Below are 56,959 nucleotides of genomic sequence, written 5' to 3'. Positions count from 1 at the left end.
ACTCAACATCCCCTCACCCGGCAACGTTAGTGGTGACAGGGGGTGAGCAATGGCAGAACCACGGCGCGGGATCGCCGGCGTCGCGATCGCCGCCGGGATCCTCATGATGCTCTTTCAGGCCGAAGCCGTGGTGGTGGCGACCAAGGTCACCTTCGACCTCGGCACGCCCGGCGTCTACCTGTTCGCCGAGGAGCCCTCGTGCGGCGGCCGCAGCAGGGCCACACCGTGCAGCAGCTGGGACGGGACGTTCACCAGCGACGACGGCAAGGTGACCCGCGCCGGCGTCGGCCTGGCGGGCCAACTGCCGAAGGGCTTCGCCAAAGGCGACAGCGTCCGCGCGTTCGAGGTCGGCGACCCGAACCAGGTGTACTCGCCAGAGGCGAAGCACGGCGACATGATCTGGATGTACTACATGATGGGTGGCATGGGTCTGCTCGCGGTCGTGCTCGGGAGCTGCTACCTCTGGTGGTACCGCAACCACGACTAGGCGCGGTGCGTTCCCCTTCTTCAGGGCTTGACTCTGCACCACGGTGCAGAGTCCATCGTGATCGCCATGGAAACCTCCGTGGCCCGCTGGGGCAGGGCCGGCGCGCTGTACGACCTCGTGGCGAGCATCGCGTTCGTCACGCCCTGGACCGCCGGCCTGGTGCTGGGCCTGTTCGCCGCGGTCCACCAGGCTCTCGGCCTGCCCGGCACCCCACCGGCCCGTCCCGACACGATGACCCTGTTGTTCGCCACGCTGTTCGGCACTGTGGTGGTGATGTGGTCCATCGCGCGGTGGCGGCGGCCCGAGCCGTTGCTCATCACCATCGACACGGCCGGTCGGGCGTTGTTCAGCCTGTGGTTCGCGTGGGCGTTGTGGAACGGGCAGACGCCGGTCCTGGCCGTGTTCCTGGTGCTGGAACTGTTCTGGGGCGTCGTCCAGCTGCGCGCCCTGCTCCGGAGGTAGTTTCCGGTGGTGCGCATCTCCGAACTGGCCCGCGCCGCCGGCGTGGGCATCAGCACCGTGCGGTTCTACGAGCGCCGCGGCCTGGTCAACCCCACCACCCGCACCTACGGCGGCTACCGCCACTACGACCAGGAAGCCCTGAAGCGGCTGAAGTTCATCCGCCGCGCGGCACGTCTCGGCTTCACCCTCACCGAGGTGGAACAGATCCTGGCCGTGTCGAGCTCACCCGATCTCGCCGACCTGGACGGGGTGATCACCGGGAAGGTCGCCGAGATCGAGGACCGGATCCGCGACCTGGACCGCGTGCGCCTGGCGTTGCTCGACGTCGCCGCCAACGGTGTTCAGGAGCAGTGCCCGGTGCTCGCGGCGCTGAGCGACTGAGCGCGCAGGGCGTGGTGCTCGGCGGTGAACCACGCCAGGGCCTGCGCGAAGTCGTCGACGCCGGTGTCGTGGATCTGGGCCAGTTCGACAGCGAAGGCGCGCAGGAGGTCGTGCAGGACGTAGCGGCCGGGTCTGCGTTCGGCGAGCAGGTGCGCGCGGGTCAGTTCGGAGAGCAGCGGCCGGATCTGCTGCGCCCCGAAGAGCGCGGCGGCGTCCTCGACCGAGACATCATGGCCGGGATGCGTGCCGAGCAGGCGGAACAACCGGGCGGCCTGCGGTCCCACCGCGCGGTACGACCAGGAGAACGCCGTGCGGACGTCCGTGGCCGAGTCGCCGCCGTCGAACGAGTCGAGACCGCCACCCAGTTCGGCGGCGATCACCCGCAACGGGAAGCCGGTGCAGGCGACGCGGGCGGCCACGACGGTCAGCGCGAGCGGCAGACCCGCGCACCGCGCGACGATCTCGTCCGCGGCGGCGGAGTCGGCGATCCGGGCAGCGCCCAGACGATCGGCGAGCAGACCTCGTGAGTCCTCCGCGGACAGCGGATCGACCACGACGGGGTGCGCGCCGTCCGCGGCGACCAGACCGGTCAGCCGGTTGCGGCTGGTGACCAGCACCAGGCACCCCCGGGCGCCGGGCAGCAGCGGCCGGACCTGCTCCGCGTCCCTGGCGTTGTCCAGCAGGATCAGCATTCGCTTGCCCGCCACCGCGTCGCGGTACCGACCGGCCTGCGCGGCCACGCTCGCCGGGACGCGCTCGCCGAGTGCGTCGAGCAGCGTGCGCAACGCCTCGCCCGGCGTTGCCGGTGCTTCGTCCGGGCCGAACGCCCTCAGGTTGACGTACAGCTGCCCGTCCGGGAACCGTGCCGCGACCCGATGCGCCCAGTGCACCGCCAGCGCCGTCTTGCCCACCCCTGCCATGCCGGACACGGCGGCCACGACCGGCGGCCTGCCGGTGAGAACCGCGTCGAGCGCCGTGAGTTCGCGAGCCCGCCCGGTGAACGACCGCGGCGGCGCCGGCAACTGCCTCGGCACCACGACCGGCTGATCCACCGGCAGCGCCAGGTCCGCGGTGAGGATCTTCTGGTGCAGCAGGCGAAGACCAGGTCCCGGATCGGCACCGAGCTCATCCGCCAGCCGCAGCCGGACCTGTTCGTACCGCAGCAACGCGTCCGCCTGCCGCCCGCAGCGGTACAGCGCCAGCATCAGCTGCCCGGCCAGCCGTTCGTCCAACGGGAACGCCGCGGCGGTCGCGTCCAGCTCCGCCAGCAACTCGGTGTGCCGTCCCTGCTCCAGCGCCAGGTCGTTGCGGTCCAGCAGCGCGGCGAGCCGGCGTGCCTCCAGCGCGGACCGCACGGCCGCGAGCCACGGAGTGTCCAAAGTGGAGAAAGGCTCTCCCCGCCACAGCCCGAGCGCGTCGTTGAGCAGCTCGACGGCCTCGTCCGGCCGCACGCGCGCCAGTGCCACGAGGTGGTCGAACCGGTGCACGTCAACCGACATCGGGTCGGCGGTCAGCAGGTAGCCGCCCTGCCGCCCGACGATGCGCACCTCGTCCGGCAGGACCTGCCGCAGCCGCGACACGTACCCGGCGACCGCGTTGCGCGCCCGGTGCGGAACCTGCTCGCCCCACACCCGGTCCACCAGCACGTCGACCGGCACCAGCCGGTTCGCCTCCACCAGCAACACCGCGAGCACACACCTCTGCCGGGAGTGACCGACGTCCACGACCCGGTCACCGACGCGGACCTCGACAGCGCCGAGCAGTCCGAACTCCACCAGCCACACTCCCCTTCAGGAGCCCCGAAAACGGCCGCTGAGCAGCCGATCACACAGTTGCCGAATCCCTGCCGAACACCGGACGTCCACTCTCATTCGCGACAGACCGGTCACAGGGAACCGGTCGTCGGCAGACCTTCGGAGGGCACATGTCCAGGACGTTTCTTCGCCGCATCAGCGCCGCGATCGCGCTGACCGCCGCCGCGGTGGCACTGGCGGGTGCGGGTGCGGGAACCGCGTCGGGCGCCGTCACCTACGACCTGCTCCGCAACTCCAACAGCGCCAAGTGTCTCGACGTGGCCGACGGCAGCCGCGACAACAAGGCCGCGATCGTCCAGTACACCTGCGACGCTTCCAAGACCCACCAGCAGTGGACCCTGGAGCAGGTCGGTGACGGCAGCGGCGCCGTGCGCATCAGGGTCGCGCACAGCGCCAAGTGCGTCGACATCTGGGACGCGAGCCAGGACGCGACCGCGGACGCCACGCAGTACACGTGCAGCGCCACCAAGTTCAACCAGCAGTTCCTGGTGGAGACCACCGCGTCCGGCACGATGAAGTTCCGGGCGCGTCACAGCGGCCAGTGCCTCGAGATCGCCGGCCGCAACTTCAACAACAAGTCGAAGCTGCACCAGAACTGGTGCGTCGACCACCGCGCCCAGGAGTTCGTCATCGGCTGATCGCTCCTCTTACGCGGGTTGTGCCCTGCACCAGGGCACGACCCGCGTTTTCGCGTCCCTGCTCGTAGGCTGATCGGCAGCGGTGGCGAACGGGAGGTCGGACGGTGGCGGAAACGACGGTGGCCGAGGTGATGGCCGAACTGGCCGCGCTGGAGGATCCGAAGGCACGCGCGGTCAACGAGAAGCACGGCGACGACCACGGTGTGAACCTCGGCAAGCTCCGCGCCGTCGCCAAACGCCTGAAGACACAGCAGGAACTGGCGCTGGAGCTGTGGGCGACGGGAGACACCGCGGCCCGGCTGCTGGCCCTGCTGATCTGCCGCCCCAAGGCGTTCTCCCGCGACCAGCTCGACACCATGCTCCGCGAGGCCCGCCGCCCCAAGGTCCACGACTGGCTCGTGAACTACGTGGTGAAGAAGAGTCCGCACGCCGAAGACCTGCGCGAGACGTGGTTCGCCGACCCGGACCCGGTGGTCGCGAGCGCGGGCTGGGCCCTGACGACCGAACGCGTCGCCAAGTCGCCCGGCGGCCTGAACCTCGACGGCCTGCTAGACACCATCGAGGCCGAGATGAAGGGCGCAGACGATCGTCTGCAGTGGGCGATGAACCACTGCCTGGCCCAGATCGGGATCGAGCACCCGGCACAGCGCGCCCGTGCGATCGGCATCGGCGAACGCCTGGAAGTGCTCAAGGACTACCCGACGCCACCGAACTGCACGTCGCCGTTCGCGCCCATCTGGATCAACGAGATGGTGCGGCGGCAGCAGAACGCATAGCTGCGGCGAGAGCGCTCTCACAACGTTCGGCAGCTGTTCTGGTTCTGGTCAACATTCCGCCCGGCGAGGCCGGACATGCTGTCGCGCATGACCGAGCGTTCAGAGATCGGGCGTCGCACGCTGCTGCAGGCTGCCTTCGCCGCACCCGCTGCGGCCGCACTCCTGAGCCCTGACGTCGCCGGCGCGGCCCCTGCCGGCGCCGGCGACGCGAGGTTCACGATCGCGGTTCTGCCGGACACCCAGTACCTCCTGGACGAAGGCGGATCGGATCCGGAACCGGTCCGGGAAGCGCTGCGCAGCCTGGTGAAACGGCGGCGCGAGGCGAACATCGTGTTCCTGGCCCACCTCGGCGACGTGACGGAACACGGCACCGAGCGGGAGATGCGGACCGCCGACTCGGTCTTCGACTCGATCAACGGACAGCTGCCGTACAGCGTGCTGGCCGGCAACCACGACGTGCCGGGCAGCACCGACGACCAGCGCGGTCCCACGCCGTACTCGCGGACGTTCGGACCGGACAGGTTCGCGCGGATGAAGACGTTCGGCGGCTTCGGTCCCGGCGGTTACAACAGCTTCCACGTGATCTCCGCGGGCGGCCGGCGGTGGCTGCTGCTGGCGCTCGACTGGCGAGTGTCCGAGCAGGGAATCCAGTGGGCGCAAGGAGTCCTGGACCAGCACCGGTTGCCCGCGATCCTCACCACGCACGACCTCGTGGCGGGCAGTCCGCAGGCCGAACTGTCGCCACACGGCAACCACCTGTGGGAGAGGCTGATCCGGCGCAACGACCAGATCTTCCTCACGTTGAACGGGCACTACTGGCCGTCCGGACGCACGACGCTGACCAACGACCACGGCAATCCCGTGCACCTGCACATCACCAACTACCAGGAGCGCTACTACGGCGGCGCGGGCATGGTCCGGTTCTACTCGTTCGACCTGGCGCGCAACGTGATCGACGTCGAGACGTTCTCGCCGTGGCTGCTGACCAGGCGCGACACCCTACCAGAAGCCGAGACCGCGGAGCTCGGCGGTGAGATCGACAGGTTCACCGTCGAGATCGACTTCCGCCGCCGGTTCGCCGGGTTCGCGCCGCCGGTGCTGCCCCCGCCACGTCCCGCGCGGGCCGTGCTGGTCAGAGACACCGTGGCGTACTGGCGGTTCGACGCGGAAGGGCTGCCTTCTGCCACCGAGGGTGCGGTGGCGCCGGGGACCGTTGTCCGCGACCTCACCGGCAACGGCAACGACCTCACCGTTCAGCACCTTCGCTCTGCCACTCCGGACGTGCTGACCTGGTCACGCGACCACCACGACGACCAGCCCGCGCACGCCAGCCTGTCGTTCGCCGGTGGCAAGAGCCCCGATCGCGGCGCGATCCTGCGCACGTCCGCCACCGCGCCGATCACCAGCGCGAAGTTCGAGTCGGGCTACACCATCGAGACGTTCCTCAAGCTGCCCAGCCCGTTCATCGGTGATCACGCCTTCATGGGCGTGCTGAGCTGGGAGGGCCGCGCCGGTGACGCGGGCAAGCACAGCGGCTGGTCGGACGACGAACCGACGTGCAGCCTGAACGTGTCGGGCGAGCGGTTCCTGCAGTTCGTCGTCTACCCCGTGCCCGTCGACGCCGACCCCACCTCGTGGAGCCACGCGATCCCGGTCGGCCGGTGGGCGCACGTCGCGGTGGTGAACGACGGCCGCCGCACGACCATGTACGTCGACGGCGCCAAGATCGCGCGCAACGCCGCCGAGGAGTCCAGGGGCATCACCACGCAGGGCAAACCGTTCGTGATCGGCGCGACCCAGTTCGCCCTGCGGTACGGCCAGGGCTTCTACGGCGCGATCGGCGACACGCGCGTCGTCAGCCGTGCGTTGCGCCCGAGCCAGTTCCTGACCGGCTGACGTCAGCGCGCACCGAACGCGGACTGCCCAGCCACCGGAGGCAGTTCGAGCAGCTGACCAGCGACGTCGAGGAACTCGCCGCCGCACTGCCACAGCGCGATGTCGGGGTCGACGACGAACGGGTCCGCCGGGTCCACTTCGCCTTCCGGCACCCGGTAGGCCAGCGCCTCCGAGTCGGAGTACGCGAGCACGGTCTCGTTCGTGCCCCGCCAGACTCGGCGGAACATCACGGCGTTGACGCACGTCATGCGGTCGTGCACGACGGTCCGCTGAAATCCACGCCGCAGCAACAGCTTCATGCACTCTTGGACGCTTCTCGCGTGGTGTGCCAAGTCACCCTGCCCCTGCCGGTACGAACTGCCGATTCTCGCCCGGACCAGAAGCCGCGCCCACCGTCCATCACTCGATCAGGTCAGACGTTTGGGTCAAGTGCACAACGCCGGCAACCCCCGTTCGTGCACAGCGCCCACCAAAGTCGACCGCTTCGGGCGATGGCCAGGGGCCGCCGCATGCGCAAGCCTCTGCCGGTGGTCGACATCCCGGCACCGGACCCGAACGCCCCGCTGTACGAGCGCGCCGCGACGCAGATCCCGAGCATCGCCGAGAAGGTGCTGGAGGCGTTCTTCGCCAGATCAGCGGCCTACCGGCAGCTGCCGCACCAGCTCGTCGACCGCGAGATCACCGAGGCGGTGACCCGAAACCTGCAGGTCTTCCTGCGTGCCCTGCGCGAACAACGGCCACCGGCACCCGAGGAGATGGCCGACCAGATCGCCACGGCCGTGCGCCGAGCCCAGCAAGGCGTCCCACTGGACGTCGTGCTGAGCACCTATCACGTCGCCGCGCACGTGGGGTGGATGTCGATGGCCAGCGTCACCGAAGAGCACGAGGTGGGCGACCTGCTGGCGACCGTGCCCGCGCTGCTGCAGTTCCTGAGCGGCGCCGTGCCCGCCGTCGCCGCCTCGTACCTCACCGAACAGCAAGCCCTCCACGCCGAACGCCGCGAGGCGGGCCGAGCCCTGGTCGCCGCCCTGCTGACGGGCCGCGAAGCCGAGCCGCTGGCCGAACGGATCGGCTTGGAACTCTCCAGCCACTACGTAGTCCTGGCCGTACGAGTAGCACCAACGTCACGGCCAGAGGGCGCCGACGGCCACGACACCAGACTCGCGGCCCAAGGTTTGGTGCGACGCCTACGAGCCGAAATGCCCAAACACGCCCTCTCCGCCTTGGACCACGACGGCGGCACCGTGCTGCTCCCCACCTCGGCGGACACGCTCGACCAGGAACTCACCGACGCCACCGACCTGGTCGGCAAACTGCACATGGCCGCGGGCATCGGCCTGATGGGCGGCATCGCCGCGGCGGAGAGTCGCGAGGACATCCCCACCGCGGCTCGCCAAGCCGCGGACATCGCCGAACTGGTCCAGAAACTGGGCCGCCCGTCCGGCGCGTACGTCCTGGACGACGTGCTGCTCGAGTACCAGCTCTGCCGCCCCGGCCCCGGCCGCAAACGCCTGGCCCGCGTGATGGACCGCCTGGCAGAACACCCGGACCTGCTGCACACGCTGAGGGTGTTCATCAACAGCGACCACAACCGCCACCGCACGGCCGAAAGCCTGCATCTGCACCGCAACACGTTGAACTACCGCCTGCGCCGCGTCACCGAACTGACCGGCTACAACCCGGCCGACCCCGCGGACATCAGGCTGCTCGCCGCGTCACTGATCGTCCACGACCTGCGCCCCTGATCACTTCCGGTAGAAGTGCACGTTGCGCCACTGGTGCTCCGCGTTGTCCGTCTGCAACGTGCCGTAGACGCCGTACTTGAAGTAGTGGTCGCCCTTGGGCCCGTTCTTGGTGTGGACGAGCTTGCCGTTGATGTAGATGGAATAGCTGCCACCGCTGGCAGTGGCGTTGTGCGTGACGTTGACGCGCACCCACTTGCCGTTGATGCCGCTGATCAGGTCCTTGCCGCCGCCCCGCAGGGTGCCGCCGCTCTTCGCGTAGGACCTGATCATCAACGTGGTGGCGCCGTCGCCGTCGTTGCCGAAGATCTGCATGGCGCTCTCGTCGTCCGTGCCCGCGGTGACCTTGAGCTCGCCCTCGAACTGCCGTTGCCCGGTCCGGTAGTTGTCCTGGATCCGTGCCTCGACGCGGTTGGAGCCGTTGTTGAAGAGCTTGAAGGTCTGCACCCCGCCGGACCGCAGGTAGGACCCGCCGGGCCCGGACGCGCTGGTGGTGCTGCTCGGGTAGCTCGTGATCTTGCCGCTGCTCTGGATCTGCAGGTTCCAGGCGGGGTTGTACTCGCTCCACCCGCTGCCCACCGGACCGGCGGAGGCCGTTGGCTGGAACACGGCCACCGTCATTGCGGCTGTACCGGCGATCACCGCGACTCGTCGTGCCAAACGCATTCGTGCTCCTCGTTGCAGGGATACAGATGCGGCGGCGTTGGAGAGTCTGGCGCAGATGAAACAAAAGAGGCGAGTGCTCTGGTGAGCACTCGCCTCTTTTTCAGAACCGAAATTTCGCTGCGATCAGTCGCCGTGAGGGTTCTGGATCGAAACGTGGACGTGGTCGTAGTGACCACCGGTCACACCGCTGCCCGCGGTGTAGTTGCGCCAGCCCTCGGAGGCACGCGCCACGCTCCAGATCTTGCCCTGCCAGATCACGTAGCGGACGTCGAGCCGGTCGGCGTGCTTCTGCAGCCAACGGGCCAGCTTCCAGCCCTGTTCCTTCTGCGCCGTGGACGGGTAGGACCCGATCGCGTTGGAGATCGTGCAGTCGAGAGCGTTACCGGTGTTGTGGTTGCTCGTCGACGACTCGTAGCTGCGGTAGTCGCCCACCCAGCAGTCCTTCTCGCCGGTCAGCGAGCGGATCTGGTCGTCGACGTGCTGCGTGCGCTTCGTGGCCTGGGGCGCACGGGCGGTCGCCGACGGGTGCGGGTTGGTGGCCGGCGTGCCGTAGGAGCCACCGGGAGGCGGGGTGCTGCCGCCGTCACCCAGCTTGTGGGCGGCGTTCTCGTTCTTCAGGTCCGAGTTCAGGTTGGCCTTGGCACCGGCCGCGATCGTCTGCCGGGGACCGGCGTAACCGCTGTTGAAGTACACCGTGACCGGGCCGCTGGTGCGGTTCCAGACAGCGGCGGCGTTGTTCTTCACGCACAGGCCCTGACCATTGCCCGCGCTCTTGAAGTCGTAGCAGCTCGGCTGGTCGTCGCCGTAGTCGGGAACGGACGTGTTGAAGTCCGAAACCGAGCCGGCCTGGTTGCTGTTGAAGTACAGGCAGAACTCGCCTGCCTCACAGGACCCGTTGCGGGCCGTCGCCGCGGAGGCGGTGGCCGCACCGAAGGACACGCTGATCAGCGCGCCCATCATGGCCACAAGGGTGAATTTCTTGAGCACTTTGAGCCCTTCTCGTAATTCCGCGGGATCCGGCCCCCATCGAATTCGCCGGAACCTCACTCGTGCAGAGGAAGCTTCGTTTTCCGCCAACTGAAGGATTGCGAAGTCCGCTGACACTTCACTGACACTCGGAGTCACCGATTGGTCAGGCTGCGTCACCACGGCACCGAGCAGCCAAAACAGGTGGCGCGGGTGCGCGATGATGTTGTCGATGTCCATCCAGCTGGCTTTCGGAGTCACCGCCGGACCCGGGTTGAGCTGCTGGCTCCCCACGTCGGGCGGCAGAGCCGTGTCCAAAACCGGTGCGAACCCGCCGGGCGCGCCCGTCGCCGTCGGCCCGTCCGACGCGGAACCCGAGGCCGTGCGGGAAGCGACCAGGCAGCTCGTCCTGCTGGTCGAAGACGGGCCCGTGGCGGCCGCGGCGGGCGTCGACCTCGGCGGCGGCTTCACCTCCGCGCGGCTGGCCGGCGCCCACGGTGACCGGCGTGACGCGGTGCTCGCGGCGCTGAAGGTCCTCGGCGTCAACGGCGCGCACCGGCTGGGTGACCGGACCGCCGGCCTGGTGGCGATGTTCGGTCCTTCGGCGACCAAGCGCGTCGGGGCGGCCGCGCACACGGCGCTCGGTGAGGAGCGCTGGGCCGCGTTGCACCTGGCCTCGGCCGCGTCCGACCTCCTCGGCCCCGAGCAGCTGGAGCGCGTGCTCGACCTGCGGGCCCCGGACGGGATCGACCCGTTCCCGCGCGGCGCGGCGTCCACGCTGGCCGAACACCTCTCCCGTGCGCTGGCGGGATACCAGCGACCGCGCCGGCTGACGTTGATCATCAGCCTCTGGGACCACGTGTGCGCACACCTGGTCGAACTCCAGCTCCAGGAACGCCGAGCCGCGTCGCAGACCCGCGTCGAGCGGATCGACAAGCTCCGCGAACGCCACCGCACCTACTTCGACCAGGCGATCCTGCAGCACCTGGGCTGGGCGGTCGACGGCGAGCCGACGCTCGCCGCCGCGGCCCGCTGGCGGCCACCGAACTGGTGGGCCGCGGCGGAGCTCCGCCGGTTGATGCAGGACGCCATCGCGGCCACCGCACTGCTGAGGTTCGCCAGGACCCTGTCCGACGAAGGCCTCGCGGTCGCCGCGAAGAAGCACCGCGACGAGCTGGTCGCCGCCAACTCCTGCCTGACCAAGGACGAACGGTCCAGGGCCGCGCGCCGGGTCGAGGGCGGTTACAGCCACCCGGCGCGGCCAGGAAGCTACGTCCACCAGCTGGTCGAGGTGCTGAGTCCGGACAGGAAGCCCACGGCGAAGACCGAGGCCCACGTCAAGACCCGTGCCGCCATGGCCCGCAACTACGGCGTGGTCGTCTTCGACACCGTGACCGAGGTGCTCGCCAACCTGGACGACCAGCCCCTGCACAACTGCTGGGACACCTGCAAGCCGTGGCAGGCGCCCGAGCTGCGCGAATGGCGTGCCCTGGCAGGTTTCTCGCGCGCGCCCGGCAGCTGGGAACAGCCACCGCTGACCGACGCGCACGCCGACGGCCCGGCCCAGCCGCTGGCGCAACGACTCACGGCGGACGCGGCCGCGGAGGAGACACCGCACGACCTGCTCTGGCTCGCCGATCTGGCCGACGCACTGGCGCCGTTCCACGGCAGTGAGCAGGCAACCGTGCGGCACGAGCAGCCCGTGCCATCCCTGGACTACGACCCGCCGGCGCCATCCCCTGCTCTCGGCGGGCCACGAGCCGACTCCGTCCCGCTCGCCGCCGCCGGGGTCGCCCAACTGGTGATGTTCGGGGCGACCCCACCACCTCGCTGCGGCAGCTGGGCGGAGCTCGCGACCGGGGTCAGCGCGGACGCCGTGATCGCCGAGGCGAGCGTCGGCATCTTCCCGATCCCGCCCGAAGTGTCCGCTGTGGACAAACAGGTGGTCGCCGGCCTCACCGTGGAACTGGGCCGTGACCCCAGACAGCTGGCCGAGTGGTCCAGCTACATGGGCAACTGCATCGGCTACCCGTGGTACGCCGACGAAGCACGCCGGGGCCTGTGCGTGCTGATGGCGTTGCGCGAGCCCGCCTCCGGCCGCATCGCCGCCAACCTGGACATCCGCCGCCACACCGGCGGCTGGCACATCCACGAGCTGCGCGCACGGTTCAACGACAACGTCACCCCGGCCCTGCAGAAGCAGGTCAAGCACTGGGTCGACGAGATCCCGGCTCCAGTGCTGATCGCCCCCGAACCGCTGTTGCCCGTCCCGCCGGTGCGAACACGAGGTGGCTCCGCCCGTCGTTCCGCCGCCGGACGCCTGCCGGCCGAGCTCATCCGCGCGTTGACCGCGGCGGTGGAGCACGAGCTGGCCTCAGCCACCTCCGCGCAACGCACCTACGCGACGCTGGCACGCGGCCTCGGACGCCCCGGCCAGCCAGCCGACTTCGAGCCGGAAGCGGCAGTCGTCGCTTTGAAACGCGTGGGCCCAGGCGACCACGTCGACCTTCTCCGCACCGCCCTCGGCGACGGGCTCAGCGCATCGACCCTGTGGCAGGCAACGCGTGTCCGGCCGCTCACCGCCGCGGTGACGAAGCTCGATCCGGAACTGCGCGAGTACGACCGCCTCAGCACGCTCACCGACGGCGCCCCGCTCCCCCGGACCCTGCGCGCGCTCGTCCGCCGGCCGGAAATCGCCCCGGCGTTCGCCCTGGACGTGGTGGCGCGGTCCGTCCGCACGGCCATGGGCCACCTGATAGCCGACGACGCGCTGGCCCGCGCGGTGGCTCACCGCCCCTCGACCGAACTGGTGTGCGCCCTGGCGATCGCCACCACCTGTTCGTCCACAACGGACAACACCGTGCAGGTCGCCGCGGCGAGGAAGGTCTCGGTCCCCGGTTTCCCGGCGAGTGAGCTGAACGATCCGCACGGCCCGTGGCAGAAGGCGCTGTCCGCGGCGGCCGAACTCGGCGCGCCCGTGGAACTGTTCTGGGAACACATCGCCTCGCACGGTCTGCTCGTCCCAGCGGCCCTGCTGGGCAAGGGCGGCTGGCCCGCTCTCTGGAGCCGCGCACACCGCTGACCGTCAGGTTCCATAACGGGCGGCGACGGCGGCGGCACGATCGCGCAGGGAATCACGCAACGACTGCGGGGCAAGGGCTTCCGCGGCCATGCCGAGCTGCCACAGCGCCCACTCGGCATGCCATGAATCCTGGTAGGTCACCTCCAGCCGCAACCACCCGTCCGCATCGGGTTCCTCGGCGCGCACAGCCAGTGCGGTACCCAGCAAGTCGTCCCGCCGCTCCGGCTTCACCCGCACCAGCACGGTGATGTGGTCATCAGCCAGAAACCGCGCGCGACGCTCCCGCCACATCCGGTCCAAATCCACCCGGTTCGGACGCTCTGCGGGTTCCGGCAACTCCTCCGCCGCCAGCACCCGCGACAACCGGTACGTGCGGTCCGCGCCAGATCGCGTGGCCAGCAGATAGCCCCGGTCCCGCACGGTGACCAGCCCGATCGGGTCCACCGTCCGCCACTGCGGCGCCTGGCCCGTCGCGGCGTAGTGGATGCGAAGCCTGTGCCCCGCGAGCACCGCCCGCCGAACCTCGGCCATCGCCGAACCCGGCACCTCCTCCGTGATCATCCGCCGCGACAGCAGATCGGTCTCCGGCTCGACGAGAAACCGCTGGGCCACGTCACGCTGCCCTTCCGGCATCGCGTCGACCACCTTGCGCATGGCCGAGGCAAGTGCCGAGCCGAGCCCGAACGCCCGCTCGCCACGCCCGGATCCGGCCGCCAGCAAGGCGACGGCCTCGTCGTGGCTCAGCCCGGTGAGCTCGGTCCTGAACCCCGGCAGCAACGCGAACCCGCCACGCCGCCCCCGTTCGGCGTAGACCGGCACCCCGGCCGCCGACAACGCCTCGATGTCGCGCAACACGGTGCGAGTGGAGACCTCCAGCTCACGGGCCAGCGCCGGCGCGGTCAGCCGCCCTCGCTGGCGCAACAACAACACCAGCGACACCAACCGGTCGGCACGCATGCGAGAACTCTGCCAGAAAACACGACAAAGGATGTCGTGTTTTCCCTGGAGGCTGATCACCACAACATCAAGATCTCGAACGGAGCAGAAGTGGCAGTGGAACGAACAGCGGTCAACCCGTGGCCGTGGTCCGCGGAGCTGGGCTACCACCAGGGCGAGGTCGTCTCCGGACACACCCGGACCCTGTACTGCGCCGGGCAGGCCGCGATGAGCGCCGACGGCAAACCCCAGCACGCCGGCGACATGGCCGCCCAGCTCGCACTGACCCTCGACAACCTGGAAGCGGTTCTCAGCGAGGCCGGCATGTCCCTGGGGAACCTGGTCCGGCTCAACGTCTACACCACCGACGTCGATCTGCTGTTCCAGCACTACGGCGTGCTGGCCGCACGCCTGGGCGCCGCCGGGGTGGCTCCGGCGTCCACGATGCTGGGCGTGAGCCGGCTGGCGATCCCGGACCTGCTGGTCGAACTGGAGGGGACCGCCGTCGGGTGACCCCGAACGGCTGACACGCGGTCACCGCTGGTGGCCGCGTGTCAGCCGGCCTCAGGACGTCCGGCGATCCACCGCGATCCAGTTCGTCTCCCACGTCGTCCCACCGTCGCCCGAGAACGCCTGCTCGAACCGCGCGGTGTCCGCCCCCTGGCGGAATACGAGGAACCGCACCTTGATCGGCCGGCCGCCCAGCTGGTCGTCCCCGTAGAACGCGCCCACGCCGTCGCGGAACCCTCCGTACACCGCCGGCGTGAGCAGCCCGTCACGCATGCTGACGAAGGTCAGGCTCCACCGCGTCGCCTGGGGCTCGTACAGCCGCAGGTTCATGCCCTCGATGCGCCCGCTCGGCCCCGAGACCTTGAGCTCGACGACGTTCGCCCGCCGGTCCATCAGCGGCCGCACGACGCTGGTTCCCGAGAACTGGAGCCACTCGTCCGCGGACCCCGAGAGCGGCTCGGCCAGCACCCGCACCGAGGTCCGCCAACTCCCGATCTCCCAGTCGAAATCGCGCTGACCATCAGCGACAGTCGTCGAGGCGGAAGGCGTCGAGGCGTCACCCGACACAGCCGTCCCGATCAGCAGGAAGGCCGAAAGGCCGGCAACAAGGATTCGTCTGCATGGCACGGTCATGGCCCGACTATCCGAGCGGAGCGCGGCCGTGAACAAGAAGGCACCTGCAGGTAACCCCTCGCGCCCCAACCCGCTGCCGGGCTGCCCGATGGCCGCGGCCTTCGCCGCGATCGGCGGCAAGTGGAAGCTGACCCTGCTCTACTGGCTGGCCCACGGCGAGTCCCACTTCGCCGGCCTCCGCCGCCGCAGCGCCCCGATCACTCCCAAGGTGCTCGCCGAGCAGCTGCGCGAACTGGAAGCCGACGGACTGGTCGAACGAGTGGTGACCGGACCGGTCCCAGCGCCGGTCATCTACCGCCTGACTCCATACGGGACGACCGTGCTCCCAGTCGTCGAGGGAGTACGGGTGTGGGGTGAGACACACCTGGAACTCACACATGGTGAAACCGCACCACACAAGCCGATGGGCTGCGCAAACGCGATCTTCTAGAACCCGCCAACCAGCAACACGACCAGCAACGACACATCAGAGATCGCGCGAGCGCGCGCGCCCGTGTACGGTGGCACCCATCAGTCAGTCATGGTTCCGAAGTACAGGTCGCCCGTGATCAAGTGTCACGGGCGTTTTGCTGTTTCAGCGTCACCGCGGCCATGGCGGATAACAACCGGTCCCGCATCTGCGGGACCACTCAAATGCTTGGAGTGCACCATGGCCACCGGAACCGTCAAGTGGTTCAACGCTGAAAAGGGCTTCGGCTTCATCGAGCAGGACGGTGGCGGCGCCGACGTCTTCGCCCACTACTCGAACATCGCTGCCCAGGGCTACCGTGAGCTGCAGGAAGGCCAGAAGGTCTCCTTCGACATCACGCAGGGCCAGAAGGGCCCGCAGGCGGAGAACATCGTCCCCGCCTAGTCCTTTGTCAGCCGCCGACACACCGGCGGCAGTCACGGACAACACCAGAGCCCGGCCGGATTCGTCCGGCCGGGCTCTGTCCTGTCCGGAGCATCACCGTCCACAGCGGACCGAACCGGAGACCGGCTTCACACCAGGCCGTGCGACTGGGCGTAGAGGGCGGCCTGGGTGCGGTCACGCAGCCCGAGCCTGCCGAGGATGCGCGAGATGTGGTTCTTCACCGTGCCCTCCGACAGGTAGAGGCGCTCGGCGATCTCCCGGTTGGTGGCACCCGCCGCGACCAGCCGCAGCACCTCGACCTCCCGCACGGTCAGCGGTTCGCGACGGCTGTCGGACCGGTCCAGCACCGCCGCCAGCCGGGCCGCGGCGGCCGGGTCGAACTGGGCCACCCCCGCCGCGGCGAGCTTGACCGCCGCCGCCAGCTCCTGCGAAGGCAGGTCCTTGAGCAGGTAGCCGGTCGCACCCGCGCGCAGTGAGCGCACCACGTAGTCCTCGTCGTCGAACGTGGTCAGCATGACCACCCGGCACGCAGGGGCACGCCTGCGCAGCAGCGCCACCGCCTCGACCCCGTCGATGCCAGGCATCCGCACGTCCATCAGCACCACGTCCGGGGCCAGCGTCACCGCCAGTTCCACGGCCTCGAGCCCGTCCGCGGCGGTGCCGACGACCTCGATGCCGGGCTGCAGGCCCAGCAGGGAGGCGATGCCCTCGCGGATGAGCCGCTGGTCGTCGACGACCAGCACGCGGGTCACGCGGTCCTCGCCACGGGGATCGTCACGGTCAGCCTCGTGCCGGCCGACGTGCTGGCGAGGTCGACCCGCCCACCTGCCAGCGCGACCCGCTCCCGCATCCCGAGCAACCCGAACCCCTCGGCCGCCGCACCCATGCCCCGCCCGTCGTCGGCCACGGTCAGCCGGGCCCGCTCGGCGTCGAGGTCGACCGCGACGGCGATGCACCTGGCAGCGGCGTGCCTGCGCGAGTTGGTGATGCCCTCCTGCGCGGCCCGGTACAGCGCGTGCAGGGCACCGGTGTCGTGGCCGTCGGGGGAACCACTGACCGTCAGGGTCACATCGCCCTGGCCCGCAACGAGTTCGTCGAGGGCGGCGAGCAGGTGAAACGTTCGCAGCGACCGCACCGACTCACGCACCTCGCCCAGCGCCCGCCGCGCCGACTGTTCGGCGTCGAGCACAGCGGCCTTCGCCGTGTCCGGTTCACGGTCGTGGAACGCGGCGGCCTTCTCCAGCAGCACCACGATCGCCGTCAGGTGGTGGCCGAGATCGTCGTGCAGGTCCCTGGCCACCCTGGCCCGTTCCGCCGCGGCCGACAGCTCCGCCACCGTGCGATGCGATTCCACCAGCCGAATCCGCCCGTCGCGCTCGCGCACCGCCACCGCGGCCATCGCGATGGTGAGCACCAGCCCGACGGTGAACATCACCAGATCCGACACCTGCTCCACGTGGTCGTACCAGTCCGGAGTGCTCGCCACGGCCACCGCCACGCACACCGCAGCCAGCCCGATGGCCACACCCCGCCCGAACGCGAAGTACGCGGTAAACGGCAAGAGCAGCAGCAACACCCGCGCCAGCCCGGATCCGTCCACATACGCCACACCCACGTACAGAACCGCCCGCAACACCAGCAGCGCCGCCGCCACCGGCTTCGGCGTGCGCACCGGGTAACGGCGAAACTCGGCGAGGTCCACGGCCACGAGCACCACCAGCCCACCGACCAGCAGCGGCAGCCTGGTGGTACCGAGCCCGGAGACCGCGGCATACACCCCAGCGATCAGCACCGCGGCGCACAGCAGGGGCGAGACCCAGGGCGCCGGTCGCGAGGTGTGCATGCCGCTCAGGCTAGTGCCGAACGCGCAGGCCACACCGCCGCGGAAAGCCACACCAACACCGCCGCGCAGACAACGTGCAACAGCGCGGACCAAGGCGTGTCCGGCAGCGCCGCGAACACCGCCAGCAACGTGAAACTGATCCCGTACCCCCATGCCGGCACCGCGGGAAACACCTTGGCCCGCACCATGGACACCCCGAACAACACGGTGCCGAGCACGAACACCAGCGACGCCGCCTTCAGCACCGCCGTCGTCAGGGCAGCCACCTGCCCCGGCTCCTGGAAGAAGATCACCAGGTTCAACGCGAACGCCACCCCGGTGAACAACCCCAGCCCGAGCATGTTCGCCGCGAAGGCAAACGCCCCGAACCTCCCGGACGCGTGCGCCTGGTGCCCGTGGAACGCCACCACCGCGGGCGCACCGAACGCCGTCCCCAACCCGATCGCCAGACTGGTCGCCGCCGTCTCCCCGGTGAACGCCTCGACCGCCCCTGGCACCCCGATCGACAGGGCGAGAACGCCCCCGCACACCGCACCGAACCTCGGCAAGAAGATCTTGTCATCCGTCACGCCACCGACGCTATGAGCGCACGGACCGTGCCCCGAAGTCCCCGCCGGCCACTTCGGACGTCAAAGGTAATGGTGTGAGGGGTGCCGACCGGCACGTGCAGGTCGCGGATCTTGGCGAACCGGTCCTCAGCCGAGAGGGGTGTCCTTGTCCCGCAAGGCGTCCAGGGCGCGTGCGTACATCCGGGACTTGATCACGCCCAACGTCGGACCGGCCTTGCCCACCTGCGCACGGGCGATCTCCACCGCGGTCGGCCGCACGGCGTCCTCGTCCACCACGCGGTCGACGATGCCGGCGGAAAGAGCGTCGTGGCCTCCGTAGCGGCGGGCGGTCGTCATCGACTCGTGTGCGGTCTGCGGGCTCAACCGGCCCTGGATCAACGCGGACATGCCGGGGGTGAACGGAATGTTGATCTCAGCTTCCGGCAGGCACCAGAAACCACGGTCCCCGCGCATCACCCGGAAGTCGTGCGCCAGCGACAACATCGCCCCGGCAGCGAAAGTGTGGCCCTGGAGGGCGGCCACGGTGATCACCGGCAGGGTCAGCATCCGCGCGAACAACCCGTGCACTGCCACGACGTACCCGTGGAACTGATCGCCGTGAGCGCCCAGCCACTCCAGGTCCAGGCCGTTGGAGAAGAACTTCCCGGTCGCGGCGGTCACCAGGGCGCGGGCACCCTCGGCGTTCTCGACCTCGTCCAGCGCGGCGTTGACCGAGTCGATCCAGTCGGGGTGGAAACGGTTCTCCGAGTCCCCGATGTCGAGGATGAACACGTCGTCCTGGCGTTCGAGCGTGGGCATGTCCGGCTCCTTCGTGTTGCGGGGTCTGACGGGACTTGTCATGCCTCAGAGGTGCGATCGACGCCTGGCCTCCTACGGGCAGACATCCATTACTCGCCAGTAACTTATCCGCCTCACCCCCGTTGCGGGAGGCCCAGCGCCGCGAACGCGTTGCGAATGCCCTGCTCGAGGAGGTCGTCGGAGAGTTGCCGGTCAGCGATGGCGCGGGACAGTTGCAGCGTTCCGACCATCAAGGCGTAGACGCCGAGGGTCTTGACGCGCGCCGACGGCGGGTCGTGCGGCGCCAGCCTGGCGGCGATGTCGTCGATGAACGCGAGCACGCTGTCGGTGTACGCCCGCCTGGTCGGCTCCTCACACCGGCCGATCTCGTCCAGCAAAGCCGCGGACGGGCAGCCTTCCTCCGGACTGTCACGGTGCTCAGGCGAGAGATACGCCCGCACGAGCTGCTCGAGTCCTTCGCGGCCCGGTTCCACGGCGGCGAGCCGTTCGCACTGGTCGCGCAACTGGTCGACGACCACGGTCGCGACCAGGTCCTCCTTGGAGGCGAAGTGGGCGTAGAAGGCCCCGTTGGTCAGCCCCGCGTCCTTCATGAGCGTGGCGACCCCGGACCCGTCGATGCCGTCACGCTTCAGCCGCCGGCCCGCCGTGTCGATGATCCGCTGGCGTGTCTCCAGCTTGTGCTCTTTCCCGTAGCGCACCATGCCCTCCATGTTAGTACGGTCATAATCCAAAACCGCCGCAGCTCTTGCGCCGCCCTCTGTCTCACCTTATGGTCGTATGGTCATAATTTAAAGGAGGCGTGATGACAGCGACTCGACCGGTGGCGCTCATGAAGGCATTCATCGTCGATCGGTACGGACGCGGCGGCAGCACACTGCGGGCAGGCGAGATGCCGGAACCAGAGGTGCGCGAGCACGACGTCCTGGTCCAGATCCACGCCGCGGGCGTCAACGCGCTCGACTCCAAGATCAGGGACGGCGAGTTCAAACTCATCCTGCCGTACCGCCCGCCGTTCATCCTCGGCAACGACGTGGCCGGCGTCGTGACCCGCGTCGGCGCCGGGGTGCGGAAGTTCCAGCCCGGCGACGAGGTCTACGCGCGACCGGACAAGGACCGGATCGGCACCTTCGCGGAACTCATCTCCGTCAACGAGAACGACCTGGCGCTCAAGCCGAAGAAGCTCACGATGGAAGAAGCGGCCTCCGTCCCGCTGGTCGGCCTCACCGCCTGGCAGGCGCTGGTCGAGACCGCCGACGTGCGCGCAGGCCAGAAGGTCTTCATCCACGCAGGCTCCGGCGGCGTGGGAACGTTCGCGATCCAGCTCGCGAAGCACCTCGGCGCCACCGTGGCCACGACGACCAGCGCGGCCAACATCGACCTGGTCACGCGCCTGGGCGCGGACGTCGTCATCGACTACCGCCAGGACGACTTCGAAACCGCCCTGCACGACTACGACGTGGTCCTGGGCAGCCTGGACAAGAAGACGCTCGAGAAGTCGCTGCGCGTGCTGAAGCCCGGCGGCAAACTCATCTCGATCTCCGGCCCGCCCGACCCCGCCTTCGCGAAGCAGCTCGGCAAGCCGTGGACCCTCGGCCCGGTGATGCGCGTGCTGAGCCACCGGATCCGCAAAGCAGCCGAACGCCGCCAGGTCAGCTATTCGTTCCTCTTCATGCGCGCCAACGGAAACCAGCTCCGCGAAATCACCGCACTCATCGACGCGGCGATCATCACCCCGGTCGTGGACCGGATCTTCCCGTTCGAACAGACCAACGAGGCCCTGGCCCACGTCGACACAGGACGCGCGAAAGGCAAGGTCGTCGTCAGGGTGAAGGAGACGTCATGACCGTGACCACCAGCTACCAGAACACGCCGACCAGGACCGTCGACATCGACGGCCTTACGTTCTCCTACCGCCGACTCGGCCCGGACAGCGGCACGCCAGTGATCTTCCTCAACCACCTGGGCGCCGTACTGGACAACTGGGACCCCCGCGTCGTCGACGGCATCGCCACAACCCACCGGGTGATCACCTTCGACAACCGCGGAGTAGGCGCCTCACAAGGCACGGCACCGCGTTCGGTGGCCGCGATGGCCCGCGACGCCATCGCCTTCATCCACGCACTGGGCCACGACCAGGTGGACCTGCTCGGATTCTCCCTGGGCGGCTTCGTCGCCCAGGTGATCGCCGAAGAACAACCGCGACTCGTCCGCAAGATGATCCTCGCGGGCACCGGACCGGCAGGCGGCGAGGGCATCGACAAGGTCACCCGGATCACCCTGCTCGACAGCCTCACCGCCACCCTGACCTTCAAGGACCCCAAGGAACATCTCTTCTTCACCCGCACAGCCAACGGCAAGGCGGCAGGCAGGCAGTTCGTGAACCGGCTGAAGGAACGCACCGGCAACCGCGACAAGCCGATCTCCGTCAAGGCATTCCGCAACCAGCTCAAGGCCATCCACACCTGGGGACTCCAGCGCCCCTCCGACCTGACGGCCATCCACCACCCGGTCCTGGTCGCGAACGGCACCCACGACCGGATGGTGCCCAGCAGCAACTCCACAGACCTGGCCCGACGCCTGCCGAACGCCCAGCTCACCCTCTACCCCGACGCCGGCCACGGCGGCATCTTCCAGTACCACGAAGAGTTCGTCGCCGAAGCCCTGACGTTCCTCGAGTCGTGAATCCAGGCCCAGCCGGCCGCGGTGTCAGATGAAGATCGTCGAACGGATCCGGTCTGCCTCCGTGTCGTCCAGCCAGTGGACTTGGAAGGGTGTTCCGCACCAGTCGAGCGTCGACGAGGCCAGTTCGGCCCGCACACTCTCGACTCCCGGATCGGCACGGTCCTCGAACCGCCAGCCGGAGGGTTCCTCCGAGTCCGGCCGCGCGAAGACCATGTGCCGTCGTGCTGTCTGTCAGAAGACGCGGTCGACTACCGACACCCGCCGGGCTGACTGGAGGGCATGCCGCAGTTCGGCGGCGGGCACGGGCCGGCCAGGCGCTTGGAGCATCCGCTCATCGGGCGTGGACGGGTCGGCGAGGTAGAGGCGGGTGTAGGCCGCGGCTTCCGGTTCGAAGCGCCAGCTCTGCGCCAGCGGCCCGGCGTGAACGGTGTCGAAGCCGAGCCGGTCGATCAGCGTCGCCGCGCCGGCGTTCGCTTCAGCGTGGTCACCGGCGATCGGCAGCGCGGTGCGGTCGGCCGCGCCGGAGGGGCGGGCCAGCTGGGGGATGTGGTGGGCCAGGATGTTGTTGAACGCTTTGACCAGCCGCGCTGTGCCGAAGTGCCGGTGAACCAACTCGCTGGTGGTGAGCGCGTCTTCGTCCAACTCGGCGATCCGGCCGTCACGGAACGGGTAGTAGTTGCTGGTGTCCAGCACGATCTTGCCCGCGAGGGGTGCTGCTGGAACGGCGGTGTGCGCGGTGAGCGGTACGGACAGCACGACGAGGTCACCGGCCTGGGCCGCCTGCCCGACGGTGCCTGCCGTGGCCAGCGAGCCCAGCTCGGCGACGAGGCCGGCGAGGCTCTCCTGGCCACGGGAGTTCGACACCACGACGGGAACACCGGCCGCTACCGCGAGGCGCGCGACAGCTGCGCCGATGTTGCCGCTTCCGATGATCCCGAGCGTGGGCATGTCTGCTCCTGTTTCCGCTTCCCTCTGCAACAATGAGGAGAGGGTCTCCGTTTTACTTCGACCAATATACGGAGACCGTCTCCGTTTCGTCAACGAGGGGCGTTCAGCATGGTTGCAGCAGGCGCCGGCGCGCGCAGGCCACGGACGGACAAACAGCGGAACCGCACGCACATCCTCGAAGTCGCGGAGCAGTTCTTCAGCGAGCGGGGCATCACCGGCTCCCTGGATGCCATCGCCAAGCGGGCAGGCGTCGGTCCAGGCACGCTCTATCGCCACTTTCCGAACCGGGAGGCCCTGCTCGCCGCCCTCCTGCAGGCGCGCGACGACGAACTGGTGTCCCGCCGCGACGCCATCCGGCGCGAAGAAGCCGACTCCGGCACCGCACTCGCCCGATGGCTCGAGGCGCTGGGCGAGTGGTTGACGGCCTTCGACGGTCTCCCGGAACCCCTGCGGGCCGCGCTGTCAGAGGAGAACTCCCCCTTGGCGATCACCTGCCAGGGGTTCATCACGACCACCGACCAGTTCCTCCACGCGGCCCAGCGCGATGGGGATGCCCAGCCCCAGGTGCGTGGACGTGACCTGTTCCTCACCGTGCTGGCAACGGCCTGGGTGCGGAGCGCTGCCCTGGCCGACGAGTCGTCACCTCAGGCGTTGCACGCCTTGATGCAGTCAGGCTGGATGACGCCCCGGACCGAGAAGGACGGCTCAGATCCCGCAAGACACTCCTGAGGCAGGTTTCGCGACCTTCATCCGCCGCGTCCTCAAACCCGCGGTCAACAGCGACGAAGAGCGACCGCTGTCATGCGTTCGCACAATGCCGATCCGCCTCGGCCTGACCTTCCACGGTCTGCGCCGCGGCCGGCGACGATCACGATCGACTGAAGTCGCCTGCGTGGCGGGCCGCCGGTGACATCCTCCACAGTGGACGTGACAGGGCCTGGTTCCGCAGCCATGTGGGCATGTCCGCCGAGCACGACGTCGACAACCGAGTCAGACAGCCATGCGAGTGCGTCAGAAGTTCTCCGCCGGTGAGGACGTACCTGTGACCCGCGTGCTTGTCCTCGGCCAAGGCACGCGCCGCCTGCTCGGTCAGGTCATCGCGGACGGCGCCGGAAGACAGGAAGACGATCCGCCCTGTGTGTTCGGCGATAGCTTTCAACAAGGCGGGCGCGACGGTGGCCGTCGGGAGCGGCCACATCAGGAACACGGCGTCCACCCCTCGCAGGCGGTCGTCACCGTGTTCGGTGCGAGAAGGTCGCCGCCCACGACCTCGACACCGTCCGGTAGCCGGGCGGCGGCGGGGTCGCGTGTCATGGCCCGCACCGGCACGCCGGTGTCGAGGAGCCGGGTGGTCACGTGCCCGCCGATGGTGCCGGTCGCTCCGATCACGAGAATCAGGGGGTTTCTCCGGTGTGGCGCTCGATGATCACCAGGGGGATGTCCCGGTCGGCCTTGGCCTGGTAGTCGTCGTAGAGCGGGAAGATCGACGCCATCCGCGGCCACAACAGCCGCTTCTCCTCGGCCGTGGCGGTGCGGGCCCGTGCGGTGAACGTGTCGCCGGCGACCTGGACGGTGATCTCCGGATGTGCGACGGCGTTGAGGTACCACGCCGGATGCGTGGGCGCTCCGCTGTTCGAGCCCACCAGCAGGTAGCGGTCCGCGTCCTGCCCGTAGATCAACGCGGTGCGCCGGAGCGTGCCGGACTTCCGGCCTCGGGTGGTGAGCAGCAGGGTCGGCCAGCCCTGGTAGAAGTGGCCGCTCTCGCCATCGGTTTCGACGTAGGCGCGGATGTGCTCCGCAACCCAGGCCGTGGGACTGTCCAGTACTTCCTCCGCGGATGGCGCAACGGAAACGCTGCGCGCCAGGTGGTGTCGCCGGAAGCCGCTGTTGCGAACGCCGGGGAACGCCTGGACTCGCTGCCACCCTGGGGACGTGCCCACCGTGCCTTGGCCAGACCTGGCCAAGGCGTCACGATGCGCCTGCTCGTCGGTCCACTCGGCGTAGTTGAGCACCTTGGTGCCGTCGGTGCTCACGTGGAAGTGACCCGATATCCCCCCGGGAGGTGGGTCGGTCTCGCCGGCCAGGGCGTCGAACACGGTGTCCACCCAGCGTCGTTGCCGCTGCGGGTCGGGTCCGTCGAACTCGACACTGACGACGACGACGCATCCAGGAACCGGCGGGTTCTCCCGCGTTCCGCTGCGGTACAGCCGATACTCGACGGGCTCGGCGCCGGTGAGTCCACTCAGGAACTCGCGGCCGGTCGCGCCTGCCGCCCACTGGGTGTAGGTCAGCGCGGTCTCGCCATCGGTGGCGGCGTACGTGCTGACCGAGATCAGCCCGTCCGGCCACGGTTTCCGCTCCAGTTCGTCGAAGATCTCCGCCGTGACGGGCGCTTCGACGACCAGAACGGTGTCGGCGTCGGAACGGCCGATGTCGGGCAGCACGTTGTGGTCGATGGTCATGTCGCTCTCCTCGGGTCGGCGGATCAGGCGGCGTAGGGCTGCTCGGCGCGGGCCGATCGCAGCGCGCGGCCCCACCACACGAGCTGGTCGAGCAGCTTCGTGGCGGCCGCCCCGCACGTCGCCGGGTCCGTCGGCCTGCCTGCCTCGTCGAACTGGGACGAGGCCCCGTGGAAACTGACTGTCTCCCGCACGGTCACCGCATGCAGCTCCGCGAACACCTGCCGCAGGTGCTCCACCGCCCGCAAGCCCCCGGAAATTCCGCCGTAGGACACGAAACCCACCGGCTTGGCCTGCCACTCCGTGAAGTGCCAGTCGATCGCGTTCTTCAACGACGCGGGAAAACTGTGGTTGTACTCGGGCGTCACGACAGCGAACGCGTCGGCCGCCGCCAGCCGCGGACTCACGGCCGCCAGCGCCCGCGCACCCTCAAGCCCAGGTTCGCTGGACAGATGCACGGGCAACCGCGCCTCCGCCAGATCAATGACGTCGACCTTCACGTCGCCGTGCTGTCGCGCGTGCTCGGCGAACCACGTCGCGACGGTCGGTCCGAACCTGCCGTCCCGAGTGCTGCCCACGATCACGGCGAGCTGGACCGGGCTTCCAGACATGGTGATTTCCCTTCGAGGCCATCCGTTGTGACACTCGAAGCGTCGAACTTAAACAGAGGTTCAAGTCAAGCCAGTGTGATCCGCATGGCATCCCTACCGGCCGAAGCCACCGAGATCACCATCGGCGAACTGGCCGACCGCAGCGGCGTTCCGGCCTCGGCCTTGCGCTTCTACGAGCGCCAAGGGCTCATCCACAGCAGGCGCACCACCGGGAACCAGCGCCGCTATCGTCGCGAAACCCTTCGCCAGGTCGCCTTCATCCGCGCCTCGCACCACCTCGGCATTCCGCTCTCCGTCATCGGCGACGTCCTCGCCCTGCTGCCAGAAGGCGTGGCGCCCACCCACGAGTTCTGGATCAGAGCATCCGAATGCTGGAACGCCGAGCTCAACGCCCGCATCGAGCGGCTGACCCAGATGCGGGACCGCTTCACCGAGTGCATCGGCTGCGGCTGCCTGTCCTTCAAACAATGCGAGCTGGTCAACCCCGGCGACAAACTCGGCCAGGACGGCCCAGGCCCACGTCGAATGTTCAGCACCGGCGACCGCTAGAAACGGTGCCGCCAGCGGGATGGTCACACAGCAGAACCGAACACCCGCAACGGAACAGCTAGATCACCGGCTGCAACATCCTCCAGCCTCACCAGTCGCCGCGCATCCCGGTCGACCGGTTCTCACCAGCGCCGCCCGACGAAATCTTGGCGGGCTCGCCGGTGAGGTGCGGACACATCAGAGCCCGGCCGGATGATCCATCCGGCCGGGCTCTGTCCTGCACTGGTGCACGTACCGCCGTCCGTCACACGACCTTGTTGACCTTGGCGTCGCGCGGGCTGCCGTCAGCGATCAACTCGGCCAGCTCCCGGCGCACCAGAAGCACCCGGAACGCGTTCCACCCGTCGCCGAACCATTCCGGTGACGCGATCACGTCACCGGCCTGATCGGCGAGATCGAGACGCAACGGCGGCAGGCCGAAACCGAACCCGAGCGGCATCCACCGCCAGACTCCGCACTCCGGGCACGTCTTTCCCGCGACGCCGTGGCGTTCTTCGGCGGACGCGCGGAGCTCGTCGTGGTCGAACCACGGCTCGTCGGTGCGGCGGGGCACGATCTGCGACGCCTCACCGCCGCCCACGCCACCGTGCCAGGCGACCTCGCGCAACTCGACGTCGAACCGGCGGCCGATCTCGTCGGCGAGCGGACGCTCCAGGCAGATGACGTCGAACTGCCAGTTGGGCACCCATGCCCCGGTGAACCGGGTTTTCCCCTTGTGCTGCAACACCAGAGACCCGCACTGATGCCGCTTGGGCACGCCACACGAGTGGCACCAGCCGTCCTCGCCGTACATCGGGGTCAACCCGTAGGAGTCCTCAGGCCAGGGCCAGCCGCGATTGCGCTTCCACTGCAGCTCCACGAAGTCGCTCATCACAATCCTAACGCCTTGAGGATCTCCGGATAGTCAGCATAGATCCGCCGGGCCGCGTTCTCGATCTGAGCACGGCTCGCCAGCGCGGTGCCGCCGGGCCCTGTTGGAATCGCTTGTCTCCAGGCGTTGGTGAACACCTGATGTTCACTTCGCGTCAGCACGATGGTGGCCCAGTCGTCGGTGTTTCCGCCCATCTGACGGGCGAAGCGCTTCTCGATCAAGTGGTGGGCCTGGATCGCTCCCTTGTGGCCCGCCGTGACCGTGCGCTGAACGCTGTACGGCTTGATCCCTTCGCTCGCGTGCGTGAGCTGGCTGAACTTGCTGGCCGGGGCGGCGACGTTGGGCTTGACCGAGCCACCCGTCCGGCGTCCGGCGAGCACCGTGACCGCGATGTCGATCAGCTCGGTGAAGGTGCCTTCCGCCTCCGCGTCCTCGTAGCACTCGCTGAAGTTGTCGACGCAGTAGTTCGCGGCGATCTTCTTCGCACCGGCCACGTCGTCCTTGTGGTCGAACAGGTATTCGAGCGCCTTGTCGCACCCGAGCCGTCCGAAACACGCGGTCTCGTCCTTGGGCGTGCTGCCCATGCGATCCCAGTAGGGGTCGCCCATCTGGTGCACGCGACCGGCGTTGAGCTCCGTCGCGACGGTCTCGTAGTCGTTGGACTTCGGTGAATAGTCGTGGTCCCACGCGGCCTGCGTGTCCGCCGCCATCCGCTCGGTGATCGCGGCCGCGTCGGCGTCACTGCAACTGAGCGGGCACACGTAGAGACACGCGTCGTCAGCGCAGATGCCGTGCCCGTCCGCCTCCACACCGCTGATCGGGTTGCCGCCCGCGAACGCGTACCTGTTGCCGGTGAACGCATCCCCGCCGAGGTCGAGATCGGCCAGTGCGCCGTTGTACGAGTCCCTGGTGAGGAACCGGTTGAGGCCGGGGTTGTAGTCGCGGAACCCCATGTCGTACGAACCCGACGCGGGATCGAACCGCTTGCCGTTGTACCGGTAGAAGTTGAACGGCTCCTTGCCCGGCTGCTGGGCGTCCGGCTTGTCGATGCCGGTGAAGGCCTGCTCGTCGTCCTTGCCATAGGCGGTGTATCCGTACGTGGCCCGCGTGTCGCCGTTGTCCTTGGTCAAGGTCTCGACGTCGGTGTGCGCGTTGTAGCCGTAGTACGAGTCCTCGGCAACTTCCGGGCCTGTGCCGTCGGTGTCCTTTTTGATCTGGGCGAGGCGCTGCCCGAACGCGTCGTACTGGTACGTCCGCTGCAGCTGGCCCGCGATCTCCTCGGAGACGACCTTGTCGGTCAGACCGAGGTAGGCGAAGTCGGTGGTCTTGCCGTCCTCGGTCTTGGTCGTGGTGCGGTCGAGCGGGTCGTAGGCGTACGTGGTGGTCTTCAGCCCACCGGCGCCCTGCTTGCGGTGCTCCACCGTGCGGTCGAAGCCGTCGTACTTGTACGACTGAACGATTTGACCACCAGCGGTGACTGTGTCGAGGCGGCCGAACGGGTCGTAGTTGTACGAAGAGGTGGTGCCGGACGCGCTGGCCGACAGCAGCCGGTTGCGGTCGTAGTTGAACGTTGTCGTGGTGCCCTCGACCGTGGACGAGACGACGTTGCTGTTGGCGTCGTGGACGTAGTCCTCGGTCTCCAGCACCGCGCCCGCCGCCGACTTCTTGGTCAGCTTGCGCAGCCGGTCGCGCGGGTCGTAGTCGTACTCGCGCGCCTCGTCCAGGTAGGCGGACGAGTTGTCGGCGTTCTGAACCTTCGAGGCGTCCTTGGTCCGGTGGCCGTTGGCGCTGTAGTCGATGAGGTGCTGCGCCACCAGCGTGCCGTTCGACTTCGACTCCACCTGCGAGGCCAGTGCCCCGTCGAGGTGGTAGCCGTGCACCACCTTGTTACCGTTGGACTTGGTCTGCTCCTTCACTTGCCAGCGGTCGGTGTAGGTGTAGGAGGTGACCTTCGGCGAGCCGCCGGTCTCGGTGTTCCTCACCTGCTCGATCAGGTCGAGCGGGTTGTAGGTGAACTCCGCGGTCTGCTTGTCGTGTCCGCGGGTCAGCGGGGCGCCGTTCTCGTTGTAGGAGAACGTGGTCGTCGCCTTGACCACCGACGCGAGCTTCTCCTCGATCTTGGTCAGCTGGTTGAGTCCGTTGTAGGTCAACGCGTACGCGTCGGCCTTCGCGCCCGGCGAGGTGTCCGTGATCGAGGTCAGGTTGCTGTTGGCGTCGTAGGTGTTGGTGAACGTCTTGGACTCGTTGTCCGGCTCACCGCTGTTGTTGCGGACGAGCTTCACCGCGTCGGCCAGCACTGTGCCGTCCGCGTTGTCCGACACCGTGATCTTCGCGGCGGTGCCTGCCGCGAAGGCGAAGCTGCCGAGCGAGACCCACTCACCGCCGCGCTGCGTCTGGTTCACCGGGACCGTCGACGTCGCGGTGCCGGTCTCGACCTTGTGCGGAGCGTTGGTCGCAGAACCCGAGACACCCGACGGGTACTTGACGAACACCTCGTAGCTGCCGTCGGCAGGGATCACCGGCTTCCACGAGAACGTGGTTCCGCCGGTGCCGCGAGCGGTGGACCGGTAGTCGTAGCCCTGGAAGCCCTGGCCGGCGGTGGCCGTGGACCAGTTGCCGGCGAGATCGATGAACCCGATGTCGGAGTTGTCGGTCAGCGCGACGTGCAGACCGACCGGGACGCCACTGTCCGAACGGGACTTCGGTTTGCCGTCCGGGTAGTAGTCCCAGATCATCGTGCGGCCCGACGAGCCACCGGCGCTGGTGAGCGTGCGCGAGGCCTGCTGGCCCAGTGGGGTGTAGTCGTAGGCGGTGACGATGTCCCACGGGTCGGTGGACGTGCGGACCCAGCCGTTGTCGAAGTAGGAGTACTTCGAGACGTTGCGGACCGTCTGACCCTGTGAAGGCGGGGCGCTGACCTCCTTGATCCGGCCCACCTGGTCGTAGGCGTAGGTCGTCTTGTCCGCGGTCTTGTACAGCACGTCGTCCTTGTCGAACGCCGACAGCTTCTCGACCGGCCGGTTCAGTTTGTCGAACACCGTCTGCACGGCGAAGTCGTCCGCGTCGTCAGTGGTTTCGACGCCACGCGGGCTGATCACGCGAGTCTGGTTGCCGGCCTCGTCGAACTCGAACTTGGTGACGCGCGTGACGCCCGCCTTGTGCGGAACGCGAGCCTCGACGAGGTTGGACCGTTCGTCGTAGACGAGTGTGGTGGTGTTGTTCTCCTTGTCGCGCTTCGACGTGATGTTGCCGTCGCGGTCGTAGCCGACGTGGTCGACCTTGCCTGCGGCGTCGATCGTGTCCACCGCGCGGTGGTTCAGGTCGTAGGTGACCTTGGTCGTGTAGTCGGTGGTGTCCGCGGTCGCGTTCTTCCGAGCGTCCACCACTGTGATCACGTTGCCGACGCGGTCGTACTCGTAAGTCGTCTTCTTGCTGCCCGCGTTGGTGGTCGTGGTCAGCTGATAGATCTCGTCGTAGTCGTACCGCAGGACGTAGTCGTTGGGATCGCCCGAGGTGAGGTTGCCCAGCGGCTGTGTCTCGGTCTTGAGATTGCCGACCTTGTCGTAGGTGTAGCTGTTCCTGCGCTCCGGCCCGGTCGGCGTGTCCTTCGGCGCCGTCGTCGACGAGACCTGGTCGGCGTTGTCGTACACCGCCGTGGACACGGCACCGTTCGGCGCGGTCGCCTGCGTGACGTTGTCGTTGGCGTCGTACACCGGCGCCGGCGAGGTGATGAACTGGCCGGCGGCCTGGTCCTTCGGCGCCTTCGTCTCAAGTGGACGGCCGAACACGTCGTAGGTGAAGGTGGTGGTCTTGCCCAGCGCATCGTTCAGGGACAAGACGTTGCCGCGCACGTCGTAGGCGAGGTTCGTGCTGTTGTTGTAGGGGTCGGTCGTCTTCTTCGGGAACCCGGTCGGGTCGAACTCCGAGTACGTGGTGGTGTTCTCGTTGGCGTCCGTCGTGGTCAGCAACTGCCCGAACGCGTCGTAGGAGTAGACCGTCTTGTAGTCGTCCGGCGACGGTGTCGGCACGCCCTTCGGGTCGGTGACCGAGGCCAGGTTTCCCTTGCCGTCGTAGGCGAACGCCCAGGTCCGGCCCTCCGGTGACGTCTTCGACGTCAGGTCGGCGACGTACCCGTTGAGAGAGCTCTGGTACCCCATCGTCATCGCGGGCCAGTTGTTCGCCACCGCCTCGGCGTCCCGCACCGACGTCGGGTAGCCGGTCTTTGCGTCGTAAGCCCAGGTCGAAACGGCGCCGTTGTCCTCGGTCAGCTTGACGACGTTGTTGTCGGCGTCCCATTCCAGCGCGGTGGTCTGGCTCTTGGCGTTCGTGGTGCGCAGCGGACGCCCGTAGCCGTCGATCCGGTACGTCGAGACCCGGTTCTCCGCGTCGGTGATCGTGGACTCGACCTCGGAACCGGCGGAGCCGTCGGGGTCGGCGTAGGCGAAGGTGGTGGTGAAGTTCAGGCGATCGGTGATCGTCCGCAGCTTCCACTTGTCCTTCGGGTCCACCGGCGCGGTGTAGTACGCGAGTCCTGTGTCGTGGTTGCGCGGATCGGTGACCTTGACGAGCTTGACGTTCTTGTTGCCCTGTGTGGCGTCGTAGGTGAACTTGAACGTCTTCGCGAGCGAGGTGCCCGAGCCGTCGACGAACTGGGTCAGCAAACCCTTGTCGTCGTAGGAGAAGGTGATCGTGCGACCCGAGACGTCCTTGAGCGACTGGACGTTGTCGATGATCTTCGGGTTCTGCGTCTCACCCTTCTCCCAGTAGTCCAGCGTCAGCGTCTGCCGGCCGGACGGATCGGTGACATAGGCGAGGAACTTGCGCGGCTGGTTGTTGGACCTGCGCTCGGTGTAGGTGAACCGCTGCTCGTTGCCGTTCTTCTCGCGGACGGCGGTGAGCCAGCCCTCGTCGTCGAACAGGAACTCGGTGCGGTCCGGGCGGGTCATCTTCCAGCGCCGGGACTTCTCCGCCGCCCCGTCCCGCTGCACGTACAGGTGCACGCCGGCGGGCTTGTCGTAGGTCCACTGCGCCGGATCGGAGCTGTTGTTCTTGTTGAGCTCGAACGTGTGCGACGTGCCATCACCATCCGGCAGCGTGATCCTGCTCGGGTGGTCCTGGCCCTTCGGGTGCAGCTCCAGGTACGCACCGAGCCGCGTGAGACCGCTGGCCGCCAGCGACCAGCCCTGCCCCAGCGACGTGGCCGAGGTGTCCATGCTGTTGTACGTCATGCGCACGAACGTGTTCAGCCCGCGACCGGGGTTGGTGAACGCGTCATAGGACCACACCGTGTTGCCCGCGAACTGGTTCACCAGCACGTTCGAGGCCGCACCCGTCGACTTGCCCGCGTAGGAGTAGAACTTCTCCAGACCCAGCTGGTCCGACGTCGGGTCCTCGACCGTGACGTTCTGGGGCAGTGCCGGGATCCCGCCGGTCGCGGACAGCCACGTCCCGTTGGTCTTGTTGCGCAGATCCCAGTTCAGCACGAACTGTTCGCGCTTGTTCCCGGCCTCGGACTGGATCGGCGTCTTCACCTTCGCCTGCACGGTGACACTGCCACCCGGCGGCACGTCCGCGGGCAGCGCGGTCTCCAAGCGGTTGCCGCCGGTGGTGACGTCCGTGCCGTCGGGCAGGTTCCAGCGGTAGGACACGACCTGGTCCGCGGACCGCCACGTCGTCGTGGTCGAGTTCGTGACGGTGACGGGGATCGTGTACTCGTCGCCGGGGATCATGCGGATCGACGGGGTGTCCGGCGCGTAGTAGGTCATCTCCGCGATGGGCTGCGTGTAGGTGACCGTCAGCTTCGGGCGCAGATGCGGCTCCGCCGCCTCGTCCGAGAGGAACAGCACCCGCTGCGTCGGACCTGCCTCATCACGCAGCTTGACCTCGTAGCCGTAGTTGGTCGCCGGGTTGTCCACCCAGCCCTGCGCGGCCGCGGTCAGATCCCAGATGTGCCGGTTCGGGTCGTTGGTGATGCCGGAGACGTTGTCGCTGGCCGCACCGATGTCACCACCAGGCGTCGTCCACGCCGTTGCCGTCGACGCCCGATTCCAGCTGACCTGGTTCTCCACGAAGGACTTCGTCAGCGGATGGCCGTCGAAGATCGCGCCGGAGCCGACGGTGTAGAAGCCCCACAGCGTCATCTCCGCGTTCGTCACCCGCGCACCGGCCGGCAACGCCGACAGGTCGCGGAACCGCACCGCCGCACGGGTCGTGCCGTAGGTGCCAGAACCCTTGCCGGCCATCAGCCACGGCTGACCGCCCAGCGTGTCCAGGTTCGTGTTCGGCTGGTTCGACGACAGGGTCGCGTCGTCCGCGCCGCCGCGGAACACCTGCGTGATGAACCCCGCCTTGGGCAGCCGCACCAGCTGCGTCGGACCCGGGATCACCTGCCCGTCACGGGTTTTCACCGCGACCATGTAGTAGTAGGCATTGCCGAACGGGTCCGGCGAGTCCGCCGGCGTCGGCCGCGCCGTGGTGTCGGTGTAGGTGACGGTGGCGGGCGCAAGAGGTGCGACGAGTGTCGATTCCTGCGGCGTGAACGCCTGGAACACCGACCGGTGCACCTGGTACTCCACCGCGTCGTCGGCAGGATTGTTCACATCCGGGTCGACGTACGGGCCCCAGTTCAGCTCCGCACCGGTCGCGAAGATCTTGGTCGGCGCCCGCAGGTCCGCGCTCGGCCTGCCGTAGCTCAGGATCAGCTTCGGGGCGTTCTCGGTCTCGCCGTTGTAGGCGTACTCCGACGCCTGGTAGATCGCACCACCGCGGCTCAGCGTCTCGTCGGTCGACTTGACCATCAACCCGAAGTTCGACGCCGACCCCGACACCCACTGCTGAGCGATGTTGCGCACGTCCCACTCGTGCCAGACGTTCCCGACGTTCGCCTGCTTCGTGGCCGTCGACAACGCCGCCTCGGCGAACGCGGCGTTGATCGAGTTCCACGTCGCCGTGTCCTCCGACCAGCCCTGCGTCACCCGCCGCACCTCGTGCACGTTGCTGTTCGCGGCGGTCCACAGCTCGGAGTCGTAGTACAACCGCAGCTTCGCACTGGTCAGCGCGGTGCCGGCGGGCACGACGGAGGTGTCGAACTTGATCAGCGTGCGGGCCTTGCCCCACGCGTCCGTGCCCACCGAGAGCTGGTAGCTCGACCCGTCGTTGCGATCTGGGGAGTCCGACCAGATCTGCACGTCCTGACCGGTCGTCGGGGTCGGCACCAGCTTGATCGTCGGATCGATCACCACCGGGTACTGGCGCTCCTTGGCCGACAGCCAGCCCTGGTCTGCCTTCACCGTGACGGTGATCTTCGAACCCTGCTGCTCCACGGTCTGCGTGACCTTGTCGCTCCACACCTTGCCGTGCGGCGACTTGCGATCAGGCGAACTGTCGAACATGAACGGCTTCGGCATCACGAACACCGGCGGCGCATCCGGGTTGTCGAAAAACCCGATCACCCCGTCCGGCAACGCCCGCGCCGTCACACCCGCCAGATCCAGCGTGAACCGGTACGTCGCGTCCTTCGGCGCCTTCGCGAGAACGATGTTCTCCTTCAACGCCTCACCCGTGACCTGGTAGACCAGATCCGCACCGTCGAACGCGCCGGAATAGGTGACCGTGCTCTTCTCGACCTTCGGCGTGATGCCCCTGGCCACACCATCGATGCCGAGCGCGATCCGCTTGCCCGCCGCCTCGAACCGGGCCAGCTTGTCGGTCGACTCACCGAACAGGCTCGTGAAACCGTTGGTGTTGTTGACGAACCGGTACCCGTCACGCGGCGTTTCACGGACCGTCGGGTCGATGTCCTGCCACCGGCCCTGCGCGTCCTTGAACGCCGTCGGCCGCGGGGACACCTCAGCCTCGACCTGGCCGTCGGACATCTGGAACAGCCGCACAGATGGCGTCCGCCGCTCGGTCAGCTCCCGCACCCGTTTCGGCGGCTCGCGTCTCGCCTGCTGTTGTTGCGGTCTCGGCTCTGCCTCCGCCCTCCCGCCGAACCACCCGGTAATCGACTGCCACAACCCGGAAAGACCCAGGTCGGGCAGGTGGCCGGGACCGTTGATCGGTGGGCCGGCAGGAAGGCCTACGACCGCGAGAGCGGTCAGCGACAACACGACCAGAAGTTTTTTGGGCAGGGCGAAGAAACGTGGCGTCAACACGAAACCCCCCAGGGCCGAAGACGCCGAGGGCCGTCACCCCGCAGTGATCAACTAACCGCTCGGCGTCACGCAGACAGGGACGCTAGCCAACGAACAACTCACACCCTAGAGCCGAATGGAGCAACCGCGTCCACCAAGCTTCCCACCACACAAGTACGGTCAGACAATCCAAGAGAACCAACCTGGTGGCACTCGGCGGCACACGGAGACGTTGACCCGGCCCAAATCGAGGCGACCGCCCGCCAGGACGACAGGCTTCGTCATCGGTGCGAATCCGCCGCGCGCTCATCCGCCCGGCAACGCGGTTCCACAGTGGACAAATTGCGGGCCTGGGGAACATCAGGTCATCCAGGCCTCAGGCATCGTTCGCCGTTCGCGAAACGGTCGTTTTGCGCCACGCCAGGAAGTTTCGCACCAAGATCGATGGGTGAGCTTGCGTTCATGAGGCAGAGAGCGCACAACTCGGTGTTGGCGGACTCGATCCGTTTTGTCGACGCGCTCCAGATCGGCAGCCAGCCGCTGGCGGGTGCGGCCTACCCTCGACGCCAGAAGCGCTTCTTGGCCGGCTGAACAGCGCCGCTCTGCTGACTGCGGGCCAGGTTGGCCAGGGCAACAGTCAGATTCTGCTGGTACGCGGGGCTGTCGGCGGCCAGCCGCCGGTAGATCGTTGCGGCTTCCTCAAGGGGACCGACCGCGTCGGCATGTAGCCCGATGTCGCCGAGATGAAGGCCGAGGTTGTTCAAGGCCATCGCGAGGTCGGGCAGGTGGGCGGGGTTGCCCGCGGCCAGGGGGCGGAAGATCTTGGCCGCTTCCTCGGTCATGGCGACCGCGTCCACACGTCGGCCGACCATTCCACAGGCATTGCCGAGGTTCGACAGCGCGGTGCCGAAATTGCCGAGGTGAACGGGATTCCGCTTGACGACTGATCGGTAGATCGTGACGGATTCCTCCGCAGCGGCAAGGGCATCCTCATGCCGACCGATGCTTTGGCAGCGGCTGGCCAGGTTGGTCAACGCGCCCGCGACGTCGGGCAGGTAGTCGGCGTTCTGGGCAGCCTGCGTCCGGCGCAGTTGGACGGCCTCCTCCGCAGGGCCGATGGCGTCCGCGTGTCGACCGACATTGCCGTACTCGATGCCCAGATTGCTCAACGCCATAGCGAAGTTGGGCAGCTGGGCGGGGTCCTGTGCGGCCAAGGCCCGGTAGAGCGTGACGGCCTCCTCCGCGACGGCCACCGCTTTGTCCCGCTGACCGACACTGCCGTACGGGCGGCCCATGTTCGTCAGGGCAGCCGCGAGGTTCGCCGTGAACACCGGGTTCTCCGCCGCCAGGTTCCGGTACAGGGCGACGGCTTCCTCGGACGGGTCGATCGCGTCCGTGTGTCGCCCGGCCAAGCCGTAGAAGGCGCCGAGATTGCTCAGCGTGCCTGCCAGGTCCGGTCGGTATCCGGCGTTGTCCGCAGCCAACCGACGCCACGTCGCAAGCGCATGCTCGCCCTGCTCCACCGCGTCCATGTGCCTACCGCCCTGGTGGTAGGCGATACCCAGACTGTTCAACGCCATTGCGAGATCGGGCAGGTAGACCGGGTCATCGGCCGCTCGCGCCCGACACGTCGCGACCGTTTCCGCCAACATCGTGACCGCATCCATGCCCATGCCGCCTCCCCCCTCGAACCTGCGCCGACCTGTGCCGGCCACGAATCATAGGCAGTCGACTCTCAGTCACTGTCCCGAAAATCGGGTATACCCGGAGGCCAATTGGAAGCACTGGTCAGGACAGGTACGTCGCGGCGGTGGGACCGTCGAGCAGAGCGGCGGTCAGGTGCCGGCCCTCGACGCTGCGGGACGGCGCAGCGTGCCTGTCCGGCTCGGACTGACCTTTCATGGATTGCGGCACAGCCACAAGACCTGGCTCATCACCGGCGGCGCTCCCGAGATCGCTCAAGCGCGACGGCTCGTCCATCATCTGCCCAACCGCTCAAGCCGGAGAATCCTGCTCCAGAACTGCTCCACAGGGTCACCACAACACGATCAACAGGCGATCACCCAAGATCCACCCTGACCCTCACACCGCCAGTGGTCCACAAAGGACTTCCACCCGGTTACCACCCGCCGACATGCTGCAGGGCAACAGTATGGGGCTCACGCCTGGACGTTCCTTCGCCGCGCCAGCGGGGTCGTATTGGTATCCCCTCTCCACGGTGTTGCCGCGCCGCAGTTTGTGGTCCTGGCCGATGGCCAGCGCGCAGCGCTTCGCCAACTCGGCGACCGCAGCCGCAGTCGGTTGCGCGTCAACACACCCCACGCCCGTTTCCTGACTACGTCCTATCGCCCCCACCGCGCATCCGCCCATGGCCAGGGCGACACGTAGGTCAGCCGGTCGTCAGCTCTTGCTTGTGATCGTGCACGGAGATCAATCTCCGCAACGGGTTCTGGCAGTAGCGGGATCTCGCCCTCCGGCAAGCTGGAGGGATCCAAGGCTGATTGCCGTTGCTCAGTCTCACGGTAGGCCGCCCACTCGACGATTGGCTTCTTCGTATCGATCATGCCCTGGTTGTACCCTCGGCCGTCTGGCGTATTGATCACGCTGTGCGGATGGTCGACGCTGAAGGTGTCGATGTGACACACCTGGGGGTCCCTTGCCTACCCGCAGGCCATCGCGCAGCGACACGTAGCGCTCTTGGCGCCGGCGTCCTGGCGTTGAACGATGTTGGGACAAGGGAGCGAGGACCCCACCGGGTACCCCTCATCCTCTTGCGGCGGCTGTGGGGTCGGTCGGGTCGCTGTCCCGTTCGGTCGGGGTAAGTCTGCCTCCGTCGTCGGGCGCGGGTGGGTGGCCGGAGGCCGGGCGCCGCCCGCTTGCCCGAGCGGCCCCCCGCAGGGGCCTCGCGACCGTGGCTCTCCAGGTCGATCTGTACCCGCTAATTGGCCCTCACGCGTCTGGTGTCGTATGCCCACATCGCGATCTCGACGCGGTTGCGTGCGCCGAGCTTGGTCATCAACGATGCGACGTGGTACTTGACCGTGCTCAGGCCGACGAAGAGCTCGGTGGCGATCTCGGCGTTGGTCCGGCCACGTGCCACCAGCGCGAGCACCTCCTCCTCGCGCTCGGTGAGTGGGTCGATGAGCTGGACCGGTACCACCAGCGCCTGGTCGGCGAAGGTCGCCAGCAGCCGGCGGGTGACGTTGGGGGAGATCAGCGCGTCCCCGTTGGCCGCCGCGTGGATGGCCTGCACGAGGAGCGCCGGACCGGCGTCTTTGAGCAGGAAGCCGCGGGCGCCGGCGCGCAGGGCGCCGAGGACGTACTCATCGAGGTCGAAGGTGGTGATCACGACGACCGCCATCGGGTCCGTCACGTCTGGCCCGGCGAGGCGCCGCGTCACCTCGACGCCGTCGAGCCCAGGCATCCGGATGTCGACGAGGAGGACATCGGGACGCAGCCGGGTCCCCAGGTCGAGCGCTGCGAGCCCGTCTGCTGCCTCCCCCACGACCTCGATGTCGGGTTGCGCGCCGAGGATCGTCACCAGCCCGGTCCGGACCAAGTCCTGGTCGTCGGCTACGACAACACGGATGCTCATCCCAACGCCTCCACCGGCAGCACTGCCTCGACCACCCAGCCACCCTCGGGCCCCGGCCCCGCGGAGAACGATCCGCCGAGGAGCTGGGCGCGTTCGGCCATGCCCAGCAGGCCGAACCCAGGCTCCGGGGCCGGCCCCGGCTCGGTCTGTCCATCGTCGCTGACACGCAGCCTGACGGCGTCGCCCTCCCGGCGTACGTCGATCCCGACGCGGGTCGCGCTCCGGGCGTGCCGTACGGCGTTGGTCAGCGACTCCTGCGCGAGCCGGTACAGCGCGGTGTCCACGGGTCGTGCCAGCCGAGTCAACGAACCGTCCAGCGAGACCTCGACGGTGGGCGTCGCGTCGGTGCGCGACAGAGCAGGCAGGTCCGCCACACCCAGCTGCGGTGAGTAGGCGGCGGCTTCCTCCTCACGCAGCACCCGCACCATGGATCTCATCTCCGCCAGGGTTCGCGACGCTTCAGACTCGATCACGGCCAGGAACTCGGCAGCCTTCTCAGGCTGGATGCCGGCGACCACACCACCGGCCTGCGCCTGCACCGCGATGGCCGAGACGTGGTGGGCCACTGTGTCGTGCAGCTCGCGCGCCAGCGCCACCCGCTCGTGATTTCGGATCTCGCGCTGTTGGCGATGCCAGAGGTCCGCGCGGTAGCGGAACACCGCCGCGAGGGCGACGAACAACAGCAAGAGGACGCTCCCGCCGAAAACGTCGGCCAAGCCCGCGGAGGAGGCGTACATCCCCAGCGCGACAACGACTGTCACGAACGCCGTCCCCACGACCATCTCCCGTCCCGAGCCCCACCGCACCAGGGAGTAGAGCAGGATCAGGACGGCCATCGTGGCGTAGAGGCCGAGGTCCCCGACGTGCGCAGTCAGCTGGAGGACCGAGAGCAGCCCGGCGACGCCCCACCCGACCAGGGCGGCCACCAGGGGGCGGCCCCGCCGCCAGAGCAGGGCAGGCAGCAGCACCAGGGCGAGCACCGTCACAAGGGGTTGCCAGGCCAAGCCCGGCCGAGCGATGCCCTCGACCAAGGCGGCGGCCGCGACCACGCCCACCAGCAGCCAGTCGAGCCGACCGATGGGTGGGGCGTCAGCAGGCCGCGGCTCACGCCAGATGGAGCGCCAGACAGTGACCACGGCTCCAGCCTAGGGATCGGCGTGCCTCGGTGTACCCGCCGAAAGAACAGGAGCGAGACCATGCCATCGGCCAGGCGAACCCCAGACTCCGGGCCGAGGCGCCCGCCGCCGGGTTCAGCGATCGTCGACCTACCGATCCTCACCACAACAACGGAGCCCATGATGAGAACACGTCAACCCACCACCGCCACGCTGGAAGACCAGCGGATCCCGGTGAGAGCCAAGCTCGCCGCAACGTGGACAAGCTTCATGTTCCTGTACGCCTATGTGGACATTCTCAACTTCTTCACGCCCGGCGTCATCGAAGACATCCTCAACGGCAAGGTCTTCGAGTTCGACCTCTCCCAGACCTTTTCGACCACGGCGCTGACCCTCATCGCCATCCCGATCCTCATGGTCGTGCTGTCGATGACGCTGCCCGCCAGGGCGAACCGCATCACCAACCTCACCATCGCCGCGCTCTACGTCCCCGTCACGGCATTCAACGCGGTGGGCGAGTCCTGGCTGTACTTCTACGGCCTTGGCATCGTGCTGGAATTGATCCTTCTCGCCCTCATCGTGCGGTATGCCTGGACCTGGCCCCGCACCGCACCGTCGGCGACCATGGCGGCTAGCCCGGACCGTGAAACCGTTCGCGCCCAACAGCAAGCGTGAACCCGCGAGCAGTCCCCGTCCTGTTCGGAGCCATCTGCCTCGGTGCCGCGGTGCGGGCCTCCTGGCAGTGGGACACCAACCACCACTGGGACGCCGCGTAGGGGCCTTCCAAGCCCTCTGCGGCAGGTCAGGTCATCGGATGCACACCAGTCCCTACCGGACACCCCGTGTCGGTGACATCGACGAGGATCGCATCGAGCAGGCCGCGGGCACCGCATCTGCGTGCGGTGCCCGCACCAGAGCGGCTCAGCTCAGCTCAGCGGCAGCTCCACTCGACGGCCGAGGCCCCACTCCCCCGCTTCGTCATCACTGACCACGGCGAACACGCCTGGAGGAACGCCGTCGAGCTTCGCGGTACGCGAGGCGACGGCCAACAGATCACGCTCGTCCGCGCCGGTGATGAAGAAGACATAAGCGTCCCCGTACTCCTCGCCGTCGTCAAAGACCTCGATCTCGCCTTCTTCTTCCAACCCGCCCAAGAAGTCCTCGATCACATCGATCCAAGGAAAGGGGTACTCGCCCTCGGCCACAACCGGCTCCGAGGGAAAGGGGACATGGATCTCGATGATGAGGGTGGCCACACAGCCATCGTTGCGGAAGATCAACAGCTGTGACCAGCCTGTGCCGCCCGATCTCGACCCACGCACGATCGACAACTACCGCAGCGTCCTGCGCTGCCACATCCTGCTCCGCTGGGGCGCAACACCGCTGAACGCCATCACCGCACTCGGTGTGAACAAGTGGATCGCCGACCTGCGCCGGCTCGGCTACGCCAACACCACCGTCGCCACCGTCGTCAAGGTCTTGTCGATGATCCTCACCGATGCTGCCGATGAACGCCTCATCCCCTCCAACCCCATCCGCCGCTACCGACGTCGCGGACGACGCAGTCACCGCATCGAACGTGAACGCGTCTGGGCAACACCCACCGAAGTCCTCCGCATCGCCCAACAGGCCGCCTCACTCGGCGGAGAGACCGCCAGCCTGCTGATCATCGACCCACGCACCGGATGCCTGCACGAGGGCGCACACACGCGCTGGTTCGGCTCACCCAAAACCGCATCATCGGCCCGCACGATCACCCTGCCGCCGTTCCTCGTCACCATGCTGCGCAAGCACCTCGAGCGGTACAACAACGAGTTCGTGTTCACCACCGAAGGCGGAACATAGTTGTGGCGCAGCACTTTCATCCGCCGCGTCCTCAAACCCGCGGTCAACGGCAACGAAGGACAACCGCTCAGGCGTCCACACAGCACCGACCCGGCCCGGCCTCACATTCCACGGATTGCGACACAGCCACAAGACCTGGCTCATCGCCGGCGGCGCACCCGAAGTCGAACTCCGACTCCTCAGCGACCTCCAACGCCACTGGCACGAAGCAGACCTGAACATCCGAGCACACCCGACCGCACCGGAACCTGCAGAACGCCATGTCTCCGGACCACTTGCGGCACAACCAATCCACTGCCCCTCACACCGTTGGTGGGAGGGGCGTGACGAATACCCAGATCCACGAACCCGGACGCGATCAAGCCGGAGAATCCTGCTCCAGAACTGCTCCACAGGGTCACCGCAACACGATCACCAGACGATCACTCAAGATCCACCCAGAACAGCAAGAAACCCGCCTGACCAGCGATAATCGCCAGATCAGACGGGTTCTACTTCAAGTGGAGCTGAGAGGACTCGAACCCCTGACCCTCACACTGCCAGCGTGAGCCAGAGCATGCCCTCACCTGCGGCGATTATGAAACCGCTGGTCATTACGGTTCCGTTCACCGCCGTTGAATGCAGTCTAACGCCGTTCAGGGCGCATGGACTCTCCGGTTTTCTCCAGACCGATTCAGTGTGAGAGTCGCCTTGAATGGCCTTGGCTTCACGCCGAATCAGCTTCAGACAGGCCGTGTGGCGCTCTCGAAGGGCGCACCTGTAATGCAACCGGTCGGCGGCGACCTCGCGTGTCCAATCACCACGGGCTTCGCGCTCCGGACGACCTAAAAGTCCACAAAGGACAGCGAGCTGCGACGATGCCGAGTCCGCACCGGAAAATGATCAATATCTGCATTCATCACCCGACCCCTGGAGTCAGCTGATGCCCAAACAACACCCTCACCGCCTCACTGAGCTTCGCATCTCGCGAAACGCCCTTGATATCGCCCGTGATGCGTTCGCGGCACTGAGCACCGGGCCTGGCGCGATCCACCTTGACGGCGAGCTGTTTCCAGGGCTTCCTGATCGCCGACTGCGACTGGAGGAAGTCCGCAACATGCTGCTGGACCGGCAATGCACGCAACCCACAAGGGATGCCGTGTGGAGGCATCTGGTTCTGCGTGCTCGCTCGCATGAGGTGGCGTGGAGGACCGCCGCAGTCGGCATGGCCTTGCCCGCGTTGATCTCCGCGTCATCCAAATTGGCCTCGACCTTGGTCAGCGGTTCCGCGGACGTGCACAGCGAAATCGTGACTGGCTTTCTCGCCGCGGTGGCGACGGTGGATCTACAACGACCAAGGATCATGCTTCGCCTCAGGTGGGCGGCCTACCGAGCTGGCCATGCCGCTCTCGTTGAAGCTCGGAACCGGCCAACTCCGGCGAACCTGGAAGCCTCCGCCGTGCCCGTGGCGGCGGTACCAGGCCATCCAGACCTCGTGCTGGCGCAAGCGGTTGCTGATCGAGTACTGAGTCAGAGCGACGCTGATCTGATCGGTGCGACCCGCCTGGAGGACGTGTCCGTCACCAACTGGGCGGACCAACACAACATGGGTCAGTGGGCAACCTACAAAGCACGACAGCGAGCGGAGGAACGTCTGCGGCGCTACCTCGTGGGCACGTGGTCGCCGCAACGCCCATGTGCCACCGCATGCACACCTGGCCGGGGCCACCGGCAGGCACAACGGCGGCCCCGGAACCCAGCTCGTCGGAGCGTTCACGCCGCCGAATCGGGTATGCGATCGTTCAGGAAGCCGAGCAGCTTCCGTTCTGCCCGCGCCAACTCTTCCTGACACCCGTACCTGCTCAGACCGCACCGACCAGCGACCACGTGCCGGTTCTCGCCGTCGAGGTGTACCGCCGACAGCAATCCTGCCTGTTCCTCGGTCAGGGCGCTGCCGAGCACTGCGTCCGCGAGAATCAGATCCGGATGCCCGTTGACTTTCCTTCGGATCCGGATCGCGTCATCGATAGCGGTGTTTTGCCGACGAAGCCGGTTCTCCCGGTTGCAAGCCTCGTGCCCATTGCGGAAGGCGCCGTAGTAGAGCTGTGAGTACACCTTGGGTTGGTCGTCCTCAGCCAAATCCAGTGCCTGGAGGAATCCTTCGAGAATCTCCGAATCCAGGTCAGCCTTGTCACCGGGGTACCGCGGATTGAGCTTGCCGGCGATGTGCTTCAGACCGGGAACCATCATCCCGGCGGCTGCCATGGTCCACGGCTCCGGCTCCTCATGGGCGCGGCGAACGAGCTCCTTCCACACCGCGTCCTTGGTCAGCCAAATGGTCTGCCGCTTGAGCAACAACACTCGAATCTCGTCGAGCGGCTCAAGCCGCGACGGAAGTCCGCAACCGAGTCGCACACCGTCGAGAGCAAGGGCATTGGGGAAGGTGGTCAGCTCGGCGAAACGCCGCTCGACGACATCGAGGCAGGACAGAGCACGATCTTGCATTTGCGGTGATCCCTTTCCGTACTGGGTTGGTCCCCCGACACCCCCTAATCGCCCGGTTCGGAGTCAAAATGATGAGGAATCACCCGATTTGGTGACATGTCGCCAGCGTGTCGCTTCCAGGGTTCAGGCCATCGTGTGGCCAGTGAGGCGCATCAGCGGAGCTCCGTCACCGTGTCGCGTCTTGGAGCGCTGAGTAGGACACACGTTCCTGTTCGAGACGGACGGCGGTACCGAGCGCGTCTTCGACAAGATCGTTGTACAGCGTGGCCTCGTCTGGATGGAGCGATCTGAGGTGTGCGTTGACCGGGGCGCTTTCGCGCACCCACTGATCCTCGTGGGCCAGCAGTGTCGCCCGGTCCATCAGCATCGAGCAAACGTGCCCGAACTTGGCCCGCAGCCGATCCAGGATGGCGAACCCATGGGTGTCGATATCGCCCCAGTACACCAGTTTCCGCTCGGACAACCAGGTCAGCGGCTCAAGTTGGGACAGCGCGTACCCGCCCCCGAAGACCACAACGGAATCCTCCGCGGGCGGGAACGCCAGGTACGTGACCTCGTTCTCCACCACGAACACCGTCGAAACCGGGAGAGGTCTCATGGCGAGTTCATCGACGCGGACGGCCAGTTCACTGAACCCCTCGTGGCTGCCGAGCCAACGAAACCGCACGTAGCCGGGTTTCCTGCGAAAGCGATATCGGCTGGTGAACTCCGAGTGCGGATAAGCAGGATCGATCCGATGTGCCGGGAGATGGTGGTCCAACAGGAGGCCGAGGATCTTGCGGTGGCCTTCGATGAACTTGGTGTCGACACCGGGAACGTCGACCTGGCGGACGTACATGTCGCGGGTCGCGTGGTTGTCGATCCAGAGCACAGTGGTGATCAGTTTGTCCCAGACACGGTCGAAACTGAGCGCTTCAAGGGGTTTTGCGATCATCCATCCGGCAGGTCCGGGCGCCGGTGTCTGTGTCGCGTGTAGGAGTTCGGTGAAGCGCCGCACGTCCGATGTGCGGCGCAGCAGCGACCAGAGCTGGTCGTAGGAGTCGATCCAGACTCGGCCCGGCAACTCGTTCGTGCCGATGATCCTGCCGCCCACGGTCTTCGTCTCGACTCGCAGCAGGCGCTGATCGACCTGGCGCCACTGGGAGACCCACTCCTGAACTTCGCCGAATCGCGTGGACAGGTCACTGGCGGTGGGGCTGCGCAACGGGATTTCGAGCGGGACCCACTCCTCGCCGGCAGCGAACATCCTCAGGAAATCGCCGTTGTCCCAACGGCGTTTCAACCTGTTCACCACGTCGGTGGGTGTCGACCAGGTCCGCGGCGCCGCCATCAGTCGCCTCGCGCGGGCGTGTCTTGCATTGCGTGCGCTAGTTGCCGCTGCTTGTACTCCTCGATCGTGAGGCTCTGCAGGCGCGAGTAGCTACCGGTCTTGTTGTCCACGAAGCCCACCGCGGACACGTGTGGCTCGATCACGTGGATCTTCTGCAGTGGCGTGACGATCAGCAGCTGAAGTCCCAGCTGTGCGAACAGGTTCAACGCGAACCGAGTCGACTCGTCGGAGCCACGACCGAACGCCTCGTCGATCACGACGAAGCGGAAGGTCTTCGACTTCCCTCGGCCGTGGTCAAGTTTGAACTGGTACGCGAGCGATGCCGCCAGGATCGTGTAGGCGAGCTTCTCCTTCTGCCCTCCCGACTTCCCGCCCGAGTCGGTGTAGTTCTCGTGCTCGGAGTCGTCGGAGTGCCAGCGTTCGGAGGCCGAGAACATGAACCAGTTGCGGACGTCTGTGACACGCCTCGTCCATGCCCGATCCGCCTCGGTCTGGCCCTCACGTCCCTTGAACCGCTCAATGATCTTCTTAACCTGCAGGAACTTCTGCTCCGAGTACTGATCCGACTCGTCACCGCCAAGCGTGCCGGTCGTGCAGTCCCGCAGTTCAGTGCGGAAGTCACGGATCTCGACGTTGATCGTGGGCTGCAGATCCAGCCGGATGTACCGGCCGGGGTTGTAGTCGATGCCGACCAGCGACTCGTTGATGGTCTCGACGCGTCGCTTGATCAGGTCGACCTGTTTGTTCAGCTGGGAGTTGAACCCGGCGATGTCGCGGATGGTGTTGGTGTTCAGGTAGGTCTTGAAGTCTGTCTCGAACCTGGGCAGGTCGTCATTGACGAGGCGGTCGTGGAACGCCCGGTACTCACCGGCCGCGAACATCGAGTCGTCGGCCTCCTCCATCTCCCGCGGGTACTTCCTGCGGAAGGTGCTCATCTTGGCGATCGCCTTGTTCCCGACAGCGGTCTGGCGGCCGGTTCGGTTCTCCACGAGGTTGGTGAGCTTTCCGCTGACATCCGCCTGGCAACGATCACAGTCAGCCGGCGTCAACAGGACCTGGGAGTCCAGATGTCCTTCGACAGCGTCGAAATGTGCCCGAGCGTGCTGGTACGCTGGCTCCTCCAGCTTCTCTTTCGCCGCGTCCAGGTCATTCTGCGCGGTATCGCGGGCAGCGGTGAGTTTGCCGATCTTGGTCGTGAGCGTCTCCTGGGTGTCCGCCGCAGTCTTGATCTTCGCCCCGACGAGTTCGAGCTCGGCCGTCACGCGCTGCAGCTCGTCGGACGACTGCTCAAGACGTCGCTTCTCGTCGGTGAGCGCTGTGATGCCGTTGACCACCGACTGCCAGTCGATGTCCGCGTACGAGCCGAACTCCGTGAGCTTGGCGATCGCGCCCTGCAGTTCATTGGTCCTACGGAAGTCCCCGCTCAACCCCTGCCTCTTGCCGACAAGATCGTTTCGCTCGGCCTGCACCTTGCCTGCCTGGTCGAGCAACGCGTCGATCTTCTGCTCGTTGCTCCAGCCGAGAACGTAGGTGCGCCTGTCGTCGATGCGTCGGGCGTCGTTCTTCTCGTGCCAGCCGCGTGCCCCCTTGATCTGTCCTTCACGGGTGACCGCCTTGGCGGCGCGACGAAACTCGTCCATGGTGTCGACGCATTCGCAGTCGGCGCGGTACCGCAGTTCCCGCTCCACCCACGCCGTGAACGGGGAGTCCTTGATCTCCAACATGGTGGCGAGCGTGCGACTGCTGACCACGATGTCGGGCTCGCGGCCGAGACGATCGGGCACCCGGTAGTAGACCAGCCTCGTACCCAGGTGGTGATCGTTGATCCAGGTCGACGCCGCGGTGTAGTGCTCGCTGGACACGAGCAGCGACAGGCCGAAGCCGTGCAGCAACCGTTCGGCGACTCCCTCCCATTCGGCGCAGTCGGGTCGGACCTGGATGAGCTCACCCGCGAACGGCAGGTCCTCCTCGTCCAGTCCCAGCTCGCCGCAGAGCTGGGCACGCAGGTCAAGGCTCCGCTTCGGGATGTTGCTGCGCCGGTTCCGCAGGCTGATCAGTTCCTCGTTGAGCTCCTTACCCTCGATCTCCAGGGCGTTGAGCCGCACGCCGATCTCAGTGAGCTTGTTCTGCAGCTCGGCCTGCGCCCCGTCGAGGTCGCTCGCCGCATCGGTGATGTCGCGATGCCGGGTGGAGAACTGCTCGGCGTTCTCCACCCGACGAAGCCCGGCCTCGGCCAGGAGTTGGTGGAAACGCTGAGACCTTCCCTGGCGCCGGTCCCGCTCGGCGGAGTCGGTCCTGAGCTGCTTCTCGATCTCGGACAGCCTCCCGCCGCCGAATCCCGCCCGCGCCACGCTCAGCTCAGTTTCCCTGCCGCGCAACTGGTCCAGTTCCGCCTTGGTCTGACGAAGGTCGTCCGTGCGGGTGCGAAGGTCCGTGGTCAGCGTGACGATCTGCGCTTGGAGCAGACGGGACCTGCGGTCCGCGAAGTAGTGCGGCAGTGCGTCGCGCTGCTCCTTGAGCGACTGGATCTCGATCGCGAGATGGTCGTAGACATCGCACTCGGCCAGCAGCGGGCGAAGCTCGGCCAGTTGCTCGCGCGCCTTGCGCACTGCGGCGTGAGCCTTCGCCAGATCCTCGAAATGATCGACCAGCCTCTTGGTCCAGTCGGCCGCGTCGAAGGGCTCCAGCATGTGGTTGCGGACGAACTCGTTGAGATTGCCGACGGACTTCATCGACACGGTCTGGTGGAACAGCTCCATCGCCTGCTCCGACGGGATGTCCAGCCGCCGCCTGAAGTCCTTGCTGTACTGGGGGAAGTGATCGTGCGTTCCGGCACCGCCCTTGCGGAGCCGCCGCTTGAGCGTGGCGATATCGCCGCCGAAGTCCGAGAAGTCACCGGCGATCGTCAGGTCCCGGTCAGCGGTCACGAAGAAGCGGTCCGGCTGGCCCTCAGTAGCGCTGCCGAACCAGAAAACCTGTGCGAGCGTGACCGTGGAGTCGTAGCCGGGGTTGGCGAACACGCCCAGGATGACCGCGAACGAACGCCGATCACGCAAGCCGACCGGTTTGGACGAGCCGGTCGCCTCGCTTCGCTCCGACTTGTGGTAGCCGAGAACGTACGACCGCAGGCTGCGCTCCCTGGACTCGGCACCCGCCGCCTTGTTGTACGAGATGCGATGTGCCGGCAGCAGCAGGGTCGTGATCGCGTCGACCATCGTCGACTTCCCCGAACCGATGTCGCCGGTCAGCAAGGCGTTCTCACCTCGCACACCGAACACCCACACCCGCTGGTCGAACGTGCCCCAGTTGTAGACCTCGAGCCGCTCCAGCCGATGGCCGGCCAACTCGGCGGGCTCCTCGCTCATCGGTCCTCCTGGGCGCCGCTGGGATCGAGTTGGCGCGTGTACTCGGCAAGGCGCTGGTCGAACTCCGACAGCCACTGCCCGTCAACGAACGCCTTCAAGATCCGGCGGACTTCAAACGCCGCGTCCTGCCCCTTGATCCTTCGGAGAAACCCGAGCTCGACGACCTTGTTGATCTGCGTGTCGATCTGGTCGACCAGCCTGGCCTCGTTGTTGCTCTCCGGCATGAACAGCCGCACCATCTCCACGATCTGGTCACGGGTGAGGATCAGCCTCGTGTCGCTGTCGCCCGCGTCGAACTCGGCGAGCTTCTTCCGCAACAGCGCCAGCAGCAGACTGACCGCGAACGACAACGCCCGCCGCGGGATCAGCCGGGGAACAGCGGCGTCTTCGTCGTCCGCATCGGGTTTCGACCGCAGAAACGCATACCCCTCAGCCTCGTCGATGATCACCGTGAGCCCCATGACGCCGACGTAATCGCGCGCCTGTGCCTGCAGCGGCAGCAAGTGCTGCCACACCTTCTCGTGCGTGTCGCGGTAGACCACGCCCTTCACCAGGTGCGTCACGACCAACGACAGATCCAGGTCATCCTTGGCGGACGTCACGACTCCCCCACTTCAGCGGCCGGCATCTGCGTAAACGTGACCCGAGGAACCGTGGCCACCCGGTCAGCACCGTCGAGATCACGCCAGCGCACCCGTTCCCGCACCTGCTCGTCGAACACCACCCGGAACGCCGGATCGTTCAGCGACAGGTACGTCACCAACTCGGCCAGCCCCTGCTCCAGCGGATGCTTGCCGAGCAGCTCCGCAAGACCGATCTGCCCGCGCGTGCGCAGCACCCGACGAACACCCTCGCTCAGGCGTTCCGGGTCGACGTAGATCTGCTCGAACAGCAGCGAGGAGTCGATGTCCTCATCGGCGGCGACGATGTCGGCGCTGCTCAACGCAACCTTTTCCGGTGGCGTGTACAGCGGGCGTTCCATCGGCAACGCCACCACCGGAGCGGTTCCCTCGATCTCGGACACGACATCCACATCACGGCGTTCCCGCAACTTCAACGCACTCGACTCGATACCGCGCAGGATGTCCATCACCCTGCGGTTCTCCAGCCAGACCTGGTCGTCGAGAAACCGGCGCAGCTGCTCGGACAGCAGCCGGACCGTCGCCTGCGTGCGTTCCGCCGCATCCATCCAGTCGTAGTGGATGTGCCGCATTCTCGGGTCGGCTTCCCCGATGGCGTCGAGTGCCTGCACGCGTTCGAGCAGCTCGCTCAGCTCCGTCTGCTTCTCATAGGAGAGCAGGAAGTCGTAGAACGCCTGGAAACTCTTGCCCTGATCGGAGTCGGCGATGCTGTTGCGGCTCCCCAACACCTCGTCGAGCAGGGCACCCTTGGCACCGTCCCAGGACGCGATCCGTTCCCGCAGATCACGATCCAGCGCCCGGAAGTTCGCCTCGACCTCGCGGAAGTCGGCGAGCAGCTCCCGCGCGATCGCCGCGAACTGCTGGTAGCGATCCTTCTGCGCCGGCGAGTCGAGCACCGCGAAGTCCCCACGCTCGACCTGTGCGATTTCGACATCGATCTCGTGGCGGCGACGACGCAGTTCAGTCAGCCTGACCTCGGGGTCGGTCTCCGCGCCGAACACCATCTGCCGCAGCAGCTCGAACACCGTGTTCAACCGCGACTCGGTACCGACGAACGACCGAGCGTGGAGCGTGTCGACCCACGCCAAGGCCTTCTCGACAGCCGATGTCGCGTCGTAGTGCGCCTCCTCGGCACCAACCGGGTAGTACTTGCGCAACCATCCCTTGTCCGAGGCGGCCCAGTCGTCCAGGTACGCACCGGCCGGCTTCGGGAACCTGTGGTCGAGCCGCTCGTTCAGCGCGTGAAGCTCATCCTCGAGCCTGCCTGCCAGCTCACCGCGCGAGATGGACCGAACGTTGTCCTCGACGAACACCTTGCCCAGAAAGCTGAGGATGAACGGCGCGTTGTCCGCGAGCAGAAGTTTCCAGGCAGGGCTGTTCTTACGCAGCGATTCGAGATCCTCGAACTCCACGACACCTGCCTTCCGCCTGCCACGGCGTCCACCTTCTCGAGGGTAGGGGAAGGCACCGACAGAGCCAGGACAACCCTTCGACGACGCATGTCGACCTCAAACACAAGATCGTTACGCTCCGTAGTGCAACGTTGCGACTACCCTGACTGGTCGACTACGGCCTTACGGAGAATTCGTGAAGAGACCGACCGGCCGATGGCGGATCGTGAAGATGGCGAACTGGGACCAGGATGCCGTCGACCTCGCCGAGCCTGGGTTCATCAAATTCACCAAGAACAGCGCCGGCGAGTTCGGCTTCATCGCCCTCCGCGGCTGGATGGACTGCCGGTGGACCGAGCGCGACGGCCACCCTTTCGTCGAGTTCAGCTGGGAAGGCCACGACGAGGGCGACCAGGTCAGCGGGCGCGGCTGGGCCGCATTAGCTGAGAACGGCTCTCTTACCGGACGCCTGTTCATTCACCTGGGCGACGACTCGGGCTTCCACGCCACACCATTCGAGGATCGACGTTGAGCGAGTACCAGTACTACGAGTTCATTGCCATCGACCAGCCCCTCGACGCACAGGCGCAGGCCGAGGTGCGCTCGCTGTCCACCCGCGCGGAGATCACCGCGACCAGATTCGTCAACTCCTACAACTGGGGCGACTTCCGCGGCGACCCAAGCCGACTGATGGAGCGCCACTACGACGCGCATCTATACCTGGCCAACTGGGGCACCCGGCGAATCATGCTGCGCCTGCCCCTTGGCTTGCTCGACCTGGAGACAGCCGAGCGGTACTGCGTCAGCGACCAAGTCACAGCCTGGACCGCTGGCCAGCACGTCGTCCTCAGCCTGACCAACGATGACGAGTCCGGAGGCTGGGACTACGACCCGGAGGTCTCCCTGTCGTCCATCGTCGGCATCCGCGACGAGCTCGCCGGCGGCGACCACCGTGCGCTCTACCTGGCTTGGCTGGCCGGCTACGGAATCTGGGAGCACGACGAAGACGCCTTCGACCAAGACGAGGACGACGAACTCGAACCACCCGTTCCACCTGGCCTGCGCACGCTCACCGCGTCACAACACGAGCTGGCCGGCTTCCTCCGCCTCGACGAGGACCTGCTCGCGGTGGCAGCCGAGGCAAGCCCGCCCCTCCCCGATCGTACCAACGATTCTGAGCAGCTCGCGACCTGGCTGGCGGATCTGCCCGTAAGCGAGAAGAACCGGCTACTGCTGCAGGTCGCCCAAGGACGGGCCGCGACCGCGCGAATGGAAATACTGCGCCGATTCCGCGACGTCACCGCCCCTGCTGTCGCCGCACCCGGCCGCCGGACCGTTGCCGATCTCCTGGACAGCGCCTGGCGCAGGCGCGACGACCGGCAGCGCCAGGAAGCCGAGCAACGCGCCGAGGAGGAAGCCCGCCGCGAACGCGCCCGAGCCCTCGCCCGCCAGAAACGACTGGATGATCTGTCCCTTGACGAAGAAGCCGCCTGGGCTCAGGTCGAAGCGATGATCGCCACCCGAAAGCCCGGCGAGTACGACGCCGCCGTTGCACTGCTCAGCGATCTCCAAGCGCTGGCCGAACGGGACAACCGGTTTGACACTTTCACCTTGCGCAGCATGGCGTTGCGTCACACGCACGCACGCAAACCCAGCCTCATCGACCGCCTGGACCGGGCAGGGATCTGATCGTTCGGTACGCGGCAAGGTGCGGCGGTCCCACCACTTCGACTGAACACCGTTCTACGGTGGGTTACGTGGATCACGATCTCCGGTCAGCGGCGGCAGCCGGACTCGAGGAGGAACTCGCGAGCCTGCGTGCCCTGACCGCACAACTGCAGTCAGAAAACGCGCGGTTGTTGCGGCTGCTGGAGCTGACACCGAAACAAGCGGCACCTCCCGGCCCGACGCAGACCGGCTTCTTCGAAGCACCTCCGGGCCCGGTCTACCGACAGTCGGCACCGGACGCGAAGGTGGACTTCTTCGCCGCCATGTTCGCCGCCCGGACCGACATTTATGCCACGCGGTGGGAGAACACGCGCACCGGCAAGGCCGGATGGCTGCCAACAGTGCGTGGCGGCTGGCGCAAGGGCGTTCGGCACGAGGACCGGGACTATCTGCCGCTCGACAAGGAGGTTCTGCGCGCCCATCTGACCGGTGCCGCGCATGTCGGGTTTGTATCCGCTGCTGGACGGTGATCTGTGCTGGTGGCTGGCGGCCGACTTCGACGGGCACGCGGCGATGCTGGACGCCCTGGCGTATCTGAAGGCTGCCCGGACGTGGTCGGTGCCCGCCGCGCTGGAGGTGTCACGTTCCGGCGTTGGTGCGCACGCATGGGTGTTCTTCGCCGCTCCCATCCCCGCCGAGACCGCCCGCCGGCTCGGCACCGCCCTGCTGCGGGAGGCGATGGCGGTACGTGGCCGCATGGACTTGGCCAGCTACGACCGGTTGTTCCCTTCGCAGGACGTGCTACCGGCGGGCGGCGTGGGGAACCTGATCGCCGCGCCCCTGCACGGCAAGGCCCGCCAGGACGGTGCGACGGTGTTCCTCGATCTGGCCACGATGGAACCCCACGAAGACCAGTGGGCGTTCCTGTCGTCGCTCGGCCGGATGAGCCCGGCTGAGGTCGGCCGGGTCGCTTGCCGCGCCGGGAAAGTCACCGTCGGCGCGAGCATCAGTCGGCTCGATACACCGGTCTCGACTCGGATCCGGGTCGCCGCGTCCCCGATCGTGCACGCCCGGCTCAGCTCTGGGATCCGTGTGGAGTCGGACGAACTGACCCCGGCGTTGCACGCGACGCTGAAACACGCGGCGTCGATGTCGAATCCGCTGTTCTACGAGCGTCAGCGCCTGCGAATGTCCACATGGGATACCCCGCGGTTCTTGCGCAGCTACGACGAGACGCTGGATGGCGGGCTTGTCGTGCCGCGGGGCCTGGCGGACATGGTGGCGTCGCTGGTGGAGCAGGCAGGCAGCCGCCTGGAGGTGCTCGACGAACGGCCAGCCGGAGAGGCGCAGGAGTTCACGTTCACCGCCTCGCTGACCAGCGCGCAGCGAACGGCCGTGGACGCCCTCCACGAACATGATCTCGGTGTGCTGGTCGCGCCACCTGGAGCCGGCAAGACCGTCATCGCATGCGCACTGATCGCAACCCATGCAACGTCCACACTCGTGCTCGTCGACCGCAAAGCCCTCGCCGACCAGTGGCGCACCCGCATCGGCGGCCTGCTGGGCGTCAAGGCCGGCCAGCTCGGCGGCGGTCGCAGCAAGACCCGCGGCGTCGTGGACGTCGCGATGCTGCAGACGCTGGCCCGGAAAACCGATCTTGAGCAGCTCACCAGCGGCTATGGGCTGGTGGTCGTGGACGAGTGCCACCACGTCCCCGCGGCGGCGTTCGAGCACGCCATCAAACAAATCCCAGTACGCCGCTGGCTCGGGCTGACCGCTACTCCATATCGCCGTGACAAGCTCGACGACCTGATCGCACTGCAACTCGGCCCAGTCCGCCACACCATCGCACAAGCCACTCTCACCGCCGACGACGGCACGCCCCAACTCGAGTTCGACAACGCCGCACAGCCGCCAACGCCCGTGCTTCACGTGCACGACACCGCGTTCCGCTACCTCGGTGACGCCGACCCCGCGAAGCCTGGCGGAATGGCGGCCATCTACCGCGATCTCGTCGCCGACCAAGCCCGGACAATCCAGGTTGTCGAGGACGTGACCGCGGCGCTGAAACGCGGCAGGTACTGTCTGGTACTCACCCAGTGGACCACCCACGTCGAGCGCCTGGCCGACGAGTTCCGCCAGCAGTCTCTCGACCCGGTCGTTTTGCACGGCGGCATGAGCACCAAGTCCCGCCGGGACGCCCTCGCCCGGCTGCAAGCGTCCGCTGACGGATCACCGCTGCTCGTCGTCGCCACAGGACCATTCGTCGGCGAGGGATTCGACTGTCCCGTCCTGGACACGCTTTTTCTCGCCGCGCCCATCGCGTTCAAGGGTCGCCTGGTGCAGTACGTGGGACGCGTTTTGCGCGCGCACCCAGGCAAAACCACCGCAGAAGTCCACGACTACCACGACATCAACACCGGCGTCCTGGCTTCGTCACTGTCCAAACGCGCGCCCGGCTACGTCAGTCTCGGCTTCCCCGACCCCCGCAGGTCGACATCGGGCCGCTGACCTCCGACCGACCACAACAGCGCTCTGTGTGGCCGATCGAGTTGCGATCACTACCACGACGGCGCATCACATCTCTGTCCACAACCGACAGCCCACTCCTCAAGGAGGAGACCATGGCCTGGACAGAGAAGATCGGCCCGCGCTCATGGCGAGTCCGCTACCTGCGCGGTGATGGCGGATACGGCTCCATCTCCGGGTTCGGGACCAAGACCGCCGCCTACGCCACCCAGATCGAAGCCGACCAGCGACGCCGCACCTGGCTCGACCCCAAAGCGGGATTCATCACCACCGCCGAGTGAGCCGCCCTGTGGGCCGACACACTCGACGTCGAGATCCGCACCGAGGAGAACTACCTTGGCTGGATCCGCAACCACATCCAGCCACGGTGGGGCACCATCCGCCTCGGCGCCATCACTCCACTCGCGGTCACCTTGTGGGCCAAGCAACTGCGTCGCCGCTACGCCACTTCCACAGTCGGCGGCATCCTGACCGTGTTCTCCATGATGCTCGACGACGCCGTTGACGAACGCCTCATCCCAGCCAACCCCGTACGGCGCCGATCCCGCCGCGGCCGTCGCCGCGACAACGAACCCATGCCAGCCGAACGGATCTGGGCCACACCGGAACAAGTCGTCTGGATCGCAGACCAGGCAGCCCAGCTCAGCAACAGCCACGACTACTGGCTGTTGACCATCGCCACCGGCTGGACCGGCGCCCGCTGGGGCGAAATGACCGGACTACGCCGCGCCAACACCCACCTCGACGGCGGCTGCATCGTCATCGACCCGGACACAGGATGCCTGCACGAATCCGTACACCGCATGTGGCTCTGACCGCCCAAGACACCGGCGTCCGCACGCACCATCACCCTGCCACCGTTCCTGATCACCTTGCTGCGCAAGCACTTGGAGTCCCACGACCACGAGTTCGTGTTCACCACACCACGCAACTGTTGGCTTCGACGCAGCGATTTCGACCGCCGGGTCTTCCGCCCCGCGATCGATGGCAACCTGCACCGCGCGAACGCCGCCGTCCGCACCTACCCGGTCAAGCCGGGCTTGACATTCCACGGCCTGCGCCAAAGCCACAAGACCTGGATGATCGCCGACGGCATCCCAGAGATCGCCCAGGCACGCCGGCTCGGCCACCGGCTGGACAACCGCATCGTCGAGGCCTACAGCCACGTCGCACCGGAGGTCGAACGACGCGTCATGCGATACCTGGAACGCCGCTGGCACAAGGCACGCGCCACCACCAACCCGGCGCTGCCACCCGCTGACGCCGCATGACCACCACCGCGCTGCAGTGGTGGGAAACGCCGCCTGAGCCGGGCAAAATGATCTCCGCGCGTCCGGCAACCTCAGCGGACATCCGCGCCGAGATCATCATCGGCTCAGGTTGCCGATCACCGGCCGACTCGGCGGCAAGATCAGATCTCCAGATTTTCTCCAGCAAGACCAACTGAACCGGTCCGGAAACGATCATTCAACGATCACCGATGATCAGCCACAGAGACGAATGAACCCTTCTGAGCTGCGTCAATATCGCAACTCAGAAGGGTTCTCCGAAGAGTGGAGCTGAGGGGACTCGAACCCCTGACCCTCACACTGCCAGTGGTCCACAAAGGACTACTACCAGCGCAAACACTAGAACCCCAACAACTCCAGCGCAAGTAACTGCCGTTCAGCGCCGTTGAGTGCCGTTCGACGA

Annotated in this window: 53 protein-coding genes and 1 tRNA gene; 26 read left to right on the top strand and 28 right to left on the bottom strand. The window is 67.2% G+C overall.

The window, feature by feature from the left end:
* Positions 1 to 49 precede the first annotated feature (49 nt).
* The 3 genes from SK803_RS38150 to SK803_RS38140 all read left to right on the top strand — a co-directional run bounded on the left by SK803_RS38150 (position 50) and on the right by SK803_RS38140 (position 1,330).
* Complete coding sequence (locus SK803_RS38150) at positions 50 to 487, top strand: hypothetical protein (RefSeq protein ID WP_319971064.1); 438 nt, start codon at positions 50 to 52, stop codon at positions 485 to 487.
* 66 nt (positions 488 to 553) lie between these two features.
* Positions 554 to 949, top strand: a complete 396-nt coding sequence (locus tag SK803_RS38145) for a hypothetical protein (protein WP_319971063.1) — start codon at positions 554 to 556, stop codon at positions 947 to 949.
* Positions 950 to 958: 9 nt separating this feature from the next.
* The gene (locus tag SK803_RS38140) at positions 959 to 1,330 is read left to right on the top strand and encodes a MerR family transcriptional regulator (RefSeq protein ID WP_319971062.1); all 372 of its coding nucleotides are present in this window, start codon (positions 959 to 961) and stop codon (positions 1,328 to 1,330) included.
* Here the strand turns inward: SK803_RS38140 and SK803_RS38135 are convergent.
* A complete protein-coding gene (locus SK803_RS38135) occupies positions 1,291 to 3,105 on the bottom strand; it encodes an AfsR/SARP family transcriptional regulator (RefSeq protein ID WP_319971061.1) in 1,815 nt (604 codons plus the stop codon). The two genes, SK803_RS38140 and SK803_RS38135, sit on opposite strands and share 40 nt — an antisense overlap.
* Positions 3,106 to 3,254: 149 nt before the next feature.
* Between SK803_RS38135 and SK803_RS38130 the strand changes: the two genes are divergently transcribed.
* The 3 genes from SK803_RS38130 to SK803_RS38120 all read left to right on the top strand — a co-directional run bounded on the left by SK803_RS38130 (position 3,255) and on the right by SK803_RS38120 (position 6,454).
* Positions 3,255 to 3,782 carry an RICIN domain-containing protein gene (locus SK803_RS38130; protein WP_319971060.1) on the top strand — a complete coding sequence of 176 codons (528 nt, stop codon included), beginning with the start codon at positions 3,255 to 3,257 and terminating at the stop codon, positions 3,780 to 3,782.
* Positions 3,783 to 3,886: 104 nt separating this feature from the next.
* A complete protein-coding gene (locus SK803_RS38125) occupies positions 3,887 to 4,558 on the top strand; it encodes a DNA alkylation repair protein (RefSeq protein ID WP_319971059.1) in 672 nt (223 codons plus the stop codon).
* A gap of 87 nt (positions 4,559 to 4,645) precedes the next feature.
* Complete coding sequence (locus SK803_RS38120; RefSeq protein WP_319971058.1) at positions 4,646 to 6,454, top strand: LamG-like jellyroll fold domain-containing protein; 1,809 nt, start codon at positions 4,646 to 4,648, stop codon at positions 6,452 to 6,454.
* 2 nt (positions 6,455 to 6,456) lie between these two features.
* Here SK803_RS38120 and SK803_RS38115 read toward each other — a convergent pair whose 3' ends face one another.
* The gene (locus SK803_RS38115; protein WP_319971057.1) at positions 6,457 to 6,753 is read right to left on the bottom strand and encodes a hypothetical protein; all 297 of its coding nucleotides are present in this window, start codon (positions 6,751 to 6,753) and stop codon (positions 6,457 to 6,459) included.
* A 210-nt stretch (positions 6,754 to 6,963) separates the two neighbouring features.
* On the opposite strand from SK803_RS38115, the gene SK803_RS38110 reads away from it, so the two are divergent.
* Positions 6,964 to 8,199, top strand: coding sequence for a PucR family transcriptional regulator (locus tag SK803_RS38110; protein WP_319971056.1), 1,236 nt, complete (start codon positions 6,964 to 6,966; stop codon positions 8,197 to 8,199).
* Here SK803_RS38110 and SK803_RS38105 read toward each other — a convergent pair whose 3' ends face one another.
* Positions 8,200 to 8,862: a hypothetical protein gene (locus SK803_RS38105; RefSeq protein WP_319971055.1), complete on the bottom strand. Its 663-nt coding sequence runs from the start codon at positions 8,860 to 8,862 to the stop codon at positions 8,200 to 8,202.
* 123 nt (positions 8,863 to 8,985) lie between these two features.
* Complete coding sequence (locus SK803_RS38100; protein ID WP_319971054.1) at positions 8,986 to 9,849, bottom strand: peptidase inhibitor family I36 protein; 864 nt, start codon at positions 9,847 to 9,849, stop codon at positions 8,986 to 8,988.
* A gap of 211 nt (positions 9,850 to 10,060) precedes the next feature.
* Between SK803_RS38100 and SK803_RS38095 the strand changes: the two genes are divergently transcribed.
* On the top strand, positions 10,061 to 12,910 hold the full coding sequence (locus tag SK803_RS38095) for a hypothetical protein (RefSeq protein WP_319971053.1): 2,850 nt from the start codon (positions 10,061 to 10,063) through the stop codon (positions 12,908 to 12,910).
* A gap of 3 nt (positions 12,911 to 12,913) precedes the next feature.
* Here SK803_RS38095 and SK803_RS38090 read toward each other — a convergent pair whose 3' ends face one another.
* On the bottom strand, positions 12,914 to 13,867 hold the full coding sequence (locus SK803_RS38090) for a helix-turn-helix transcriptional regulator (protein ID WP_319971052.1): 954 nt from the start codon (positions 13,865 to 13,867) through the stop codon (positions 12,914 to 12,916).
* Between the two features lie 96 nt (positions 13,868 to 13,963).
* On the opposite strand from SK803_RS38090, the gene SK803_RS38085 reads away from it, so the two are divergent.
* The gene (locus tag SK803_RS38085; protein ID WP_319971068.1) at positions 13,964 to 14,359 is read left to right on the top strand and encodes a RidA family protein; all 396 of its coding nucleotides are present in this window, start codon (positions 13,964 to 13,966) and stop codon (positions 14,357 to 14,359) included.
* 51 nt (positions 14,360 to 14,410) lie between these two features.
* On the opposite strand, the gene SK803_RS38080 is transcribed toward SK803_RS38085, so the two are convergent.
* Positions 14,411 to 14,989 carry a hypothetical protein gene (locus SK803_RS38080; RefSeq protein ID WP_319971051.1) on the bottom strand — a complete coding sequence of 193 codons (579 nt, stop codon included), beginning with the start codon at positions 14,987 to 14,989 and terminating at the stop codon, positions 14,411 to 14,413.
* Positions 14,990 to 15,017: 28 nt separating this feature from the next.
* On the opposite strand from SK803_RS38080, the gene SK803_RS38075 reads away from it, so the two are divergent.
* The gene (locus tag SK803_RS38075) at positions 15,018 to 15,419 is read left to right on the top strand and encodes a winged helix-turn-helix transcriptional regulator (RefSeq protein WP_319971050.1); all 402 of its coding nucleotides are present in this window, start codon (positions 15,018 to 15,020) and stop codon (positions 15,417 to 15,419) included.
* A gap of 219 nt (positions 15,420 to 15,638) precedes the next feature.
* Positions 15,639 to 15,842: a cold-shock protein gene (locus tag SK803_RS38070; protein ID WP_319971049.1), complete on the top strand. Its 204-nt coding sequence runs from the start codon at positions 15,639 to 15,641 to the stop codon at positions 15,840 to 15,842.
* A gap of 128 nt (positions 15,843 to 15,970) precedes the next feature.
* Here SK803_RS38070 and SK803_RS38065 read toward each other — a convergent pair whose 3' ends face one another.
* The 5 genes from SK803_RS38065 to SK803_RS38045 all read right to left on the bottom strand — a co-directional run bounded on the left by SK803_RS38065 (position 15,971) and on the right by SK803_RS38045 (position 19,753).
* Positions 15,971 to 16,594, bottom strand: a complete 624-nt coding sequence (locus SK803_RS38065; protein ID WP_319971048.1) for a response regulator transcription factor — start codon at positions 16,592 to 16,594, stop codon at positions 15,971 to 15,973.
* Positions 16,591 to 17,685 carry a sensor histidine kinase gene (locus SK803_RS38060; RefSeq protein WP_319971047.1) on the bottom strand — a complete coding sequence of 365 codons (1,095 nt, stop codon included), beginning with the start codon at positions 17,683 to 17,685 and terminating at the stop codon, positions 16,591 to 16,593. Before SK803_RS38060 ends, SK803_RS38065 begins: the two co-directional genes overlap by 4 nt.
* 5 nt (positions 17,686 to 17,690) lie before the next feature.
* Complete coding sequence (locus SK803_RS38055; RefSeq protein ID WP_319971046.1) at positions 17,691 to 18,254, bottom strand: hypothetical protein; 564 nt, start codon at positions 18,252 to 18,254, stop codon at positions 17,691 to 17,693.
* 126 nt (positions 18,255 to 18,380) lie between these two features.
* Positions 18,381 to 19,052 carry an enoyl-CoA hydratase-related protein gene (locus SK803_RS38050; protein ID WP_319971044.1) on the bottom strand — a complete coding sequence of 224 codons (672 nt, stop codon included), beginning with the start codon at positions 19,050 to 19,052 and terminating at the stop codon, positions 18,381 to 18,383.
* A 113-nt stretch (positions 19,053 to 19,165) separates the two neighbouring features.
* Entirely contained in the window at positions 19,166 to 19,753 is a 588-nt protein-coding gene (locus SK803_RS38045; RefSeq protein WP_319971043.1) for a TetR/AcrR family transcriptional regulator, read from the bottom strand.
* Positions 19,754 to 19,854: 101 nt separating this feature from the next.
* On the opposite strand from SK803_RS38045, the gene SK803_RS38040 reads away from it, so the two are divergent.
* Together SK803_RS38040 and SK803_RS38035 are read left to right on the top strand one after the other, a co-directional pair.
* Positions 19,855 to 20,895, top strand: coding sequence for an NADP-dependent oxidoreductase (locus SK803_RS38040; protein ID WP_319971042.1), 1,041 nt, complete (start codon positions 19,855 to 19,857; stop codon positions 20,893 to 20,895).
* Positions 20,892 to 21,734, top strand: coding sequence for an alpha/beta fold hydrolase (locus SK803_RS38035; protein ID WP_319971041.1), 843 nt, complete (start codon positions 20,892 to 20,894; stop codon positions 21,732 to 21,734). Before SK803_RS38040 ends, SK803_RS38035 begins: the two co-directional genes overlap by 4 nt.
* 24 nt (positions 21,735 to 21,758) lie before the next feature.
* Here SK803_RS38035 and SK803_RS38030 read toward each other — a convergent pair whose 3' ends face one another.
* Both SK803_RS38030 and SK803_RS38025 read right to left on the bottom strand, forming a co-directional pair.
* Positions 21,759 to 21,947, bottom strand: a complete 189-nt coding sequence (locus SK803_RS38030; RefSeq protein WP_319971040.1) for a hypothetical protein — start codon at positions 21,945 to 21,947, stop codon at positions 21,759 to 21,761.
* Positions 21,948 to 21,965: 18 nt separating this feature from the next.
* On the bottom strand, positions 21,966 to 22,682 hold the full coding sequence (locus SK803_RS38025; protein ID WP_319971039.1) for an NADPH-dependent F420 reductase: 717 nt from the start codon (positions 22,680 to 22,682) through the stop codon (positions 21,966 to 21,968).
* Between the two features lie 108 nt (positions 22,683 to 22,790).
* Between SK803_RS38025 and SK803_RS38020 the strand changes: the two genes are divergently transcribed.
* Positions 22,791 to 23,411 (top strand): TetR/AcrR family transcriptional regulator, encoded by a 621-nt coding sequence (locus SK803_RS38020; RefSeq protein WP_319971038.1) that lies wholly within the window; start codon positions 22,791 to 22,793, stop codon positions 23,409 to 23,411.
* A 468-nt stretch (positions 23,412 to 23,879) separates the two neighbouring features.
* Here SK803_RS38020 and SK803_RS38015 read toward each other — a convergent pair whose 3' ends face one another.
* Genes SK803_RS38015 through SK803_RS38005 form a run of 3 tightly spaced genes read right to left on the bottom strand, consistent with a single transcriptional unit; the run spans position 23,880 to position 25,752 of the window.
* Positions 23,880 to 24,071, bottom strand: coding sequence for an SDR family oxidoreductase (locus SK803_RS38015; RefSeq protein ID WP_319971037.1), 192 nt, complete (start codon positions 24,069 to 24,071; stop codon positions 23,880 to 23,882).
* Positions 24,072 to 24,076: 5 nt separating this feature from the next.
* The gene (locus tag SK803_RS38010) at positions 24,077 to 25,144 is read right to left on the bottom strand and encodes a nitroreductase family deazaflavin-dependent oxidoreductase (RefSeq protein ID WP_319971036.1); all 1,068 of its coding nucleotides are present in this window, start codon (positions 25,142 to 25,144) and stop codon (positions 24,077 to 24,079) included.
* A gap of 23 nt (positions 25,145 to 25,167) precedes the next feature.
* The gene (locus SK803_RS38005; protein ID WP_319971035.1) at positions 25,168 to 25,752 is read right to left on the bottom strand and encodes an NADPH-dependent FMN reductase; all 585 of its coding nucleotides are present in this window, start codon (positions 25,750 to 25,752) and stop codon (positions 25,168 to 25,170) included.
* 84 nt (positions 25,753 to 25,836) lie between these two features.
* Between SK803_RS38005 and soxR the strand changes: the two genes are divergently transcribed.
* Complete coding sequence (gene soxR, locus SK803_RS38000) at positions 25,837 to 26,301, top strand: redox-sensitive transcriptional activator SoxR (protein ID WP_319971034.1); 465 nt, start codon at positions 25,837 to 25,839, stop codon at positions 26,299 to 26,301.
* Between the two features lie 244 nt (positions 26,302 to 26,545).
* On the opposite strand, the gene SK803_RS37995 is transcribed toward soxR, so the two are convergent.
* The 5 genes from SK803_RS37995 to SK803_RS37975 all read right to left on the bottom strand — a co-directional run bounded on the left by SK803_RS37995 (position 26,546) and on the right by SK803_RS37975 (position 40,035).
* Complete coding sequence (locus SK803_RS37995; RefSeq protein WP_319971033.1) at positions 26,546 to 27,172, bottom strand: hypothetical protein; 627 nt, start codon at positions 27,170 to 27,172, stop codon at positions 26,546 to 26,548.
* A complete protein-coding gene (locus tag SK803_RS37990; protein ID WP_319971032.1) occupies positions 27,172 to 35,325 on the bottom strand; it encodes a DNRLRE domain-containing protein in 8,154 nt (2,717 codons plus the stop codon). The genes SK803_RS37995 and SK803_RS37990 overlap by 1 nt, the downstream gene beginning before the upstream one ends.
* 533 nt (positions 35,326 to 35,858) lie before the next feature.
* Complete coding sequence (locus SK803_RS37985; protein WP_319971031.1) at positions 35,859 to 36,977, bottom strand: tetratricopeptide repeat protein; 1,119 nt, start codon at positions 36,975 to 36,977, stop codon at positions 35,859 to 35,861.
* Positions 36,978 to 38,242: 1,265 nt separating this feature from the next.
* Positions 38,243 to 38,899 carry a response regulator transcription factor gene (locus SK803_RS37980; RefSeq protein WP_319971030.1) on the bottom strand — a complete coding sequence of 219 codons (657 nt, stop codon included), beginning with the start codon at positions 38,897 to 38,899 and terminating at the stop codon, positions 38,243 to 38,245.
* On the bottom strand, positions 38,896 to 40,035 hold the full coding sequence (locus SK803_RS37975) for a sensor histidine kinase (RefSeq protein ID WP_319971029.1): 1,140 nt from the start codon (positions 40,033 to 40,035) through the stop codon (positions 38,896 to 38,898). The genes SK803_RS37980 and SK803_RS37975 overlap by 4 nt, the downstream gene beginning before the upstream one ends.
* 162 nt (positions 40,036 to 40,197) lie before the next feature.
* Between SK803_RS37975 and SK803_RS37970 the strand changes: the two genes are divergently transcribed.
* A complete protein-coding gene (locus tag SK803_RS37970; protein ID WP_319971028.1) occupies positions 40,198 to 40,689 on the top strand; it encodes a DUF6326 family protein in 492 nt (163 codons plus the stop codon).
* Between the two features lie 251 nt (positions 40,690 to 40,940).
* Here the strand turns inward: SK803_RS37970 and SK803_RS37965 are convergent, their stop codons facing one another.
* The gene (locus SK803_RS37965) at positions 40,941 to 41,270 is read right to left on the bottom strand and encodes a hypothetical protein (protein ID WP_319971027.1); all 330 of its coding nucleotides are present in this window, start codon (positions 41,268 to 41,270) and stop codon (positions 40,941 to 40,943) included.
* 151 nt (positions 41,271 to 41,421) lie between these two features.
* Here SK803_RS37965 and SK803_RS37960 point away from each other — a divergent pair, with 151 nt between their 5' ends.
* Positions 41,422 to 41,859, top strand: a complete 438-nt coding sequence (locus tag SK803_RS37960) for a hypothetical protein (RefSeq protein ID WP_319971026.1) — start codon at positions 41,422 to 41,424, stop codon at positions 41,857 to 41,859.
* A gap of 1,379 nt (positions 41,860 to 43,238) precedes the next feature.
* Positions 43,239 to 43,367, top strand: a complete 129-nt coding sequence (locus tag SK803_RS37955; RefSeq protein WP_319971025.1) for a hypothetical protein — start codon at positions 43,239 to 43,241, stop codon at positions 43,365 to 43,367.
* A gap of 244 nt (positions 43,368 to 43,611) precedes the next feature.
* Here SK803_RS37955 and SK803_RS37950 read toward each other — a convergent pair whose 3' ends face one another.
* The 5 genes from SK803_RS37950 to SK803_RS37930 form a co-directional block, all read right to left on the bottom strand.
* Positions 43,612 to 44,343, bottom strand: coding sequence for a hypothetical protein (locus SK803_RS37950; protein WP_319971024.1), 732 nt, complete (start codon positions 44,341 to 44,343; stop codon positions 43,612 to 43,614).
* Between the two features lie 166 nt (positions 44,344 to 44,509).
* Positions 44,510 to 45,673, bottom strand: a complete 1,164-nt coding sequence (locus SK803_RS37945) for a DUF3322 domain-containing protein (protein WP_319971023.1) — start codon at positions 45,671 to 45,673, stop codon at positions 44,510 to 44,512.
* Positions 45,673 to 49,038, bottom strand: a complete 3,366-nt coding sequence (locus SK803_RS37940) for an ATP-binding protein (protein WP_319971022.1) — start codon at positions 49,036 to 49,038, stop codon at positions 45,673 to 45,675. Before SK803_RS37940 ends, SK803_RS37945 begins: the two co-directional genes overlap by 1 nt.
* A complete protein-coding gene (locus tag SK803_RS37935) occupies positions 49,035 to 49,640 on the bottom strand; it encodes a DUF4194 domain-containing protein (RefSeq protein WP_319971021.1) in 606 nt (201 codons plus the stop codon). The genes SK803_RS37940 and SK803_RS37935 overlap by 4 nt, the downstream gene beginning before the upstream one ends.
* Positions 49,637 to 51,091 (bottom strand): DUF3375 domain-containing protein, encoded by a 1,455-nt coding sequence (locus SK803_RS37930; RefSeq protein WP_319971020.1) that lies wholly within the window; start codon positions 51,089 to 51,091, stop codon positions 49,637 to 49,639. The genes SK803_RS37935 and SK803_RS37930 overlap by 4 nt, the downstream gene beginning before the upstream one ends.
* A 211-nt stretch (positions 51,092 to 51,302) precedes the next feature.
* Between SK803_RS37930 and SK803_RS37925 the strand changes: the two genes are divergently transcribed.
* The 8 genes from SK803_RS37925 (at position 51,303) to SK803_RS37890 (ending at position 56,714) form a co-directional block, all read left to right on the top strand.
* The gene (locus SK803_RS37925; RefSeq protein WP_319971019.1) at positions 51,303 to 51,602 is read left to right on the top strand and encodes a hypothetical protein; all 300 of its coding nucleotides are present in this window, start codon (positions 51,303 to 51,305) and stop codon (positions 51,600 to 51,602) included.
* Entirely contained in the window at positions 51,599 to 52,759 is a 1,161-nt protein-coding gene (locus tag SK803_RS37920) for a hypothetical protein (RefSeq protein ID WP_319971018.1), read from the top strand. Before SK803_RS37925 ends, SK803_RS37920 begins: the two co-directional genes overlap by 4 nt.
* A gap of 68 nt (positions 52,760 to 52,827) precedes the next feature.
* Entirely contained in the window at positions 52,828 to 53,268 is a 441-nt protein-coding gene (locus tag SK803_RS37915) for a TOTE conflict system archaeo-eukaryotic primase domain-containing protein (protein WP_319971017.1), read from the top strand.
* A complete protein-coding gene (locus tag SK803_RS37910; protein WP_319971016.1) occupies positions 53,237 to 55,249 on the top strand; it encodes a TOTE conflict system archaeo-eukaryotic primase domain-containing protein in 2,013 nt (670 codons plus the stop codon). The genes SK803_RS37915 and SK803_RS37910 overlap by 32 nt, the downstream gene beginning before the upstream one ends.
* Before the next feature lie 113 nt (positions 55,250 to 55,362).
* Positions 55,363 to 55,548, top strand: a complete 186-nt coding sequence (locus tag SK803_RS37905) for a hypothetical protein (protein ID WP_319971015.1) — start codon at positions 55,363 to 55,365, stop codon at positions 55,546 to 55,548.
* A 201-nt stretch (positions 55,549 to 55,749) separates the two neighbouring features.
* Positions 55,750 to 56,082 (top strand): hypothetical protein, encoded by a 333-nt coding sequence (locus tag SK803_RS37900; protein WP_319971014.1) that lies wholly within the window; start codon positions 55,750 to 55,752, stop codon positions 56,080 to 56,082.
* 30 nt (positions 56,083 to 56,112) lie between these two features.
* On the top strand, positions 56,113 to 56,538 hold the full coding sequence (locus SK803_RS37895) for a tyrosine-type recombinase/integrase (protein ID WP_319971067.1): 426 nt from the start codon (positions 56,113 to 56,115) through the stop codon (positions 56,536 to 56,538).
* On the top strand, positions 56,535 to 56,714 hold the full coding sequence (locus SK803_RS37890) for a hypothetical protein (protein ID WP_319971013.1): 180 nt from the start codon (positions 56,535 to 56,537) through the stop codon (positions 56,712 to 56,714). The genes SK803_RS37895 and SK803_RS37890 overlap by 4 nt, the downstream gene beginning before the upstream one ends.
* A 107-nt stretch (positions 56,715 to 56,821) precedes the next feature.
* Here SK803_RS37890 and SK803_RS37885 read toward each other — a convergent pair.
* Positions 56,822 to 56,914 (bottom strand) — tRNA-OTHER (locus SK803_RS37885).
* Positions 56,915 to 56,959 lie beyond the last annotated feature (45 nt).

The sequence above is a fragment of the Lentzea miocenica genome, from assembly GCF_033949945.1.
GTDB classification, from domain to species: Bacteria; Actinomycetota; Actinomycetes; order Mycobacteriales; family Pseudonocardiaceae; genus Lentzea; species Lentzea miocenica.
Note: the sequence above shows the minus strand (reverse complement) of the source record. Positions and strands in the feature narration are given on the sequence as shown.

Excerpts from the sequence above, each read along its gene's own strand:
- SK803_RS37900 (WP_319971014.1), top strand. The coding sequence starts at position 55,750 with ATGATGCTCGACGACGCCGTTGACGAACGCCTCATCCCAGCCAACCCC.
- SK803_RS37980 (WP_319971030.1), bottom strand. The coding sequence starts at position 38,899 with ATGAGCATCCGTGTTGTCGTAGCCGACGACCAGGACTTGGTCCGGACC.
- SK803_RS37955 (WP_319971025.1), top strand. The coding sequence starts at position 43,239 with ATGCCGCTCTCGTTGAAGCTCGGAACCGGCCAACTCCGGCGAACCTGG.
- SK803_RS38010 (WP_319971036.1), bottom strand. The coding sequence starts at position 25,144 with ATGACCATCGACCACAACGTGCTGCCCGACATCGGCCGTTCCGACGCC.
- SK803_RS38035 (WP_319971041.1), top strand. The coding sequence starts at position 20,892 with ATGACCGTGACCACCAGCTACCAGAACACGCCGACCAGGACCGTCGAC.
- SK803_RS38050 (WP_319971044.1), bottom strand. The coding sequence starts at position 19,052 with ATGCCCACGCTCGAACGCCAGGACGACGTGTTCATCCTCGACATCGGG.
- SK803_RS38110 (WP_319971056.1), top strand. The coding sequence starts at position 6,964 with ATGCGCAAGCCTCTGCCGGTGGTCGACATCCCGGCACCGGACCCGAAC.
- SK803_RS37905 (WP_319971015.1), top strand. The coding sequence starts at position 55,363 with ATGGCCTGGACAGAGAAGATCGGCCCGCGCTCATGGCGAGTCCGCTAC.
- SK803_RS38130 (WP_319971060.1), top strand. The coding sequence starts at position 3,255 with ATGTCCAGGACGTTTCTTCGCCGCATCAGCGCCGCGATCGCGCTGACC.
- SK803_RS38120 (WP_319971058.1), top strand. The coding sequence starts at position 4,646 with ATGACCGAGCGTTCAGAGATCGGGCGTCGCACGCTGCTGCAGGCTGCC.
- SK803_RS37910 (WP_319971016.1), top strand. The coding sequence starts at position 53,237 with ATGTCGGGTTTGTATCCGCTGCTGGACGGTGATCTGTGCTGGTGGCTG.
- SK803_RS37995 (WP_319971033.1), bottom strand. The coding sequence starts at position 27,172 with ATGAGCGACTTCGTGGAGCTGCAGTGGAAGCGCAATCGCGGCTGGCCC.
- soxR (WP_319971034.1), top strand. The coding sequence starts at position 25,837 with ATGGCATCCCTACCGGCCGAAGCCACCGAGATCACCATCGGCGAACTG.
- SK803_RS38060 (WP_319971047.1), bottom strand. The coding sequence starts at position 17,685 with ATGCACACCTCGCGACCGGCGCCCTGGGTCTCGCCCCTGCTGTGCGCC.
- SK803_RS38045 (WP_319971043.1), bottom strand. The coding sequence starts at position 19,753 with ATGGTGCGCTACGGGAAAGAGCACAAGCTGGAGACACGCCAGCGGATC.
- SK803_RS38095 (WP_319971053.1), top strand. The coding sequence starts at position 10,061 with ATGTCCATCCAGCTGGCTTTCGGAGTCACCGCCGGACCCGGGTTGAGC.
- SK803_RS37890 (WP_319971013.1), top strand. The coding sequence starts at position 56,535 with ATGACCACCACCGCGCTGCAGTGGTGGGAAACGCCGCCTGAGCCGGGC.
- SK803_RS38145 (WP_319971063.1), top strand. The coding sequence starts at position 554 with ATGGAAACCTCCGTGGCCCGCTGGGGCAGGGCCGGCGCGCTGTACGAC.
- SK803_RS38040 (WP_319971042.1), top strand. The coding sequence starts at position 19,855 with ATGACAGCGACTCGACCGGTGGCGCTCATGAAGGCATTCATCGTCGAT.
- SK803_RS37945 (WP_319971023.1), bottom strand. The coding sequence starts at position 45,673 with ATGGCGGCGCCGCGGACCTGGTCGACACCCACCGACGTGGTGAACAGG.
- SK803_RS38115 (WP_319971057.1), bottom strand. The coding sequence starts at position 6,753 with ATGAAGCTGTTGCTGCGGCGTGGATTTCAGCGGACCGTCGTGCACGAC.
- SK803_RS38030 (WP_319971040.1), bottom strand. The coding sequence starts at position 21,947 with ATGGTCTTCGCGCGGCCGGACTCGGAGGAACCCTCCGGCTGGCGGTTC.
- SK803_RS38090 (WP_319971052.1), bottom strand. The coding sequence starts at position 13,867 with ATGCGTGCCGACCGGTTGGTGTCGCTGGTGTTGTTGTTGCGCCAGCGA.
- SK803_RS37925 (WP_319971019.1), top strand. The coding sequence starts at position 51,303 with ATGGCGAACTGGGACCAGGATGCCGTCGACCTCGCCGAGCCTGGGTTC.
- SK803_RS37985 (WP_319971031.1), bottom strand. The coding sequence starts at position 36,977 with ATGGGCATGGATGCGGTCACGATGTTGGCGGAAACGGTCGCGACGTGT.
- SK803_RS38025 (WP_319971039.1), bottom strand. The coding sequence starts at position 22,682 with ATGCCCACGCTCGGGATCATCGGAAGCGGCAACATCGGCGCAGCTGTC.
- SK803_RS38020 (WP_319971038.1), top strand. The coding sequence starts at position 22,791 with ATGGTTGCAGCAGGCGCCGGCGCGCGCAGGCCACGGACGGACAAACAG.
- SK803_RS38080 (WP_319971051.1), bottom strand. The coding sequence starts at position 14,989 with ATGACCGTGCCATGCAGACGAATCCTTGTTGCCGGCCTTTCGGCCTTC.
- SK803_RS38005 (WP_319971035.1), bottom strand. The coding sequence starts at position 25,752 with ATGTCTGGAAGCCCGGTCCAGCTCGCCGTGATCGTGGGCAGCACTCGG.
- SK803_RS37950 (WP_319971024.1), bottom strand. The coding sequence starts at position 44,343 with ATGCAAGATCGTGCTCTGTCCTGCCTCGATGTCGTCGAGCGGCGTTTC.
- SK803_RS38105 (WP_319971055.1), bottom strand. The coding sequence starts at position 8,862 with ATGCGTTTGGCACGACGAGTCGCGGTGATCGCCGGTACAGCCGCAATG.
- SK803_RS38150 (WP_319971064.1), top strand. The coding sequence starts at position 50 with ATGGCAGAACCACGGCGCGGGATCGCCGGCGTCGCGATCGCCGCCGGG.
- SK803_RS37940 (WP_319971022.1), bottom strand. The coding sequence starts at position 49,038 with ATGAGCGAGGAGCCCGCCGAGTTGGCCGGCCATCGGCTGGAGCGGCTC.
- SK803_RS38070 (WP_319971049.1), top strand. The coding sequence starts at position 15,639 with ATGGCCACCGGAACCGTCAAGTGGTTCAACGCTGAAAAGGGCTTCGGC.
- SK803_RS37970 (WP_319971028.1), top strand. The coding sequence starts at position 40,198 with ATGAGAACACGTCAACCCACCACCGCCACGCTGGAAGACCAGCGGATC.